Below are 57,671 nucleotides of genomic sequence, written 5' to 3' on the forward strand. Positions count from 1 at the left end.
GGCGGGATGCAGCGACATGACGGTGAATTCGTTGGTGACAGGGTCCGGCTTCCAGACGGCGAGGTCGGTGATCAGCAAGGTCGGACCGGCGGTGTCGATGCCGAGCCGCTTGCGATGGTCGCCACCCTCGCCATGGCCGAAGGAGGTGAAGAAGTCGATCTTTTCGACCATGCCGCGCTTCGACTGCGCCATGGTGATGTAGACCTCTCGCGAGGAGGTGGCGATTTCCGGCGCGCCGCCGCCGCCGGGCAGCCGCGTTTTGGGATGCGCATAGTCGCCGATGACTGTAGTGTTGATGTTGCCGAATTTGTCGAGCTGGGCGGCGCCAAGGAAGCCGATGGTGATGCGGCCGCCTTGCAGCCAGTAGCGGAACATCTCCGGCACCGCGACGGTGGTGACCGCCGTCTCGCACAATTCGCCGTCGCCGATCGACAGCGGCAAAACGTGGGGCGCGGTGCCGATGGTGCCGCTCTCGTAGATCAGTGTGATGTCGGGCGCATGCGTCAGCCGCGCGACATTGCAGGCGGCCGACGGCGCCCCGATGCCGACAAAGCAGACATCGTCGTTCTTCAGCGCACGGCTGGCGGCGATCGTCATCATCTCGCTGGGGGTGAAGCCCAGATCATTCTCGCTCATGCGGCTTTCCTCAGATGCTCGACGCGAGCCGCGAAGTCGTCTGCGCTGCTCTCGATGACGTTCTTCTGCATCCATGCCTGAAAGCGGTCGCGGTCGGCGGCGATCTCGTCCCATTCGAGATAGGCGGAGTTGTCGCGCTCGTAATAGCCATGCGTGTAGGAGGGATGGGAGCCGCCCGGCACGATCGAGATTGCCGCGATCGTCCAATTCGGCAGCACGGTGAGATTGGGATGCAGATCGTCGAAACTGTCGACCACTTCTTCGACCGTCACCACGGCGCGTTTGGCCGCGAGCACGGCCTCCTTCTGGATGCCGATGATGCCCTCGACCAGCACATTGCCTTTGCGGTCGGCCTTCTGCGCGTGGATGAAGGCGACGTCGGGCCGGATCGCCGGAACGGCGGCTAGCACCTCGCCGGTAAACGGGCAGGTTATGGACTTGATGTTTGCATTGATAGCGGCAAGGCCTGCGCCGCGATAGCCGCGGAACACCGCGCAGGGCAGGCCGGCGGCACCCGCCTCATAGGCGTTGGCCATGCCGGCGTGGCTGTGCTCCTCGACCTCGATCGGCCGTGGAAAGCCGTTCTCGATGGCGTCGCGAACGCGCCTGAGCAGGCCGACGCCGGGATTGCCGAGATAGGAGAAGACGATCTTCTTGGCCATGCCCATGCCGATCATCTGATCGTAGATCAGGTCGGGCGTCATGCGGATCAGCGTCAGGTCGCGAAAGCACTGGCGGATTGCCTCATGGGCCGCGGCGGTCGGGATCAAATGGGTGAAGCCCTCGAAGGCGACCGTATCGCCATCGTGCAGAGTCTCCGCAACGGCCTTTTTCAGCGGCAGGAACTTGACCATCGTCCATTGCTCCGGAGATTAGAAGGTTCGTATCGGAGCATATGAGAGCGCCCCTCTCGCGTCACTATGAGGATGCCTGCAGGCAAACGAGGTGCAGCGCAAAACAATCGGGACATGCGGGACTTGGCCGTTGACGCTTTGTCTCACATACGCTAATGAACAGGATTATACAGGTTCATTGAACAGGTATCCATATGGCCCGTCGCGCGACGCAACTCACTCCCGGCACGGGCAAGCCCGAGCAGATCGCGACGGTTCTGGAGCACGAGATCCGCTCAGGCGTGCTCGGCTTTGGCGAACGCCTGCAGAGCGAGAACGAGCTCGTCCAGCGCTTCTCGGTCAGCCGCAACACGGTTCGCAAAGGGCTGGAAGAGCTTTCAAGCCGCGGCCTCATCACCACCAAGGTCGGCATCGGGTCCTTCGTCACTTTCGACGGCATGCCGGTCGATGACGCGATCGGCTGGTCGCGCGCGCTCGCCAATGCGGGCGCCAATGCCGAAACCCGGACGCTTAGGCTCGAGATCATCGAGGATGCCGAGCTCGCGGCAAAGCTCGGTGTCGAGAGCTCGTCTTTCATCGCCGTCGATCGCGTCCGTACCAATGCCGATGACGGCCATGCGATCTCGATCGAACGCAGCCGCCTGCCACTGTCGCCCGAGCTGGAAGACGTGCCGCTGCGCGGGCTTCGCGAAGGCTCGCTGCACCAGACGCTGCGCGGGGCAGGGCTGGTGTCCGACCATGGCGAGGAGTGGGTCGATATCGAGATGCTCAGCGCTGCTGATGCCGCCATCCTCGATTGCGCGCCGGGCACGCCGTTCCTCAGGACGCGGCGGCTGACGCGCGCCGCCGACGGCCGCGCCATCGAATTCGTCACCAGCCTGCTCAACCCGGCGCATTTCGCGCTGCATCTGGAGTTCTGAGCATGGCGGCCGACGCGATCGACCGGGCGATGGGCGCGCTGATCGGCGGCGCGCTTGGCGATGCGCTGGGCATGCCGACACAGCTTCTGTCGCCCGCCCGCATCGCCGAGCTCTATGGCCATGTCGAGGGTTTCGTTGCGCCCGCCGTCGACCATCCGGTGTCGAAGGGGCTGCCGGCAGGTGCCATCACCGACGACACCGAGCAGGCCCTGCTGCTCGGCCGCATCCTGGTCAGCTCCGGGAATCGCTTCGACCATGCGCGATGGGTCAACGCGCTGCTCGACTGGGAGCGCGACGTCAAGGCGCGTGGCAGTTACGACCTGCTTGGACCGTCGACCAAGCGGGCCATCGACGCCATCAATAACGGCGTGCCGGCGGAAGAAGCGGGGCGAACTGGCGACACCAACGGCGCCGCGATGCGGATTGCGCCGGTCGGCATTATGATCCGCCCGGAGCCGCTCGATGCCCTGGTTCTCAAAGTCGCGGAAACCTGCCGGGCTACGCACAATACGTCGATTGCGATTGCCTCCGCAGCCGCAGTTGCTGCCGCGGTCAGTCTCGGTGTTTCGGGCGCCGACTGGCGCGCTGCTTCCGGCCATGCCGTCGCGGCGGCAAAGCTTGGTGCCGCGCTCGGTCACTGGGTTACCGGCGGCGACATCGCCGAACGCATCCTCTGGGCGCAGGAACTTGTGCGCGGGAAGCGCGACAAAGAGGCGATCCGGTTGATCGTTGACCTGATCGGCACGGGGGTCGCCAGCCAGGAGTCGATTCCTGCAGCATTCGCCGTGCTGGAGGTTGCCAACGGGGATGCGTGGCGAGCGGCAGTGATCAGCGCCAATCTCGGCGGCGACACCGACACCATAGGCGCCATCGCCGCGGGCATGGCGGGCGCCTGTTCGGGCCTGTCGGGCCTGCCGCAAGATCAAATCGCGGGACTGAAGGGCATCGATCTCGCGGAGGTCGAGCCGTTGGCCAATGATCTTGTCGCGGCACGCATGCCGAAGGCCCGTGGCGGCAAGGAGGACGCCGCATGAGCGGGCGCCTCGTTCATGTCGGCAGCGCGGTGGTCGACTATGTATATCGCATCGACGCTCTCCCGGCGGCGGGCAGCGAAAAGACCGCGACGAGCTATTCGCGCGTCGCCGGCGGCGGCTTCAACATGATGGTCGCGGCAAGCCGCACCGGCATGAAGGTGGTGTTCGGCGGACAGCTTGGCATCGGGGCAGACGGCGACTTCCTGCGCGCGGCTTTCGCCGCTGAAGGCATCGAGACGCTGACGCCGCCGTCACCCTTGATGGACAGCGGCAATTGCGTCGCCATGATCAGCAGCGATGCGGAACGTACCTTCGTCTCATGGCCGGGCGCGGAGAGCGTGCTGACACCGGACATGATGGTGCCCGTCCAAGTCATTCCGGGCGATTGGGTTTTCACCTCCGGCTATACGTTGAGCTACCCTGGCAGCCGCGAAGCGCTCGCCGCCTGGATCGACGCGCTGCCGGAGGAAGTTCCCGTGGTCTTCGATCCGACGCCTGTGATCGCGGAGATTCCGCGCCCGATCTTGGAAAGGATGCTTGCCCGCACCGCTTGGCTGAGCTGCAACGCCGACGAGGCCGCCGCAATAGCCGGCCGTGGCGACGCGCAGACCGTCGCGATCCGGCTTCTGGCCGAACACTGCCCGAAAGCCGCGGGCGTCGTGATCCGCGCCGGCGCGCATGGCTGCCTTGTGCGGCTGGCAGAAGGCGGCACGCACGCGATCCCCGGCTTCGCGGTCAGCGCCGTCGACACCAATGGTGCCGGCGATACGCATATCGGCGCCTTCGTCAGCGCATTGTCGCGCGGCCTGTCGCCCTGCGAAGCGGCGCGCTACGCGAACGCCGCGGCGGCCGTTTCCGTCACCCGTCATGGCGGCTCGTCCGCGCCGACCGACAGTGAGATCCAGGAATTCCTAAGCCATCACGATCAAGGAACGATAGCGCATGGCCGGGAGGACGCGACTGCAACTTAACAAGCCCATCAACCGGGCCAACAATGAGAGGAAAAAACATGCGCATGCCCAGACTCACCGCTTTTCTGACGGCGACCGCCGTTTTCGTCTCAGCATTCACGTTTGCCGCCCAGGCCGCCGAGGAAGTGCATGTGCTCAACTGGAAGGGCTACGGCGCCGACGAGCCATGGGCGGTCGCCAACTTCGAGAAGGCGACCGGCTACAAGGTCGTCAATGACTTCTTCAACTCCGAACAGGAGATGCTGACCAAGCTGAGGACCAATCCCGGCCTCTACGACGTCGTCATGATCAACGCCGCCTTCAACGACCAGGCGATGGCCGGCAAGCTGATCCAGCCGATCGATACGTCGAAGCTCTCGAACTATGCCGATATCGCCAAGGACAAGGCCGGCTCGCCGATGCTGAACCATGACGGCAAGGTCTATGGCGTGCCGTGGGTGTGGGGCCTGACCGCTCTAGCCATCAACGAGAAGTCGTTCGACAAGCCGCCGACGAGCATCGCCGAGATGTGGGATCCGGCACATAAGGGGCGCGTCATCATCCGCGACGACGCCGTCGAGGCGGTGCAATTCGGCGCCATCGCATCGGGGCAGAACATCAACGACATCAAGGATATGGGCGCGGTCAAGGCGAAGCTCACCTCGCTGATGCCGCAGATCAAGACCTTCTGGAGTTCGGAGAACGACTGGAACCAGATGGTTGCCTCCAACCAGATCGATATCGGCACCTACTGGAGCGGCTCCGCCGACCGCGCCAAGACGCATTTCAAGCTGCCGGTCTCGCTGGTCATCCCGCAGGAAGGGGCCGTCGCCTGGCTGGACGCCTTCTCCATCCCGGCCGGTTCCAAGAATGTCGCCGGCGCCGAGGCCTTCATCAACTACATGATCGACCCGAAATTCTATGTCGAATGGGTCACCAAGGTCGGCGCGCCGGTTTCGGCCAACACCAAGGCGGTCGAGGCGCTGCCCGAGGACGCCTTCAACCGAAAGGTCATGGGCAGCCCAGAGGTCGCCAAACGTATCCAGTTCCAGGCGCCGGTCACGGATGAGCAGCGCGAGAAATACCTGGCACTTTGGCAGGAGCTGAAGGTCAACGTGAAATAGTTGGCGTCTTACGGGGAGGAGAGGCATCATGGCTGAGCAGCTCGCGACCGGTTCGCGCCGCGGACTGCGGCCAGCCCTGCCGCTTCTGCTTCCCGCTTATCTATGGCTGACGGTGGCGATCTTTCTGCCGCTGTCAGCCATGGTGTTCTTCTCCTTCATGACCGACCTGCCAATGGCCGGGAAGGAGTGGTCGTTCACGCTCGGCAACTACGCCGCCTTCTTCTCGCAAAGCCTTTATCTGACGCTTCTTCTGGCCTCGCTGCGGCTCGGGCTCGAGGTCACGCTTTGGTGCGTCGTTATCGGCTATCCGGCGGCTTACGTGCTGGCGAAGGTTCTTAAAGGCCGCAGCCGCGAGGCGATCTTTCTGCTGGTCATCCTGCCTTTCTGGTCGAACGGGCTGGTGCGCATCTTCTCCTGGGCCATGGTGCTGCGTGAGGGCGGCATTCTCGACACCACGCTCAATGCCGTCTTGCCGTTCAAGATCAATATCGATCTCATGTATTCCTACCCGGCGGTCATCATCGGCCTGGTGCACTCCTACGTGCCCTATATGGTGCTCACCTGTTACCTCACGCTGCAGGCGATCGACGACTCGCTGATCGAGGCGGGCCGCTCGCTCGGGGCTTCGCGGCTGCAGGTGCTCAAGCGGGTGATCATCCCGCTGTCGATGCCCGGCCTGATCGCGGGTGCGGCGCTGATCTTCGTGCCGGTCGTGGGTTCTTTCATGGAGCCGCGCATCCTCGGCGGCCGCACCGGCACTTTCTACGGCACCGTCATAGAGGACCAGTTTGTTGCCGTCTTCAACTGGCCGCTGGGCGCGGCGCTCTCCTTCATCCTGCTTGCCGTAGTGCTGGTCATCCTGGCGCTCGCGGCACCGGTCTTGCGGAGGGCCGGCTGATGGCGACGACGCGCATTCTGGAATGGGTCGGGCGCTTTTACATCTTCCTGTTGCTCGGCTTCCTCTATCTGCCGATCATCATCATGGCGCTGATGTCGTTCAACGCCTCGCCTTTTTACCAGCTGCCGTTCGAGTGGACGACGGACTGGTATGCTTCGCTCGCGCAAAACGACCAGCTGATCGCGGCGACCTGGAACAGCATCGAGATCGCGATCATCACGACGATCCTTTCAACGCTGCTTGGTTCGATGGCGTCGCTAGCGCTCTATCGCTACGTATTCCGCGGCAAGAAATTCCTGCAGGCGCTGCTGTTTCCGCCGATCGCCATTCCGTGGCTTATTACCGGCACCGCGATGCTGATCTTCTTCTTCGGCATCGGCATCGGCCGCGGGCTCATCGCGATCCTGCTCGGCCATGTCGCGCTGGCGCTGCCCTACGTCATCGTCGTCGTGTCCGCCCGCCTGCAGACCTTCGCGCCGGAGCTGGAAGAAGCGGCGCGTTCGCTCGGCGCCAATCAGTGGCAGGTTACCGTGCGCGTAACTTTGCCCTGGATCATGCCTGGCGTGATCGCCGGCGGACTGTTCGCATTCGCTGTCTCCTTCGACCAGTTCGTGGTCTCGTATTTCCTGTCGACGCCAGGCCAGACAACACTGCCGGTCGAAATCTACGCCGCGATCCGCAAGGGATTCACGCCCGAGATCAACGCGGTGTCGACCATCATCATCGTGGTGTCGATGGCGCTCATGCTGCTGACGGCGCGCTTCTTCAAATTCGGCGGAGAGAAATAATGGCCGGCGTCCAGGTATCGAACGTCTCCCGCAGTTTCGGCGCGCACAAGGCGCTGGACCATGTCTCGATCGACTTTCCCGACGGTGGCTTCTATGCGCTGCTCGGGCCTTCGGGCAGCGGCAAGACCACGCTGCTCAGGCAGATCGCCGGCTTCGACTTTCCGGATACCGGACGCATCGCCATCGGCGGCGAAAGCGTCGAGCGCGTGCCGGTAGAAAAGCGCCGCATCGGCATGGTGTTCCAGAACTATGCGCTGTTTCCCAATATGAGCGTCGCCGACAATGTCGCTTTCGGCCTTTCGGTGCGCGGCGAGCCGAAGGCGACCATCGCAACGGAAGTGCAGCGGGCGCTGGATCTTGTGCAACTCGGCAAGCTCGGCGGCCGCCGGCCGCACCAGCTCTCGGGCGGCCAGCGGCAGCGTGTGGCGCTGGCGCGCGCCATCGTCACCAAGCCGCGCGTGCTTTTGCTCGACGAGCCGCTCGGCGCGCTTGACAAGGCGCTGCGCGTCGACATGCAGATCGAGCTGAAGCGCATCCAGCGCGAGATCGGCATCACCACCATCTTCGTCACCCACGACCAGGAAGAGGCGCTGACGATGAGCGACCGCATCGGCATATTGCGCGACGGCCGACTGGTGCAGGAGGGGCCGCCCGAGGAGATCTACGACAGGCCGCAAAGCGAGTTCGCCGCGACCTTCCTCGGCGACGCCAACATCTTTCGCGGCGATGCGACCGGCAACGGCATCAGGCTGCCCGACGGTACAGCAATCGCCGCTGCGTCGGGTGCGTCTCTCTCGGCCGGCGCCAAGGCGAGCTGCGCCGTGCGGCCCGAGCGCATCCAGATTTCAACCGGCTCTGCAACGTCCGAGGCGGGATATGCCAACACGGTCAGGGGCCAGGTTTCAAAACGCATCTTCGCCGGCAACAACAGCACCTATTTCGTCGACCGCGATGGACAGACGCTGAAGGTCATTGTCCAGAACACCGGCGCCGAGCGGCTGGCCGAAGGCCAAGAAGTGATGCTCAGCTGGTCGCCGGAGAGCACGGTGCTGATCGCCGCGTAAGCCGGATCCCCGGTCCCTGATGGGAAATGATGGCGCGGCCCTTGGCTGACCGCCTGATCCTGGCGTTAAATCCAGTCCTCGACGGGAGGAATGGATGGCGAGCATGGATTTCGAGCCGGACGTGAAAGTCCGGGTCAAGGAGTACCGGATCGGCTGCATCGGCGCCGGCATGATCATGGCCGAGTGCCATCTCGCCGCCTACGCGCAAGCCGGCTTTCCGGTGGTGGCGATCGCCTCACGAACCAGGACGAATGCCGAAAAGGTCGCCGGCCGCTGGGGCATTCCGACCGTCTGCGATACGCCCGAGCGGCTGATCGAAGACAGCCGCGTCGAGATCGTCGACCTTGCCTTCCCGCCGGACCAGCAGCCCGCGCTGATGCGCCATGCACTGAACCAGCCGCACATCAAGGCGATTCTGGCGCAGAAACCGCTGGCGCTCTCGGTCGAGGAAGCGGTGAAGCTGCGCGACGAGGCGGCGGCCTCCGGCAAGATCCTCTCGGTCAACCAGAACATGCGCTACGACCAGTCGATGCGCGTCTTGAAGCAGATCATCGATAGCGGCGCGCTGGGCGAGATCGTCTTCGCCGAGATCGACATGCATGCCATCCCGCACTGGCAAACCTTCCTCGCCGGATATGACCGGCTGACGCTCGCCAATATGAGTGTGCACCACCTCGACGTGCTGCGCTTCCTGTTCGGCGACCCTGACGAAATCACGACGCTGACGCGCAGGGATCCGCGCACCAAGTTCGAACATTCCGACGGCATCACCGTTTCGACGCTGCGCTTTCCCTCCGGCGTGCTCGCGGTGTCGCTGGAGGACGTCTGGTCCGGCCCGCGTCAGGAAGGCTATTCCGACGACCAGCACATCGACTGGCGCGTCGATGGCACCAAGGGTGTCGCCAAGGGCACGATCGGTTGGCCGAAGGGCGTCGCCTCGACGCTGACCTACGCCTCGACAGAGACGACCGGCGGCAAATGGGTCAGCCCGAGCTGGGAGACGATGTGGTTTCCGCATGCCTTCATCGGCGTCATGGAGCAACTGCAATATGCGCTCAAGACCGGCACGCCGCCGGCGCTTTCCGTTGCCGACAATGTCAACACCATGGCGCTGGTGGAGGCCGGTTACCGGTCGATGGCGGAGGGCCGCACCATCAGGCTGTCCGAAATCCCTGTCGACCAGGCGACTAAGAAACAGGGCAATTGAATCGCTTATCGGGAGGACTTCACCTCATGATGCAGGCAGGTATCTTCACAGGCTATTTTCCGTATGAGCTCGAGGAGGTCGCCAGGCGCATCCGGGCGCTCGATTTCAACACCGTGCAGCTCGACCTGCATTTCAAGGATATCGACCTCTCGGCCGGACAGATCACCAGGGACAAGGCGAGGCGGGTGCGCGATACGTTCCGCGACCACAACCTGCCGGTTTGCTGCGTGTCCGGCTACACGAACATCATCCACCCGGACAGGGCCGAGCGCGAGCGGCGGCTTGCCTACCTGAAGGAGATCATCCGGAACGCGCGCGATTTCGGCTCGCCTTACGTGATCTCGGAAACCGGCACCTACAACACCGAATCCGACTGGGTGCATCATCCGAAGAACAAGACCGAGGAGGGTTTTGAGGAGTGCCGCAAGGTGATCTCGGATCTTGCCCAGACCTCCTACGACCACGGCGCGGTGTTCCTGCTCGAAACCTACGTCAACAACGTTGTCGGCTCGGTCGAGGAGACGGTCAGGATGTTCGCTCAGGTCGATCATCCCGGCCTCGGCCTGTTGATGGACCCGACGAACTATTTCGAGGCGCACAACATCGACCGCATGGATCAAGTGCTGAACCAGGTGTTCGACACGCTGACGGACAAGATCAAAATCGCGCATGCCAAGGACGTGAAGCGTTCGGGCGGCGACAAGACGGAGAAGCATGCCGACATCGGCGACGCGGAGGCGCATGAGGGGCTGACCTTCCGCGGCGTCGGCGAGATCGAACTGCCGGCGCCGGGGCTCGGCGCGCTGAATTACGATCTCTATCTCAAGCGTCTCAGCAAAAAGCACCCGAACATCCCGGTGATCATCGAGCATCTCGACGAGGAGGACGTGCCGCGCGCCAAGAAATTCCTCGACGGGAAATTCCGCGCCAACGGGCTTTAATGACGATGACGACCACCGGTACGAAGCGCGACTACAGCCTTGTCGGCGAGAGCACGCGGCTTGCGATAGAGACCGGACTTGCATCGGCCGAGTGGTACCACACCGACGTGCCGCGCAAGGTGATGAAGGAGCTGATGCAGCGTTGCGACGGGCCGGCGATCCGCGATAGCGTCATCTGGATCTCGGCGATCCTGGGCTCAGCCGCCGGTATTGTCTGGTTCTGGGGCACGTGGTGGGTCGTGCCATTCATGTTCGTCTATGGCGTGCTCTATGGCTCGTCGAGCGACTCGCGCTGGCACGAATGCGGGCACGGCACCGCGTTTCGCACGCGCTGGATGAACGATGTCGTTTATCACATCGCCTCGTTCATGCTGATGCGAAACCCGGTGCAGTGGCGCTGGAGCCATGCCCGTCACCACACCGACACGATCATTGTCGGCCGCGATGCCGAGATCGCCGTTATGCGGCCCCCGGACCTCATCAAGGCTGCGCTCGCCTTCACGGGCATTCTCGACTTCCGCTATTCGCTGCCCACGCTGGTGCGCCAGGCCTTCGGCAAGCTGTCGGACGACGAGAAGAGCTACATTCCGGAGATGGAGCAGCACAAGGCGGTGATCGCGGCGCGCTGGCACATCGCGGTATACGTCGCGACGATCGCTGTCGCGATCGCGTTTGGGTCATGGATACCGCTGGTGCTGATCGGCTTGCCGCGGCTCTACGGCACCTGGCACATGGTAACGACCGGCCTGCTGCAGCATATCGGGCTGGCCGACAACGTCACCGACCATCGGCTCAACACGCGCACGGTCTATATGAACCCGATCAGCCGGTTCATCTACTGGAACATGAACTACCATGTGGAGCATCACATGTTCCCGATGGTGCCCTATCATGCGCTGCCCAAGCTGCATGAGTTGATCAAGCACGATTTGCCGGAGCCGAACCCGTCGATGTTGCATGCCTATCGCGAGGTCTGGCCGGTGCTGCTCAGGCAGCTGAAATACGAGGACTATTACCTCAAGCGCGAATTGCCGCCGACGGCCAAGCCCTATCGCGGCGATTCCACGATCTCGACATAACGGCTGCGGCTGCCGAATAAGGTCGGTGCGCGCGGCAGTTGCGCGAACCCAATCAGGAGAGGACAAGATGCCGGAGTGGGTCGAAGCGTGCGCGGTGGGCGACGTGGACGAGGAGGACGTGATCCGCTTCGACCATGGCGGCCGCACCTTCGCGATCTACCGCTCGCCTGACGACGAGTTCTTCGCCACCGACGGTTTCTGCACGCATGAAAAGGCGCATTTGGCCGACGGGCTGGTGATGGACGACATCATCGAATGCCCGAAGCATAATGGCCGCTTCAACTATAAGACCGGCCAGGCCAAGGGCGCGCCGGTCTGCGTCAACCTCAAAACCTATCCGGTGAAGGTCGAGGCCGGCAAGGTGATGATCGATATCGGCTGAAGGCAAGCGGAGCGCATCGCGGCGTTCTCGGAAAATGTCGGCGACGTCAACAGCGGCGCCTATCCGGAAGACCGGCACATCGTGCATATGGATCCAGACGAGCTCAGGCGTTTCATGAAGAAAGTGGACGCAAGAGCCTGAACGGGCACTGCGATGGGTCTGCCTGGGTTCGCCGCCAAGTGCGGCAGGTATTGGGCCGGCCTCGCGGCCCGAGCCGGTAAGCTTTCGTCGAGAGATCGGCGCCTATTTCCGTAGCTTGACCACGCCCATCAGGACCTCCGGATAGGTTGCGGCCATCATCCCCTGATCGGCCTGCGCGGCAAAAATGGCGGTGCACCGTTCGGCGTTGAATCGGAAACGGCGTCTGTATTTTTCCTTGTTGAGAATGATCCCGGAGAGGCCGTCGAATTTGCGGAGCAATCGCTTGCGCAGACCTCTCGTCCAGAGCGGACGCTTGAACCGATCGAGCCAGGGCGTATCTTTCGCCAGGTTGCGATAGATCGCCATCGCGGCGAGTTCCACTCCTTCAGGGCTTGGCCACCACGGCTTTCCGAAGGTGAAATGACGCGCGAAGGCTCTACTGAAGGGTATCTGGCTGGAATAGTTGGTCTGCAGATTCCAGAGCGGATGCATCGTTTGCCAGCGTCCGGCAAACGCTATGTTGAGCGCTCCCTGATCGAGCTTCGGTACCCGCCGCAGCGCCAGTTCGCGCGCCCGCTCCAAGAGCCCCTCGGCGCGGATCATTGGCATGTTCAGCACCAGTATGCCGGCGTTGAAATGCGATGAGCCGGGCTCCATCTCAAGAGACTCACGGCAGCTCGGATCGAAATAGGTCTGTTCGTCATGGGCCGCCAAGAGTGGGGCATTCAGTTCAACATCGGCCAAGTCGGTGATCGACCGGTTGAAGATAACATCGGTGTCCACATAGACGAGCCTGTCGTAGGGCTCGAATACCGCCAGCTTGTCGGCAAGCAGGCGAATGTAGGTTGCTAAGCTGAGGTGACCGGGATCGAAATCGAATTCCTTCATGAGATCGGACACGTCGACGATCTTGACGGCAGCCCCGAGCAATCGGTCCGCGACCGGCAAATCCTCAGTTCCGGCGCCGATATGAAGGATGAAACCGTCGATAGGCGCAGATACGTCCAGTATGCGCCGCGCGCCCAGAACAGCGTATGGGAAATTTTTTGCGTCTGCCGCCAAGACGAAGCAGGAACGATGCAATTGAGCCACCCCTTATATGCCCTTGGCTCTTCATATCCGAACTCATCGTGCAACCCAAGAGGGTGCCGAGGGCGCCGTCCGGCGGGCCCATAAGCGGCGGAGCCCGGCCATCCGATTCGGGGCGAGCGGCCAGTTGGCCTGAGGGTTGGCTTGGGCGGGTGGTGATCTCGATCGTCCGCAACGATGCGGTACCCTGATCTCGTTTAGTCGAGCAGTATTTGGTGCACCGCAGGGAGCCAATACCCGTCGGCGAGCACCGCATGGAGCGCATCGGCATGGGATCCGAGCGGCCGGTCTTCCTTAAGCGTCGGCACATGGGCGCGGACGGCCGCGTGGATCGCGCTGGTGGCCGGCGCAAGTGTCAGACCTTCGCGAAGATCGACGGCCTGTGCGGCGGCCATAAGCTCCAGGGCGATCAGCCGCCGCCACAGTACGATCATCTCGACGCATTTGGCGACGGCGAGGGGAGTCTGCGTCGCATGATCCTCAACACCTTCGGACACGGGCAGGAAGTCGAGCATCACCGGATTGGCCTTGTGGCGGATGGCGGCCAGGATCGCCGTCACCGTCTTCTGCAGCGGCACGAAGCCGGCGGACGCGCCGCCGATTGGCGACAGATATTTCGGCAAGCCGTGGCGGGTTGAGCCGGTGAGCTGGATGAAGCGCGCGGCCGACGCCGCCGCGCATTGCGCAATCGCCAGACCTAGCGTCTCGAAGGCGAGCGACAGCGAGGCGGTGTGGAAATTGCCGGTCGACAGCACGAGTGAGTCGTTGGCGAGCACCAGCGGGTTGTCGGCGGACGCGTTGAGCTCGATCTCGACCGTGAGCCGGGCATGGTCGATCGCCTGGATGAGCGCGCCGTGGATCGAGGGCATGCAGCGGATCGACAGCGGATCCTGAAGGGTGGTCGGCGCGGGCGTCCCGTCGCGGGTGAGCAGGTCGCGCAACGCCTTTGCCGCTACCTGCTGGCAGGCGGCCGGCCGCGCCAGATGCAGGCGCGGGTCAAGGATGGTGCGGTTGGCCCCGAACGCTTCCATGGTGAGCGCGCCGGCCTGCTCCTGCTGTTCGAGTGCCGACAGCGCGTCGACGAGCGCCAGCGCGCCGGCGCCGGTAGAAACCGCGGAAGCGTTGATCAGCGACAGACCATCCTTCGGTGCCAAGCTGACTGGCGCAAGCCGCGCCATCATCAGCGCCTTTGCCGAAGGCATGCGCCTGCCCTGATAGTCGGCATCGCCTTCGCCGATCAGCGTGTGGGCTATCGCGGTCATCAGCACCAGGTCGCCGGCGCCGATCGAGCCCAGCGACGGCATCACCGGATGGATGCCGGCGTTGAGCAGATCGACAAGCGCGGTGAGGACATGCGGCGACAGGCCGGAGCCGCCGGCGGAAAGCATGGCGATGCGGGCAAACATTGCGGCGCGCACGAGCTGGGCGGGCAATGGGTTTCCCACCGCAGCTCCGCGTCCGTCGAGAAGCTGGCGCTGGAAGGCACCGGCATCGCCTTCGACAGCCGTGCCGAGATTGGCGCCCAGCCCGGTGTTCAGCCCATAGATCTGCTGGCCGCCGGCAGCGGCGTCATCGAGGACCTGGCGGGCCTTGCCGAGTTTCTCGATGACCGCCAGCGTGATCTCGACCTTGCCTGCACTGCGCGCTACGGCGGCCACGTCCTCGATGCTGACGCCGGCGCCGGTGAGAACGAGCGGGGTCATGCGAAACGCAGCCTCTGGCCGATGCCTTGTTCCGCGGCTTTGGCCAGCATCGCCTTGCCGAGCGCGATGTCGGAGAGCGACAGACCCCGATGCCAGAACAGGATCGTCTCGCCGTCGCTTTGCCGGCCCGCTTTGTGCCCGGCAGCGATCTGGCCGAGCTCGGCATGCAGCGTCGCCTCGCTCAGCCGTCCCGTCTCGACATGGGCGCGCAGCGAGCCGAACTTGCCGCCCTTGCACTGACCCCAGTCGTCGACGACGATCTTTTGCATGATGTCGGTAAGCGAAAGCTCCACCGCGCTCATCGTGCCATATGGCACGACCAGCGCGCCGCGCTTGATCCAGGCGGTCTTGAGCAGGGGTTGCGGTTCCGGTAGCCGCGAGGCTTCGACAACGATGTCGGCGCCTTCCACGCAGCTCTTCCAGTCGGCAACGGCGACAACCGGCTTGCCGAGGTCGGCGGCAAGCTTCGCGGCGAAAGCGTCGCGGCTTTCGGGGCGGCGCGAATGGACGCGGATCTCGTCGAAGTCGAACAGGTGATCGAGCAGTCGCACGTTCCAGTAGGCGGTGCCGCGCGCGCCGATGTGACCGAGCACCCTGGATGATTTCTTCGCCAGATGCTTGGCGCCGATGGCGGTGACCGCGCCGGTGCGCATATCGGTGATGACGGTGGCGTCGAGGATGGCGCGTGGCGCGCCGGTGCGCGGGTCGAACAGGTTGAGTATGCCGAATTCGGACGGCAGGGCGTGCAGGTAGTTGTCGACATAATCGCCGACGATCTTGACGCCGGCCGCATCGAGCGGCGCCACATAGCCGCGCAGCACGTTGAAATGACCGCGGAAGGACGGATCCGGCTCAAGATGGACGCGCGGCTCGATCACCGTCTGGCCCTTGCCCTGGGCGACGAGCCCGGCTTCGACGGCGCCGATGATCTCGGCATCGCTCAGGCCAAGGGCTTCAATGTCGAGAGCATTAAGGTAGTCGATATAGATCGGCTTCATGCATTTCCCTCGTCCGGCCCGCGCTCATCCATAACAGGCGGCGGGGCGACACGAAAGTTTGTTGGATAAGCTCTGGACTGGTTCAGCCTTATGCTGTTCAACCGGCGCGTCATGACCAGCATCCCCGACAATGAGGCCGTATCCCAGCTCGTGCCGACGGCGGCGCGCCAGGCGCGGCGCGTCGCGCTGATCGTTGCCGTCGCCTTTTTCATGCAGTTGCTGGATTCGACGATCATCTCGACGTCGCTGCCGCAGATGGGGCAGTCTTTCGGCGTGCCGGCAGTGGCGATGAGCATCGGGATCACCGCTTACATGTTGACCATGGCGGTGTTCGTGCCGTTGTCGGCCTGGCTTGCCGACCGGTTTGGCGCGCGCAACATTTTCCTCGTCGCGATCGGGCTGTTCACGCTGGCGTCGATCGCCTGCGGCTACTCACAGAGCCTGACGCAATTCGTTGCCGCCCGCATCGTTCAGGGCCTCGGCAGCGCCTTGATGACGCCGGTCGGCCGCATCCTGGTGCTGCGCAACGCCGCCAAGTCCGAATTGCTTGCCGCCACGGCGCTGATCACCTGGCCGGCCTTGTTCGCGCCGGTGATCGGGCCGATGCTCGGCGGCTTCATCACCACCTATCTGTCCTGGCACTGGAACTTCTTCATCAACGTTCCGCTCGGCCTCGCCGGGCTGCTGCTTGTCGCGCGCTTCGTTCCGGGCGATCGCGAATCCGAGACCAGGCCGCTCGACTGGCCGGGATTCTTCCTCACCGCGCTCGGCCTCGCCGCGATGCTCTATGGGCTGGAACGGCTTGCGCATCCCGAGGATGGCATGCTGCCGACAGTGGGCCTGGTTGCCGCCGGCGTCGCCGTCGGCTGGTTCGCCGTGCGGCACTTGCGGCGGGTGACGCATCCGCTGCTCGACCTGTCCCCCTTCAAAGTGCCGACCTTCGCCATCTCGACGCTCTCGGCGGGCACGATCTTCCGCGTCGCCATCAACGCCACGCCGTTCCTGCTGCCGCTGCTCTTCCAGGTGGGCTTCGGCATGCGGCCGGTGGACGCCGGCCTGCTGATCCTGGCCTACTTCCTCGGCAACCTCGGGATGAAAGCGGTGACCACGCCGACGCTCAGACTCTTTGGCTTCCGCCAGGTGCTGGTGGTCAACGGGGTGATTGCCTCGCTTGCAATCGCGGCGTGCGGCGTGATTTCGCCGCAGACACCGCTGGCACTTGTCGTGGCGTTGATGCTGGTCGCCGGTCTGACGCGCTCGATGCAGTTCACGGCGCTCAACACGCTTGCCTTCGCGGATATCGGCGCGCCGCAGCGCAGCTCGGCCGCGACTTTGTCCAGCATGCTGCAGCAGGTGGCGATGCTGTTTGGCGTGGCCGTGGCCGCGGCGATCCTCAACCTGTCGCAGATCGTGCGCAGCGGCGCGGCGCCCAACCTAATAGACTTCAGGATCGCCTTTTTCGTGATCGGCCTGATCGGGCTGGTGGCAGCGCTGCGTTTCCTGACCCTGCCGGCCAGTGCGGGTGCAGAGGTCTCAGGCCATACCGGGCGGGACTGAAATGGGCTTGGAAGGCCGGCCTGCGCACGCCCGCGGCGGCACCGAACTTCTACGGCAAACTGTCGGGGCTCGGCACTTTTGTGCATCGCAATGACCCGGAGCTCATCGCCTCTGGCCCCGTCAAGGCGTGGAGGAATGACGGCCGCTCCGCACCGACCAGCTGGGCGGATTTTCAGACTGAGCAGGGGTCTCCCCTTCTCCACAAGAAGGGAGAAGGGAAGGTTTGCTCTCTAATCGCTGCGCCTAAAATTACGGATGCGGTCGAACAGCACCGCCAGGATGATCGCGCCCCCGATGAAAGTGCCTTGCCAAAAGGCGTTGATGCCGAGCAGGCCGAGGCTGTTGCGGATGACCTCGATCAGGGCGGCGCCGACGATGGCGCCGAACGCGGTGCCGACGCCGCCGGCGAGGTCGGCGCCGCCGATGACGGTCGCGGCAATCACCTGTAGTTCCATACCGTTGCCGAGATTGGTGGTGACAGCGCCTAGCCAGCCGGTCTGGATGATGCCGGCCAGACCCGCCGAGAGCGCTGAGATCATATAGACCGCGACCTTGATCTGGCGCACCGGAACACCGGTCAGCGTGGCCGCATGCTCATTGCCGCCGATGGCGAAGATATGCCGGCCAAACTTGGTCCAGCGCAGGATGAAGCCGGTGATCAACGCCAAAAGGATCATGTAAAGCACCGGATTGGCGATACCGAACACCCAGGCGCCGCCGCCCAGCGCCAGGAGCTTGTCGTGGTCCGGCCCGAACTGGAAGACGACGGTGTTGTTGGAGGCGACCATGGCGAGGCTGCGCGCCACCGACAGCATGCCGAGCGTCACCACGAAGGGTGGGAAACCGAGATAGGCGATGAGCACCCCGTTGAAGGCGCCGATGGCTAAAGCGGTGACGATCGAGGCCAGGATGCCGATTTCGATCGAATAACCGGCATGCATGGTGACGGCCAGCACCATCGAGCACAGGCACAGCACCGAGCCGACCGACAGGTCGATGCCGCCGGTGATGATGACGAAGGTCATGCCGAGCGCCACGATGGCGACGAAGGTGATGTTGCGGGTGATGTTGAAGAGGTTCTTCTGCGTGGCGAAAGCGTCGGTCGCGAAGGACAGGAACAGGCAGGCGAGGATAACCGCGATCACCACCCAGAAGGTCTGGTTGGCAAAGAGCCGTGAGAAGAATGTGTGCTGCTTCTGCGCGATCGTCTGGTCAAGGGTGACTGCCATTATCGACCTTTCCTGAGACGTTGGACGCCCGATCCACGCGATTACGCAACCTGTTCGATGGCGCCGGTGATCAGCCCGGTGACTTCTTCCGGCGAGCTCGAGGCGATCTTCTTGTCGGCGACTTTCCTGCCGCGCCGCATGACGATGACGCGGTCGGCGACATCGAAGACGTCGGGCATGCGGTGGCTGATCAGCACGACGGCGATGCCCTGGTCGCGCAAGTGGCGGATCAGGTTCAGTACCTCCGCGACCTGCCTGACCGAGATCGCCGCCGTCGGCTCGTCCATCAGCACGATCTTGGCTTGCGACAGCATGGTGCGGGCGATCGCCACCGCCTGGCGCTGGCCGCCAGACATCTGCTTGACGAGGTCGCGCGGCCGCGTCTCGGATTTCAGTTCGGCAAAGAGCTGGCCGGCGCGCTTGTACATCGCGGCGTAGTCGAGAATGCGGAAGGGGCCGATGCCGCGGCGCAGTTCCCGGCCGAGATAGACATTGGCGGCAGCCGTCAGATTGTTGCAAAGCGCCAGGTCCTGATGGACGATCTCGATGCCGTGCTGGCGGGCCTCGGCCGGCTTGTGCAGGATCAGCTCCTTGCCGTCCATGTGCATCGTGCCGTGACTGGGGCGGAAATTGCCGGCGATCATCTTGACCAGCGTCGACTTGCCGGCGCCGTTGTCGCCCATCAGGCCGACGACCTCGCCGGCCTCGAGCGTGAACGAGACGTCGTTCACCGCCTGGATGGCGCCGAAGTGCTTCGAGATGTTGGCGAGTTCGAGAACCGACACCAGCCTTAAGCCTCCCCGTTTTCGTCCCTCGACTGCCTTGCCATAATTGCCGGCGCCGCAGGGGCCTCGCGCCTCCAACTCCTCCCGAGCAGGTGCGATAGACTCATTTAGGCAAATGCGGCCATGGGCGTCAATCAATTGTCGGGCGATTAATTTCGAGTCCCGTTGAAAAATCGGTTTTGTAGGACAAATAGCAATTGACGTTGGCAGCGAGCCGTTATTAGCTAGCATTGGAGGAAGAATTTTTCCGTCGCGAAATCGCTGCTCGGCGTGACGCGGTGGGCGAGATTCAGGATCCGGCCGGCGCCCATTCGAGCTGGAACGGATCGGCAAATGCTTGTCGGCCCGGCTTGAGATACGAACTTTCGAGCCTATTCCGCGTGTTGCTTGCATCCGGGCCGATCGGTGTGGCGGGCACGTCGTGTCCGTCTGTTTTCAAGGGAGGACTGATATGAGGAAATCACTTTTGCTCGCCGCCGTCGCCGCCATGGCGCTGGGCGCCGGGCCGGCTTTGGCCAAGAAACAGCTCGTCATTGTCGTAAAGGGCCTCGACAACCCTTTCTTCGAAGCCATCCATCAGGGCTGCGAGAAGTGGAACAAGGAGAACGCCAGCTCCGAATATGAATGCTTCTACACCGGCCCGGCATCGACCTCGGACGAGGCCGGCGAAGCCCAGATCGTGCAGGACATGCTGAGCAAGCCGGACACGGCCGCGATGGCGATCTCGCCGTCCAACGCGCCGCTGATCGCGCAGACGATCAAGAGCGCCAATCCGTCGATCCCGATCATGACGGTCGATGCCGATCTTGCCAAGGAAGACGCCGCGCTTCGCAAGACCTATCTCGGCACCGACAACTATCTGATGGGCAAGCGAATCGGCGAATACATCAAGAAGGCCAAGCCGAATGGCGGCACGATCTGCACGATCGAGGGCAATCCGGCCGCCGACAACATCCTGCGCCGCGCGCAGGGCATGCGCGATGCGCTGTCGGGCAAGGAAGGCCTGCCGGCGCTCGCCGGCGAAGGCGGCTGGACGGAAGTGGCGGGTTGCCCGGTGTTCACCAATGACGACGGCGCCAAGGGCGTGCAGGCGATGACCGACATCCTGGCCGCCAATCCGAAGCTCGACGCTTTCGGCATCATGGGCGGCTGGCCGCTGTTCGGCGCTCCGCAGCCCTATCGCGACCTGTTCAAGCCGATGGCCGACAAGATCGCCAAGAACGAGTTCGTCATCGGCGCCGCCGACACGATCGGCGACGAGGTGGCTATCGCCAGGGAGGGCCTTGTGACCGCACTGGTCGGCCAGCGGCCGTTCGAAATGGGCTACAAGGCGCCGTCGGTGATGCTCGACCTCATCCAGGGCAAGAAGGTCGACGATCCGGTCTTCACCGGCCTCGACGAATGCACCAAGGATACGGTCGACACCTGCATCCAGAAGTAGGCTTCGATCCCCGGGGCGCCCTTCGAAGGGCGCCCCTCCACCTTTCGCCAGGACTATGGGCGCGGCCTTGCCGGGGCGGCGGAGCCAAGAGTTTTTGCGCCAGAATTTTCTTATCCGGCAGAGTTTTTGCGGGCGTCTTGGAGCCCGCGACAGGAGGCACCGGAAGGCGGATGCCACGGGAAAAGTCTGGAAAGCGCTTAGCCGAGCCTGCACAGCCGGCCACGATACGACGACCCGAGGCGACGCGGATCGCCGGCCTCAGCGTGCACGCATCGCTCGCCGGCGAGATCGGCCTCAGGATCGTGCGCGGCGACTATCCGCCCGGAACTGTCCTGCCCAACGAAGCCAAATGGTCGGAAACCTTCAATGTCAGCCGCTCGGCGGTGCGCGAGGCCATCAAGATGCTGATGGCCAAGAGCCTGCTCGCGTCCCGCCCCAAGATCGGCAGTTGGGTCGAGCCGAGGGAGCGCTGGAACCTGCTCGACCGCGACGTGCTCGCCTGGTACGCGACCTCGCCTGACCGCGAGGTGTTTCTCAGAACGGTGCAGGAGTTCCGCCATATCATCGAGCCTGAGGCGGCCGCCTTCGCGGCGCTGCGGCGCTCCGACGAGCAGATGGTCGAAATCAGCCAAGCGTGCCGCGAAATGGGGGAGGCGGCGCATATCCAGGAGCGCACGCGCGCCGATACGCGGTTCCATCTCGCCATCCTGCGCGCCTCGGGCAATGAGCTGCTGGTGCCGCTAGGCGTACTGATCGAATCGGCGCTCGATCATCTCTTCATCTTCGTCACGCGCGAGCACAGCGACCAGCGGCGGGCCCAGTCCCTGCACGAGGCGATCGAGCGAAACATCCGCCTGCAGCGCCCGGCCGCGGCGAGAAGCGCGGTGCACAGGCTTCTCGCCAATACCGACGAGGTGATCGAGCTCTCGAGACGCTGACAGGCTTGGCCGCGGCTTTCAGATCGTCTGCTTTTTGCCGTCCTTCGACGGCATCAGGTCGACGCCGTTGAGCTTGCCGATATGGGTGGCCAGCATCGGCACATACTGCTCGGCCGGCCCCGCCGCGAAGGCGGTCGCGAACGAATTCTTGGTGGCGTTGCCAAGCGGATTGGCGATGCCGGCAGCGCCGGCCATCGATTCCAGATAGGTCAAATCCTTGAAGGCATTGGCGATGGAGAATTTGTGGGCGTCGCGGGCGCCTTCCAGCGTCCAGCGCATGAAGGTCTGGTAGAAGCCGCAATCCATGCGGCCGTTGCGGATCACGCTGTCGAAGCGGGGCGGCGAGATGCCGACCTTCTGCGCCAGCGCCAAGGCTTCCGAATAGATCGCCGCGTAGCCGAGCGAGATGAAGTTGTTGAGCAGCTTCATGCGGTGGCCGTCGCCGGTGTCACCGATATGGACGATGCGGCCGGCCCAGGTTTCGATCACCGGCTTCAACCGTGCGAACACCGCGTCGGGCGCGCCGACCATGGCGTCGAGCGTGCCTTCCCAGGCCTCCTTCGGCGTGCGACTGAGCGGCGCGTCGACATAGTCGACGCCGAGCGCCCTGAGTTCGGCTGCCAGCGCGACGGTGGAGACGGGATCGGATGTCGAGCAATCCACGACCACGCAGCCTTGCTTCAGACCATCCTTCAGCCCGCCGGGGCCGCGGATGATCGCCTCGACCTCACGCGAGCCGGTGACGCAGATGAAGACGATGTCGGAGGCCGCTGCCACTTCTTTGGACGTGGCCACTTCCTTTGCGCCGCGGCCGAGCAGGTCATCCGCCGGCTTGCGGTTCTTGCGGCCGAGGAAGGTGAGCGGATAGCCCTTGTCGACGATGTTCTTGGCGATGCCATGCCCCATCAGGCCGAGGCCGATGAAACCGATGTTTTCGCGGGCAGCGGTGGTGGTCATGTCGTTTCGTCCCTGTCTTTCCTGATGGTCGGCGCCGGCGCGACCGGCCGGCGAGCTTTGCTGGAGAAGGTTTTCGCGGATCGCGGTTGGCAGGCCGTTGCTGAATGCCATATTGTCTGACAATACACACAATCCTTGAGAAATGTGGAGAGCAAAATGACGAAGCGGATCATGTTCACCGGCGGCAGCGGCAAGGCCGGCCGCCATGTCGTGCAGTATCTGGTCGAGCATGGCTGCCAGGTGCTCAACATCGACACCAAGCCGCTCGACAACCCGAAGGTGCGCACGCTGATCACCGACATTACCGACAGCGGCCAGGTGTTCAACGCGCTGTCGAGCTATGCCGGGCTGCATGAATTCGATCCATCGCTGCGCGCACAGCCGGTCGACGCCGTGGTGCATTTTGCCGCCATCCCGCGGATCATGATCACCCCGGACAACGAGGTGTTCCGCATCAACGCGATGGGCACCTACAACGTCATCGAAGCGGCGGTGAAACTCGGCATCCGCAAGGTGATCATCGCCTCCAGCGAGACGACCTACGGCCTGGTCTTCGCCAACGAGCCGCGCAACCCGACGCATTTCCCGCTCGACGAGGACTATGACGTCGATCCGATGGACAGCTACGCCCTGTCCAAGATCGTCAACGAAAAGACAGCGCGCGCCTTCGCGCTGCGCAGCGGTTTCGACATCTATGCGCTGCGCATCGGCAACGTCATCGAGCCGCATGAATATGCGCTGTTCCCCAAATGGTTTGCCGATCCCGGTTTCCGCAAGCGCATTGCCTGGAGCTATATCGACGCCCGCGATCTCGGCCAGATCGCCTTGCGCGCCATCGAGAAGGATGGGCTGGGCTACCAGGTGTTCAACGCCGCCAATGACGAGACCTCGTCCGATCTGCCGACGGCCGAGCTCCTGAAGCGTTTCTATCCAGGCGTGCCGGTGAAAGCCGAGCTCGGTGAATTCGAGACGCTGCTGTCCAACCGCAAGGCGCGGGACGTGCTCGGCTTCCGCCCCGAACACAGCTGGCGCAAATACGTCAAAACAGCGTGAGGGCCGACAAACATAGGTTGAGCTGTGCACAGCGCGGCGTCTGGCGGCAAAGCCGGCCTTGCCGCGCTTGACAGCTTCTGAAAACCGGACTTTCTGGGCATATGCGGGACGCAAAGCCGAACAACGAAAAAAGGCCGACGAAAGCGGCATCCGCCGAGCGTATGGCTGGCGTTCGCCGGCCGGACGCGCCGCGCATCCCTGGCGCCAGCGTGCATACCTCGCTGGCCAGCGAAATCGGCCTTCGGATCGTGCGCGGCGACTATCCCCCGGGCACCATCCTGCCCAACGAAGCCAAATGGTCGGAGACTTTCGACGTCAGCCGCTCGGCGGTGCGCGAGGCGATCAAGATGCTGATGGCCAAGAGCCTTCTGGCATCACGTCCGAAGATCGGCAGCTGGGTTGAGCCGAAGGAGCGCTGGAATCTGCTCGACCGCGACGTGCTTTCCTGGTACGCGACGTCGCCGGATCGCGAGGTGTTCCTGAAGACGGTGCAGGAATTCCGCCACATCATCGAGCCCGAGGCGACGGCTTTTGCCGCAATGCGGCGCACCGATGAGCAAATGGCCGAGATCAGCCAGGCCTGCCGCGAGATGGGCGAGGCGACCAATTTGCAGGAGCGGACGCGCGCCGACACCCGCTTCCACCTGGCCATTCTCCGGGCCTCCGGCAACGATCTCCTAGTGCCCCTGGGCGTCCTGATCGAATCCGCCTTCAATCATCTCTTCGCCTATACGACACGCGAGCTGGACGATCTGCAGCACGCCCAGAAACTGCACGAAGCGATCGAGAGGAACATCCGGCTGCAGCGGCCGGATGCGGCGCGCAACGCCGTGCGCAAGCTGCTCGCGAATACCGACGACGTCATCCGCTCGCGCTAAGGCCTACCGATACCCGGGTGAGGCCCGGTCCGACCTCGACAAGTCCTTAGTCTTCCTTCTCGCGCCCGAAAGCGACGCGCAACTCGTCCTTGGCCTTTTCCAGAACTCGCTTGCGCTTCTCCGGCAGGTTCCTGCCGGCGCGGTTGATGTAGAAATTCAGCATCGACATCGCCGACCGGAACGGCTCCGCCTTGCGGCGATGGCTGTGCTCAGCCGAGCGCTTCAGCGAGATGGCGATCCTCTTGGCATCGTCGGATTCGAAAATGTGCTCCTCGAGATCCAGCGCATCGCTGTGCGCGGTCACTTCGGCCGACCATTTTTTCCTGGCGGTCATGGCGAACCTCCTTCCTGGGGCACAACTCCCCTTGGGCACAACGCTCTCCTGGGGCAAAAACTCTGGGCGGCATGGCCGGTTCCCGATTTCTGGAGCCACGGATTTGTCCCTTGTGGCGCTGCTCGGCACGGGGAATGCGCCGATACTTGGGGTGAAAACCGCCGGATCACCAACAAGCGCGGACAGGAAAGGTGTGACGACAACCGTCTCCAGCCGGGCAGATGGCCCCAGCATCGACAGCGCCTATGCATGGATACGGCTCGGCGTCTCGATGCTTTTGTCGACGATCGGCGGCGCCGGCATGTGGGCGGTGGTCGTCGTTCTGCCCCGCCGTGCAGGCCGAATTCGGCGTCGACAGGGCCGCGGCTTCGATGCCTTATACCGCGACCATGGTCGGCTTCGCCGCCGGCAATATGCTGGTCGGACGCGCCATCGACCGCATGGGTTACTGGATCCCGGCGCTCGTCTCTGCGATTGCGCTCGGCGCGGGCTTCCTGCTCGCCTCGCTGACCAGCTCGATCCTTGCGTTCACCCTTGTCCAGGGGCTTCTGATCGGACTCGGCACATCGGCGATCTTCGGCCCGTTGATCGCCGACATCTCGCACTGGTTCAACCGGCGCCGTGGCGTCGCGGTGACCGCGGCCGCATCCGGCAGCTATCTTGCCGGAGCAGTCTGGCCGACGGTGATGCCCTATGTCATGCAAGGCGAAGGCTGGCGGTTCACCTATGCCGCGATCGGCATCTTCTGCCTCGCTACCATGGTGCCGCTGGTGCTGATGCTGCGCCGCGGCGCGCCGCTCGAAGCCACCCATGGCTCGCCGGGAAGCCGGCCGACGCAGCCAATCTCGCTGTCGCCGGCGGCGTTGCAGATGTTGCTGGTGATTGCTGGCTTCGGCTGCTGCATGGCGATGTCGATGCCGCAAGTGCATATCGTCGCCTATTGCATGGATCTCGGCTACGGCGTCGCGCGCGGCGCCGACATGTTGTCGATCATGCTGGCGGCGGGCGTTGTCAGCCGCATTGGCTCAGGTTTCCTCGCCGATCGCATCGGCGCGGTGAAAACTTTGATCATCGGTTCGGCGCTGCAATGCCTGTCACTGCTGTTCTATATTCCCTTCGACGGGCTGGCTTCGCTCTATGTGGTGTCGCTGGTGTTCGGCCTCTCCCAAGGCGGCATCGTTCCCTGCTATGCGATCATCGTGCGCGACTACATGCCGGCCAAGGAAGCCGGCCAGCGCGTCGGCATCGTCCTGATGGCGACGATCTTCGGCATGGCCGTCGGCGGCTGGATGTCGGGCTGGATCTACGATCTAACCGGCTCCTATGCCGCCGCCTTCCTCAACGGCATCGCCTGGAACCTGGTCAATCTCGCGGCGATTTTGCTGCTTATGTGGAAGGCGAGGCGAGGCGCGGAAGCGCCAGCCTGATTTCCGCCGGCAACCCTGGCCATTGCAAGCTTGTCTACCGGCGCAAAGGGAGGGGTCAGGTGGATAGTCGTCTGTGCTCTTTCGCATGACGTCGCGTCCGAATACTGGGTGCAGCAGGCTATTTACTTGGAAAGGCTTTCGGCGGAATATCGCGAAAGTGGGAGGAAGCACTCGGAAAATCTCCTGAATAAATGCGCTCGAACGGCTTCCGCCCGTTGAATGCAAGGGAGGATAATCATGAGACGTACTTTCCCGCTCGCGGCATCCGCCGCGGCGTTGTTGCTCGGCGTGCCCTCCGCCTTCGCGCAGTCCGGCGGCGTCGAGAAAGCAGTCGGCGGCTACAGCTTCGAGGAAGCCGCAAAGGAAGCCCCCACCACCAAGGATTTCCATTCGGCCGATGGCCATCTCACCTTCGCCATCGTCACACATACGGCCGGCAACGGCTTCTTCGATCCAGTCTATGTCGGCGCAACCGCCGCCGGCAATCTGATCGGCGCCAAGATACTGCTGCTCGGCTCGGAATCTCCGACCGACGACCCGGCCCGCGAGATCGAAATCCTGAATCAGATCGTGCAGGATCCGACGATCGACGGGCTGATCATGACAACGCCCCAGGTCGGCGCCTATAATGACATCGTCAAGGCTGCCGCGGCCAAGGGCATACCGGTAGCAACGACCAATTCCTTCGACGGCACGATCCTCGACCGCAGCGGCATCAGCCACACCGGTCAGGACGCCTCCGCCGCGGCGATCGCCGGCGAGGCACTCGTCAAGTGCCTGGCGGACAAGGGTATCGAGAAGGGTTCGATCGTTCTGCCGTCATCGACCGCGATGGGCAACATCGAGGTGAACAATCGCGTCACCTCGGCCTTCAACGCGATCGTCAAAGGCCTGAGGGACGCCGGCAAGCTCGAGGCCTTCAAGGTCGACGCAGGTCCCGAGAACACCGGCATCGACACCAATCCGAACGATCCGGTGAACGGCATCGTGACGCTGTTCGAGTCGCGAGGTGACGTTGTCGGCGCCTTCGCCGGCAACAACGTGTTCACGCCTGCGCTGGCCAAGGCCGTCGCCCAAACCGGAAAGACCGGCAAGATCTGCGCCTATGGGTTCGACCTCGGTCCGGCGCAGCAGGATGCGTTGAAGAGCGGCGACCTGACCGGCGCGCTCGGGCAGCAGCCCTTCCTGCAGGGCTTCTATCCGGTCATGCAACTCTATCTGCAGATCGATCGCGGCATCGCGGCCGCCAATCTCGACACGCGCGCCCAACTCGTGACGCAAGAGACCGTTGGAAAGGTCGGCAAGCGTTTCGAGAACTGAATGTCAAAGCGACACTGAACCCGGCGCGGGAGGGCTGGTATCTTCCCGCGCATTTTGGCCTTCGGAACCCTTTATCAAAGAATGCCCGCTGAAGCTCTCGTTCGTCGCCTTCCACCCCAGCTCGTCGGCGGCTGGGAAATGGGATTGCTTGCCCTGCTGGCGCTGATCTATCTCGGCGGCGCTGCCGTCAATCCGACGTTTTTCGGCTCGCCGGAGGCGTTCCATGCACTGCTTCGCGATACCTCGCGGGTCGCCATCATCGCCGTCGGAATGACCTTCGTCATCATCAACAAGGACCTCGACCTTTCGGTCGGTTCCATCTACGGCCTGGTGGCCGTCGTTTTTGCGAGGCTGTTCGCGCCAAGCTTCGCCGATCTCGGCATCGTCATGTCGGTGACCGTCTGCGTCCTTCTTGGGATGTTGATCGGCCTCGTCAATGGCGTGCTCGTTACCATCCTAAAAGTGCCGGCGTTCATCGCCACCTTGACCACGCTTCTGATCGGCCGCGGCTTCGTCCTCGCCTTGACGCACGGTCAGGCGATCTACTATCCAGGAAAAGCGAAGGAGGCCCCGCTCTTCTTCCATCTCGGCGAGACGAACGTCTTCGGCTTCAACAACCAGATCGCAATCTTCGCGGTCGTTGCCGTGATCGGCGCCTACGTGCTCGCCAACACTCGCTGGGGCTACGAAACCTTTGCGACGGGCGGCAACGAGCAGGCAGCAGTCTATGCTGGCATACCGACGAACTGGGTGCGCATCCGTGCCTATCTGCTCTCGTCGCTCTGCGCCGCCGTTGCCGGCCTGCTGTCGGCCGCTCAGGACAAGGGCGTGACCCCGCTTTACGGCGTCAGCGGCGAACTGACCGTCATCGCCGCGGTGATCATCGGCGGCGCTTCCATTCTCGGCGGTCGCGGCCGCGTCGCCGGGTCTTGCCTCGGCGCCACGCTGGTCGTTCTGCTCGACAAAGTGCTGCGCGAGGGTTTGCCGATCACACGCACCATCAAGATCGGCGAGGAGGAGGTGACGGTCAACGCCGTCTACTCCCTGCCAGTAGGCGCGGTGCCGGTCTTCCTCGGGCTGCTGCTTGTCATCGCCGTGCTGATCGAACCCTATCTCATCCGCCGGCAGGTCGCGGCGCGCCTCTGGGCATGGCTGCGCGGCAGGCCGCCGCCCCCGGCCTTCGAGATCGGTGGCGTCGCGCTCGAGGGCGTGGTGACCAAGGGCGCGATGGCGACCGACATCGCACTGTCGGCAACGGGGTTCGGCAAGTTCCTCGCCCGGCGCGATGCCCTCGCCGTCATCCTGACGGTGGTGCTGTGGCTCACGGGCCTTTTCCTCAGGCCGGATTACTGGTGGAACCTGTCCAACACTTTCGCGATCCTGCTCAACTATACGGAACTGGCGCTGATCACGGTCGGGCTTACCTACGTCATCGCGGCCGGCGATATCGACCTCTCCGTCGGAGCCGTCCTGGCGCTCGCCGGCAGCGCGGCGGCCTATTTCCTGAAGGTCCTGGGCGCCGACCCCGTCACCGCTGTCGCGATGGGCCTCCTTGCGGGAATGCTTGCCGGCCTCGTCAACGCTGTCGTCGCCGTTGGCTTGAAACTGCCGGCCTTCATCGCAACGCTTGGCATGTTCTACATCGCCCGCGGCCTCGCGGCCTGGTTCGTCGCCGGGCAGCAGCTTACCGGCTGGCCGGAGGGCTACAATTTGCTCGGCCGCAAGGTGAATGACATCCTCCTTTACTTCAGCATCGTGCTTCCGGATGGCATCCTCAGAACACTGGCCGAGGTGGTCAGCGTGCAGACGGTCTGGATGATCTTCGTCGCCGGGATTGCCGGCGTCGTGCTCGCCTACACGCCGTTCGGGCAAAAGGTCTATGCAACCGGCGGCAACATCCGCGCCGCCGCCTATGCCGGCATCAACACCAACCGGGCGCGCTTCATCTCGCTCATGCTGGCGGCGTTCTGCGCGACGATGGCCGGGATCATCAACGTCGCCTATTTCCGAAGCTTCAACCCCGTTGCAGGCCAGTTCCGCGAACTCGACGCCATCGCGTCGGTGATAATCGGCGGCGGGTCGATCTTCGGCGGCTACGGCACCATGCTGGGTTCTCTGGCCGGTGCAGCCGTGATCACACTCGTTAGGGCCCTCCTGCAGCTCAATGTCCAGGGCTTCAGCATGCCGCAGCATTGGATCAATGTCTTCATCGGCGTCATCCTCATTGTCGCGGTGCTGATCGACATCTGGGTGCGCCAGGCCAATATCTTCGGTCGCCTGCGAGCCCGCCTCGCGCGAGGCGCACGAACCCGGGAAACCATTCATGCCTGATGCTGCGTTGCCTCAACCGATCGTGGAAATGCGAAGCATCGAAAAAGCCTTCGGTGCCGTTCAGGCGCTTCGGAAAGTCGATCTGGTGCTCTATCCCGGAGAGATCCTTGGACTGGTCGGCGACAACTCAGCCGGCAAGTCGACGCTCATGAAGATCCTGACCGGCGCCTATCAGCGCGACGCCGGCGAAATCCTCGTCGCCGGTCAACCGGTGCACTTCAAGAGTCCGCATGAGAGCCGCGATGCGGGTATCGAGATGATCTACCAGGATTTCGCTCTTTGCGGAAACATGGATGTCGGCCAGAACATCTTTCTCGGCCGCTGGCCGCGCAAAGGCCCTTTTGTCAATCGCCGCAAGATGTACGCGGAAGCCGATAGCGTGCTGAAGCGGCTCAAGGTGGACGTGAACTCCGTTTTCCAGAAGGTCGAGAGCCTATCGGGCGGTCGCCAGCAATCCGTGGCGATCGCCCGCGCGATTTCGTTCGAGCCACGCGTCGTGATCCTCGACGAACCGACCGCCAATCTCTCGGTGATGGCGACCGCGCGGCTCCTCGAGACCATGCTGGAACTGAAAAGACAGGGTGTTGCCCAGATCATCATCTCGCATCGGCTGGTCGACATTTTCGCCGTAGGCGACCGTGTCATGGTACTCAAGCGCGGCGAGAATGTCGGCGACCGTCATGTCAGGAACACCGACGAGCACGAGGTCCTTGAGATCATCGTCTCCGGCACGCGGGAGCAGGCGCTTACGGCCGATCAGGCGAGGGCGGTCTGACGACCGAGGCATTGACCTGGGGGTTTATCGCCTCTGCCGGGGGTGGGCTGAACCAATATTCGTCGGCTTGACAACGGCCATGGCCTGCGCGACCCAACCGGAATGGGACGGGCTGCGAAACATGGTTGCTGTGGCTAAACTGTTGATCGTCAACTCGCCGCTGCGCTCCTTTCGTGCAAAAAGGACAAGGCGGTGACAAGGCCGCGCTCGCGGCGTGGCGGCGGCCGCCCGACCATCGCCGACGTGGCGCGCAAGGCGGGCGTCGGCGCCATCACCGTGTCGCGCGCGCTGCGCGAGCCTGGGCGGGTTTCGGAAGATCTGCGCCGGCAGATACAGGTCGCCGTCGACGAGCTCGGCTACATCCCGGACCCCAATGCGCGCGCATTGGCTTCGGCGCGCGCGGAGGTCTTCGGCGTGCTGGTGCCGTCGCTCACCAATAATGTCTTTGCCGAAGTGGTGCGCGGCATCTATGACAGTCTTTCGGACAGCCCTTTCCGCATCCAGATGGGCAATACCCACTATTCGGGTCTGGAAGAGGAGCGGCTGCTGCAGCTGTTCGCCTCGCAGCGCCCGGCGGCGCTTATCGTCGCCGGCATCGACCAGACGCCGCAGTCGCGAAAGCTGCTGGAGACGGCCGGCTGCCCGGTGGTGCAAGTGATGGAAACCGGACACGATCCGGTCGATATGCTGGTCGGCTTCTCGCATTTCGACGGTGGCCGCGCTGCCACCGAGCACCTGATCGAGGCAGGTTATCGGCGCATCGGTTTCATCGGCGCGCGCATGGACCCGCGCTCGCAGCGGCGCCTTGCCGGCTATCGCGCGGCCATGGAGTCGGCCGGCCTGTTCGATCCCCGCCTGGTCACCACCACGCCGCTACTGTCCAGCGTGACGCTCGGCCGCGAGCTTTTGCGCGATGCTCTGGCCAAGATGCCGTCGCTCGACGGCGTCTTCTGCAACAATGACGATATCGCGCTGGGGGTCTTGTTCGAATGTCGCCGCGCCGCGATCGCGGTGCCGAAGGCCATCGGCATCGTCGGCTTCAACGACCTCGACATGATGCAGGCGGCCTTCCCGTCGGTCACCAGCGTTCGCACGCATCGTTATGAAATCGGACGGCAGGCAGTGGCGATGGCGCTGGCGGCGATTGCGGGCCGGAGGCCCCAGCAGAGGGTTGTCGATCTCGGTTTCGAGCTCATTCGCCGCGAGAGCACCGCACGTTGAAACACGCAAAGACGACTGTGCAAATGCCGGTTTACTACCTTGCATGGTAGCGCTACCATCTTCCGCATCGAGTAGTACGGTGGGTGGGGGAAGGCGCTGTTTATTATACATAAGAAAACAGTCCTTACTTGTTTATTATGTATAATATGATAGTTTGCTGAATTGCCCGCAGGCGAGGCAAGAGGAGGCAGCGGGCAGCAAAGGCCGGCCGGCAGGCGATTGGATGCGGTAGGAGGTGCCGGCCAAGACGCCAGGACTTAATCAACAAGCAGAACTGCAAATGGGAGGAATACTGATGATCAAGTCACTTGTTGGCGGTGTGGTTGCCGCCACTGCATTTGTCATGCTGAGCTCGTCGGCGATCGCCGATCCGGAAATCGTCAAAGGGCCGTCGGCCGAGCCCGACTGCTTCGCGCCCTGGGCGGCCGACACACAATTCTTCAAATATCCGAAGAAGGAAGGGCCCTATCGTATCGCGCTCGCGAACGGCTACATCGCCAATACCTGGCGCATCCAGATGATCCAGACGGCCAAAGCCTATGCCGCGCAGCCGGACGTCGCCAAGAAGCTGAAGGAATTCAAGGTGGTATCGACCGGCGAGGATGTGCCGGCGCAGATCTCGGCGATCAATAACTTCATCGATTCCGGCTTCGACGCGATCGTCGTCAACGCCCAGAACCCGACCGCGTTCGGGCCTGTGATCAAGCGCGCCAAGGAAGCCGGTGTCATCCTGGTTGCCTTCGACAACATCCTCGACACCAAGGACGCCATCAACGTCAATGTCGACCAGAAGGGGCTCGGCGAATTGTGGGGCAAATGGCTGGTCTCGCACGTTCCGAACGGCGGCAAAGTGCTTGAGGTTCGCGGCGTCGCGGGTACCTCCGTCGATACCGACCGGCACAATGGCATTCACGAGGTTCTCAACGCGTCGGGCAAGAAATGGGACGTCACCGAGGTCGTCGGCAAGTGGGACGACGGCGTGGCGCAGAAAGCCACGGCCGACGCGATCGCCACCAGCGGACCGTTCGACGGCATCACAGGGCAAGGCGGCGATACCGGCATCGTGCAGGCGATGATCGACGCCAAGCATCCGTTCGTGCCGTTCGGCGGCGAGACGGAAAACGGCTTCCGCAAATTCTGCGCGGCGCATGCGGCGGACGGGCTGAAATGTTCGTCGGCCGGTACCGGCCCGGCGCAGGTTGCCGTTGCCATCAAGACGGCGATTGCCGCGCTCGAAGGCAATGTCGTGCCGCAGTCGGTCAAGCTGCCTTTGGCCATCGTCGAGGATCCGAACTTCAAGGCAGGGCAGGACTACTTCCCCGATCAGTCCGACAATTTCTTCGTCGGCAATTCCTTCCCGACCTGCGGCATCAATTTCACCGCGCAGGAAATCATGGGCCAGACCAAGGAAAACAAATAGTCTGACGGACCGGCGTCGCGGAAGCCGCGACGCCGGCCGCTTGATGCCAATCACGAACTGGCCTGGGGAGGGCTGATGAACGGCGCGGCTCCGCTCTTCCGCATGGAAGGCATATCCAAGCGCTATGGCGGCGTGCGCGCCCTGGAAAAGGCCGATCTCACCGTCACGGCCGGCAGTATCCACGCCATTCTCGGTGAGAACGGCGCCGGCAAATCGACTTTGATCAAGGTCATGGCCGGTGTCGTTGCGCCGGATGAAGGTACCATGACCCTGGACGGCCGCGAGGTGACATTTGCTTCGCCCGCCGCGGCAAACCAGGCCGGCATCGTCTGCATCTTTCAGGAGCTGTCGCTCATTCCGGAGCTGAGCGTCGCCGACAACATCGTCATATCCGATCCGCCGAAACGCTTCGGCATGATCGACCGCAAGGCGCAACGGCGCCTCGCGGAACAGGCGCTTGCCCGCGCGGGTGCCGCCGATATTCACCCCCTGGCGCTGATCAAAGACCTGCCGCTCTCGCGACGACAGATGGTCGAGATCGCCAAGGCGTTGGCCAGGAAGCCGCGCATCCTGATCCTCGACGAAGCGACGTCGGCGCTGACCGCCGCCGATGTCGCGAAGGTCTTCGAGGTGCTGAAGCGGTTGCGCCAGGAAGGGCTGGCGCTGCTCTATATCTCCCACCGAATGAACGAGATCTCCGAGCTTGCCGACCAGTGCACGGTGTTTCGCAACGGCCGCAATGTTGCCAGCTATCGGGCTGGATCGAAGAGCGACAACGAAGTCGTCGAGCTGATGATCGGCCGGGAATACAGCCACATCTTTCCGCCGAAGCCGACCAGGCCCCAGACGGTTGCGGCTCCTGTGCTGGAGGCGCGCAACCTGTCCTGGAGCGATAGGCTGGACAATATCTCGCTCTCGGTTGCGGCCGGCGAGGTCGTAGGATTGGGCGGGCTCGACGGGCAGGGTCAGCGTGAGCTGCTGCTGGCGTTCTTCGGCGTTCTGCGAGGTCTTTCCGGGCAGATCCTGGTCGACGGCAAGAAGGTTTCGATTGCCAGCCCGGCAGCCGCCAGCGATGACCGTATCGGCATGGCGCTGATCCCGGAAGACCGCAAGACGGAAGGGCTGATGCTGCCGATGACGGTGCGCGAGAACCTTTCCTTCGCAGCACTAGACAGGCTGTCCAAGGCCAGCGTCATCGACCGTGCCGCCGAGCAGCGGCTGATCGATGACATGGTTGAATTACTGGCCATCAAGACGGCGGGGCTCGATATCCCTGTCGGGGCGCTGTCCGGCGGCAACCAGCAGAAGGTGGTGATCGCCAAATGGCTGATGCGGCAGCCGCGCATCATTCTGCTCAACGATCCGACGCGCGGCATCGATGTCGGCACCAAGCAGGAGCTCTATCAGCTGATGCGTAAGCTCGCCGACGCCGGCGCCGCGATATTGTTTTATTCGACCGACTATGACGAGCTGATCGGCTGCTGCGACCGCGTGCTCGTGCTTTATGACGGCGCCATCAAGCGCGAGCTGGTTGGCGCCGATATCACCGAGCACGCGCTGATCGCCAGCGCGCTGAATATCCACGGCGGCAGCGGGCGGGCAGAACAAGGAGAGGGCGCGTGAAGGATTGGCGCTATTGGCTGGCCGAACAGCGCGGAACGCTGCTGGCGTTCGCCATCTTCATCGTCATGTTCGCGATCTACAGCGGCAATCATCCAGCCGGCTTCACGGCCAATGTCGTGCAGACGGCGGCGAACAAGGGCGTTCTGCTTGCCTTCGTGGCGATGGCGCAAACGCTGGTTGTGATCACCGCCGGCATCGATCTCTCGGTCGGCATGATCTTCACGCTGACCAATTGCATGGCTTCCTGGCTCGTCATCGGCACGGGTCTCGAGACGGCGTTCGGATTGGTGGCTGTGCTTGGCACCGGGCTCGTCTGCGGGGCAATCAACGGCGCCATCGTGATCTACGGGCGCCTGCAGCCGATCGTCGCTACGATAGCCACGGGCGCCGTCTATTTCGGTCTCGCGCTGCTTTTGCGACCGGTTCCCGGCGGATCGGTCAACGAGGACGTCGCCGATTTCCTGACAGGGCGCTTCTTCGGCGTCGTGCCGGCAAGCCTGATGGCGCTGTTCGTCGTCGTGCTTGTCGTGTGGGTGCCGTTCCGCCGCTCCGAGCTCGGCCGCGCCGCTTACGCTGCGGGCTCGTCCGAAACGGCAGCCTATATGTCGGGTGTGCCGATCCGCAGGGGCAAGTTCCTTGCCTATACGCTGGCCGGACTGCTTGCCGCGATTGGCGGCCTGTTCCTCACCTTCTTTACCTATACGGGCGAGGCTGCCTATGCGAGCGGCAATGCCTACACGTTGTTCTCGATCGCGGCAGTTGTGCTCGGCGGCGTCTCGCTGTTCGGGGGCAAAGGCAGCGCTATTGGCGCGATCTTCGGAGCGCTCGCCTTCCGCACCATCGGCGACCTGCTGTTCGTCTTCGATTTCGACCCGCTCTGGCAGCCGCTGTTCCAGGGCATCATCCTGTTGATCGCGGTCAGCCTCGGCGCCTTCGCGCTGTTTCGGGTGCGCAACCGGCTGGAGTGGTTCCTGTGAGCGAAACGACGCTTGGCGGCATCGCCAGCCGCATGCCGAAATTCATCCGCCGCGCCGATCCGGCGGTGGCGACCGCCTTTGCCTGCATCGTTATCCTGCTTCTGCTAGGTAGCCTCTATTCGCGCAGTTTTCTCTCGCCGGAATATCTCCTGCAGCAGCTGAAGGTCGCGTCATTCCTCGGCGTGATCGCCACCGGCATGATGCTGGTAATCCTGCTCGGCCAGATCGACCTTTCCGTGCCGTGGTCGGTGGCGACCGGCGCGATGATGGCCTGTGCCGCTGCAGCCTACGGTCCGGTCGGCGTCGCGCTCGCCATCCCGTTCGGCGTCCTGTGCGGGGTCGCGATCGGCATCGTCAACGGCGCCGGCGTGGCTTATTTGCGCATTCCCTCGATGATCATCACTCTAGCCACCAACGCCGTCGCGCAAGGGCTGATGGTGGTCTATACGGGCGGGTTCTCGCCGCAGGATTCGGCGACAGCGGCGATGCGCTACCTTGCGACCGGCTTCACCATTCCGGGGGTGCCGAACGCGGTGATCATCTGGGCGCTGATAGGGGCGGCAATGGTTTTCGTGCTGACCCGCACCTCCTTCGGCCGCGTCGTTTACGGCATCGGTAACCGTGAGCGCGCCGCCTATCTTTCCGGAATCGACACGCGCCGCGTGGTGCTGATTGCCTTTGCCGTCTCCGGCGGGCTCTCGGCCTTCGGGGGCGTCCTGCTCGCGGGCTACGCATCGAAGGCGGCGCAGTCGATGGGCGACGCCTATCTGTTGCCGTCGATCGCCGCCGTGGTGCTGGGCGGCACTTCGATCCTCGGCGGCCGCGGCTCATATCTTGGCACCGTCGCCGGCGTGATCCTGATCACGCTGCTGCAATCGATCCTGTCGGTCATGCAGATGCCGGAGGCGGGGCGGCAGATCATTTACGGCGTCGTGATCGTGGCCATGCTTTTGCTCTATGGCCGTGCGCCGGCAAGCCGCTGACTGTGGATGAAGGATCGTAAGGTCACAGCCGTCGGAGGTTTCCATTGAACGACATCCGGTCAGCGCCGGCCATAGTCGTGATGGGGGTCGCCGGCTGCGGCAAGACGGTGATGGGCGAAGCGCTGGCCGAGGCGCTGGGCGCGGTCTTCATCGAGGGCGACCGGTTGCATCCGCCGAAAAACGTGGCGCGCATGGCGCGCGGCGAGCCGCTGACGGATGCGTTGCGCGAGGGTTGGCTCGATGCCATCGGCGAGCGCATCGCAGCCTCGGTCGGCGAGGGACACAAGCCGGTGGCGGCCTGTTCGGCGCTGAAGCGCAGCTACCGGAACCGGCTGCTCAGCTTTTGCCCGGGCATCGTCTTCCTCTATCTGAAGATCGATCGCGAGACTGCCCGGCGACGGGTGTCGGGGCGCAAAGGCCATTTCATGCCGGCGAGTCTGGTCGACAGCCAGTTCGCGACCCTGGAAGAACCGGAGCCGGACGAACCGGCGGTGACGGCGGATGGCGCGCGGAGCGTCGCCGCCATCCTTAAGCAAGCACTGAGCTCAAGCCCCTCGAGCTGAACAGGTTCAGGCGACGCACTTTTCAGTCTTCGTTCTGATGCATGTCGTTGACCCAAAACCGCTGCGCGTCTGGGGGAAATGCATTATGCGGCGTCGGCGCCGATCGCGGCTTGATCCTGCTGTCCGGTGAGCCGGTTGGCGCTGGACCAGGCCATCATCTGCTCGGGATGCAGTTTGACCGCTTCCAGCAGCCGGTCGCGCTTGAGCAGGATATAGGCCGCTTGCAGAACGAGGTTCTTTGCCGCCACGTCCTTTGCCGGCCGGGATGCAGGCTGGACAGCGTTGGGCTTCAGTTCGGGACTGACGATCGCCCGGTATTCGCGAAAGGGCACTGTCTCCAGGGTCGACATGCCAAACAGCGCAGCGCCGGCGCGCGCCGCAAAATTCGCCGGCGCCGAGGCGAGGTGGGTCCAGCCACGCTCGCCCATGGCGCTCTCGGTGAAGGTAGATCCCGCGTGGATGGTGTTGGTCATCAGCACGACTCCGTTCTCCTTCAGCGCCTTCTGGATGCGCGCCGTAACCTGGTAGGCTTCGGCGCGCTCAAAGACGATGCGGCTCTTCAGAAACCGGTTTTCGACCTCGACCAGCGGCTTGTTGATCACATGCAGGCCGAATTTGCTTTCCGAAAAGCCGTGGAAGTTGACGCTCACCTGGTGCGCTTCGATGCCGGCTTCGAAGAGGGCGCGCTTGCCCATGATGGTCTGGGCGACGAACTGATCGCACCAGACGATGGCGCCGCGGCCGCGCTGCAAGGCCTCGCGCAAGCCGTCGATGCCTTCCAGCCGGATCGCCGGCGACCAGCGCCTGCCAGGCGCCAGATGAGCGGCAAGCATCAGACGGCGGCGATGCGCGGCGGCGAGATGTCCCTGAAAAGGCTTCGCGTGTCGGCATCATCGCCAAGCACCGCTTTGATCGCCACGTCATACCGCGCGAAATCCTTGCGAAAATGACGCTTGCGTCGAAGCGTCGAAACCCAATCGCAGATCGGCGCCCACCAGGCCACCGGCAGCACCGCCGCCACCCCGAGATAGAACATGGATAGCAGGCTTTCGCGCAGATCCTTGTTGGAGACGCTGCGCAACTTGCCGGGGCGGAGGAGCTTGCGGCTGAAGAAGCGGACGGTCTCGCCGCGCTCCGGCACTGCAACGTCGGCGATGATCTCGGTATGATAGATGCTGGCGGATGACGGTTGCCGGTTGGCCCTGCGGGACTTGCCAAGCCGAGGCAGCCTCATGCGTTAGATACCCCCAAACCTTGATCCATCCGTCAGACGATTTACAGCGTCTGTCGCGGACAGACAACCAACGGCGAGACGGCGCGGCTGAGCGGTCAGATCTGCGACGTGAGTTCGACCGGGAAATCGTCGTTGTCGGCGTCGCGCATGGCGGCGAGGCTGCGGTTGTCGAGCACCTCGGCGATCGCCTGGCGCACTTCCAGCATCATGTGGCGGACCTGGCACGTCGGCTCGTCGCAGTCCTCGCAGCGCTGATATTGCGTGCGGCTGGCGCAAGGGATCGGCGCCAGCGGCCCGTCGAGCACGCGCACGACATGGCCGATCTTGATCTCGGAAGCGGGCCTGGCGAGGCGATAGCCGCCTTCCTTGCCCTTGCGGCTCTGGACGAAGCCGGCATTGCGCAATTCGCCCAGAATGGCGTCCAGGAACTTCTTCGGGATGTTGTTTGCGACCGCTATGTCGTTGACGAATGCAAGCTGGCCAGCCGGCAGGCCGGAAAGATGCACGAGGGCCTTGAGGCCGTATTTGCCTTTTTTGGTCAGCATGCCCGATTCAGTTTATCAAACCCCAATCGCCTGCATCTGGCGGTTGTTTGTGTGCAAATCATGACAGTTTGGCCGCGCTACGCGGCTTGGCACAACAATTCGTCGACACAGGTTAGGCACAAACGCGTTGATTCTTCGTAATGTTTTTCACATTGGCCGCGTTGATTTCGCCGGCAAAGTGATGCCGGCTCCAGATTGAAAAAAGCCGGCGATGCCGACGGCGATGACGGCTTTCCACTTCTTTTGATTGTAAGCGCTACCGGCTGCCATAGGCCTGATCGAGCAAGCCGCCTGCCGCGAAATGCTCTTTCTGCACCCTATCCCAGCCGCCGAAGATCTCGTCTACCGTCAACAGGCGCACGTCGGGAAACTCGGCTTTGTATTTGGCGGCCACTGCTGCGTCGCGGGCCCGCAGGCCGTTGCGGGCGGCAATGTCCTGGCCCTCGGGCGAATAGAGGAATTCGAGATAGGTCTTGGCGAGATCGCGGCTACCGTGCTCGTCGGCGATCTTATCGACGATCGCCACCGGGAATTCGGCCAGCAGGCTGACTGAAGGCGTGACCTGCTCGAACTTGTCGTCGCCATATTCCCTGCGGATGCCGCGCGTTTCGGATTCGAAGGTGATCAGCACGTCGCCGATCTCGCGCTGCACGAAGGTGGTGGTGGCGGCGCGGCCGCCGGTGTCGAAGATCGGCACGTTGGCAAACAGCTTGGCGATGAACTCCTTCACCTTGGCGTCGTCGCCCTTGAAGGCTTCCTTCGCGTAAGCGGTGGCAGCGAGATAGGTATAGCGGGCATTGCCTGATGTCTTCGGGTTGGGGAAGATCACCTGCACGTCGTCACGCACCAGATCGTTCCAGTCCTTGATGTGCTTGGGATTGCCGGCACGAACAAGGAAGGACGGCAGCGAATAGAAAGGCGATGCGTTGTCTGGGAAATCCTTCTGCCAGTCCGCGGAGATCAGACCCCTCTTGACCAGGAAATCGACGTCGGTGACCTGGTTGAAGGTGACGACGTCGGCTGCCAAACCTTCCGCGATGGCACGAGCCTGCGCCGAGGTTCCGGCGTGGGACTGATCGACGGTCACGCCGGGATGCTCAGCGATGAAAGCCTTGTTGATGTCGGCAAACAATTCGCGGCCGACGTCGTAGGAGGCATTGAGCAGCTTGTCGGCCGACCAGGCTTGGGAGGACGCGAGGACGACGAAGCCGGCAAGCGTGGCAATACCCAGCAATAAGCGCTTCATGAAAACGGTCCTCCTCCAGACAATCAGAACTATGGTGTGACCATAAAAAGGAAAGCCTGGCTGCGCGAGGCACGCGGTCCGGGGGACGCACGAGCAGCGGGAAAATCTCCCGCCCGAACAGCCGCTTGGTAGGATTTTCTTCCAACCTGATTCATCGCGGCTCCTCTACCGGGCGCCTGGACGTGGCAGGCGGCAAATAGGTCAGGAGGCCGGGAAAAGCTTCCAGCGCCTCGGCCTGAAAGCCACCCGGCTCTTCTGTGCCGCCGGATGGTCGACCGGCAGCTCGATCTCGACGCGCTGACGCTCGCCGCCGATCTCGAGCTCGACCCGCCTTGTGCCGGCGACGCGGCGGCTGGCGGCGACCGTCCCGGCAATGCAGCCGCTGCAGCCGTCGAGCAGCTCGACATCGTGCGGACGAAAGTAGAGCAGGGCCTCTCCCGACTGCGCATGCGGCGCCTGCAGACCGACCGGCCGGTCGGCCAGCCAGATCTCGCCATTGTCAACCTTGACCGGCAGCGAGCTCGATTCGCCGATGAAGCTGTAGACGAAAGGCGAGTTCGGCGTGTCGTAGATCTCGTCGGCCGAGCCGACCTGCTCGATGCGACCTTGGCTCATGACGACAACGCGGTCGGCGAGTTCGAGCGCCTCCTCCTGGTCGTGGGTAACGAAGACCGTGGTGTGGCCGGTGGCGTCGTGGATTTCGCGCAGCCAGCGGCGCAACTCGCGGCGCACCTGCGCGTCAAGGGCGCCGAATGGCTCGTCGAGCAAAAGCACCTTGGGCTCGATGGCCATGGCGCGGGCGAGCGCGACGCGCTGGCGCTGGCCGCCGGAAAGCTGCGCCGGATAGCGCTTTTCCAGCCCCGACAGCTGGACGAGGTCGAGGAGTTCCGAAGCGCGGCGGCGGATCTCCTGCGCCGAGGGACGCGCGGCGCCGTGCCGGACCTTGAGGCCGAAGCCGATATTGTCGGCAACCGTCATGTGTCGGAACAGAGCGTAATGCTGGAACACGAAGCCGACATTGCGCTCCTGGATCGACTTCTGCGAAGCATCCTCTTCGCCGAAGAAGATGGCGCCCTTGGTGGGCCGCTCCAGGCCGGCGATCAGGCGGAGCAGCGTCGTCTTGCCGGAACCGGATGGCCCGAGCAGCGCGATAAGCTCGCCCGACCTGATGTCGAGCGAAACGTCGTGGAGCGCCGGAAACCGCTCGAACTCCTTGCGCACGTTGACAACGCGAACTTCCATACAGATCCCTCAATCAGTTGATGCATGCTACGCGGTTTCGGGCGGCATGCATCTAATGTCCGCGTGTCGCGGCAATCTCGGCGCCGTAGCGCATCTCCAGAAGTGTTTTCAAGACCAGCGTCACCAAAGCCAGGCCGGCAAGCAGCGAGGCGACCGCGAAGGCCCCGACGGCGTTATACTCATTGTAGAGAATTTCCACATGCAGCGGCATGGTGTTGGTGAGGCCGCGAATGTGACCTGAGACCACCGACACGGCGCCGAACTCGCCCATGGCGCGCGCGTTGCAGAGTAGCACGCCGTAGAGCAGGCCCCATTTGACGTTGGGCAGCGTCACATACCAGAAGGCCTGCCAGCCATTGGCGCCGAGTGACAGGGCCGCCTCCTCGTCGCCATTGCCCTGTTCCTGCATCAGCGGGATCAGCTCGCGGGCGACAAAGGGGAAAGTGACGAAGATGGTTGCGAGCACAATGCCCGGCACGGCGAACAGGATGACGATGCCATGCGCCTTCAGCCACGCGCCGAGCAGGCCTTGCGCCCCGAAGAGGAGCACATAAACCAGGCCGGAAATGACGGGCGACACCGAGAACGGCAGGTCGATGAGGGTGGTCAGAAAGGCCTTGCCCTTGAACTCGAACTTGGCGATCGCCCAGGCAGCCGAGATGCCGAAAATGAGGTTGAGCGGCACCGAGATCGCCGCCACCAGCAGCGTCAGGCGGATCGCCGAGCGCGTGTCGGGGCTGGCAAGCGCCTCCGTGTAGGCGCCGATGCCTTTGCTAAGCGCCTCGTGGAAGACAACGATCAGCGGCAGAAGCAGGAAGACGGCGAGGAAGGCGAAGGCTATTCCCATCGCCACCCAGCGCACCGGCCTGCTTTCGGTCACCGCGGCCGACTGGCTTTCGTGATGCGGTTCGTAGGATTTGATCTCGGGATCAGCCATAGCGCTTGCGGCTCCATGTCTGGACGAGGTTGACGACCAAAAGCATCACGAAGGACAGCGCCAGCATGATCGCGGCGATCGCGGTCGCCGCCTCGTAATTGTATTCCTCGAGCCGGATGACGATGAGGAGCGGCGCGATCTCCGACTTGAAGGGCAGGTTGCCGGCGATGAAGATGACCGAGCCGTATTCGCCGACACCGCGCGCGAAGGCGAGCGAGAAGCCGGTGACGATGGCCGGCGCCAGTCCCGGGAAGAGCACACGAGTGATGGTCTGGAAGCGGTTGGCGCCAAGCGTGGCGGCAGCTTCCTCGACCTCCCTGTCGAGCTCCTCCATGATTGGCTGGACGGTGCGCACCACGAAGGGTAGGCCGATGAACACCAAGGCGATGACGATGCCGAGCGGGGTGTAGGCGACCTTTATGCCGAGCGGCATCAGAAGCTGGCCGATCCAGCCATTCGGCGCATAGAGTGTGGTGAGCGCGATACCGGCGACTGCGGTGGGCAAGGCGAAGGGCAGGTCGACCATCGCATCGGCGATGCGTCGGCCGGGGAAGCGGTAGCGGACCAGCACCCAGGCGACGATGGTGCCGAAGACGACGTTGACCGCGGCGGCCAGGAAGGCGGTGCCGAAGCTGATCTTCAGCGCATTGAGAGTGCGCCGGTCGACGGCGATCGCCCAGAAGTCGGTCCAGCCGAGCGCGGCCGAACGCCAGACCAGCCCCGAAAGCGGAATGAGGATGATGAGCGTGAGGTAGGCAAGCGAGAAGCCGAGCGTCAATCCGAAGCCCGGAATGACACTCGGCTGTCTGAACCGCCACCCCGCCTTGGCGGGTGCTGTGTTCATGCTGTTCTGGATCGTCCCTTCTTACTCAGACCAGAGTGCCCTTCGCCTCGGCTCGGGCACTCGTACAATAGACCCAATCAGGTTTCATCCGGCCTATGGCCGCCATGCTTCATTGGGCGGGCTTGTAAATCTGGTCGAATATACCACCGTCGCCGAAATGATAAGGCTGCGCCTTCTTCCAACCGCCGAATTGCGGATCGTCGATGGTGACGAGCTTGATTGCCGGTAGCTTGGCGAGATCCTCGGCAGGCACCAGGTCGGGCTTGGCCGGACGATAGTGGTTCTTGGCGATGATGGTCTGGGCTTCCTTCGAATAGAGCCAGCTCAGATAAGCCTCGGCGACCTTGCGGGTGCCCTTGGCGTCGACATTGCCGTCGACGACGGCGACCGGCGGCTCGGCCAGGATCGAGGTCGGCGGGTAGACGATGTCGAAATTGTCGGCGCCGAATTCATCGAGCGCGAGATAGGCTTCGTTCTCCCAGGCGATCAGCACGTCGCCCAGCCCCTTCTGCGCAAAGGTCACCGTCGAGCCGCGGGCACCGGTATCGAGGACGGGGACATTCGCATAGAGCTTGCCGACGAACTCCTTGGTCTTGGCTTCGTCATTGCCGTCATTGGCATTGGCATAAGCCCAGGCGGCGAGGTAGTTCCAGCGCGCGCCGCCCGAGGTCTTGGGGTTCGGCGTGATTACCTGGACGCCGTCCTTCACCAGATCGCTCCAGTCATGGATGCCCTTGGGATTGCCCTTGCGCACCAGGAAGATGATGGTCGAGGTGTAGGGAGCCGAGTTGTTCTCGAACTTCGTGCGCCAGTCCGGATTGATCTTTTTCGTCTTCGCGGCAATGGCGTTGATGTCGCCCTCGAGCGCGAGCGTCACGACATCGGCGTCGAGACCGTCGATGACGGCTCGCGCTTGGGCGCCGGATCCGCCATGCGACTGTTGGATGGTAACGGTTTCTCCGGTCTCCGCCTTCCAGTGCGCGGTGAAGGCCTCGTCATAGGCTTTGTAGAGCTCACGTGTCGGGTCGTAGGACACATTCAGAATGGTCGTATCGGCAAATGCGAAACCGAGCGAGCCGAACTGAACAGATGTGGCGACCAGCGCGCCGAGCAGTTTCCCGAAATGAGGGTTGGTCATTTCCGCCTCCGTTGAACGGCCCGAACTCTAGCGAATTTATAGAAATTAGATGCACTCAATGTTGCCTTTTTCATCTCCTTGCAGCAATTTTTCGCCGAGGGGCGGCCAGTCGAGGAAATATCTTCCTCACTTGCCAGCAGCGTGGTTCCTCGTCAGCGGGCCTAATTAGAACCGGCCGCGATCCGGGCAAGTCCTGTGCCTAGTCGGCGGTCACCGGAAAATCGAAGCGCTGCTTTGGGAACGGCTCGTCGGCGAGGGTGAAATGCCACCATTCGCGCGCATAGTTGCGGAAGCCGGCGGCGCGCATGGCCGAAAGCAGCATCGTGCGGTTTGCCGTCGCTTGGAGGGGCAGCGGGCGGTGGGCCGTCTCGCTCGCCGAATCGAAACAGTCGAATCCGGTGCCGAAGTCGAGCGTGCGGGCGTCAGTCGCGCCGCAAGCGGAATGAGCCGGGCTTGTCTTGTCAAGCTCAGCGACGGCGAGGTCAACGGTCGAGCCCCGCGAGTGGCTGGACAGTTCGCCGACATAGCCCTCGGCGATGAGGTCGCCGTGCTCGACCGTCGGATACCATTGCGGATCGGGCGGGCCGCCTTGCCTTGTCCATCTGACCATGTCGGCGACGGCGCGTGCCGGGCGGTAACAGTCGAAGACGATCAGCGTGAGGCCCTCGGCCGTCATTGCTTTCTGGACGCCGGACAGCGCCTTCGCCGCCGGCGCGGTCAGGATGCAGACCGGCGCTTCGTAGCCGTCGACCTCGCGCTGCAGGAAGTTTCCCAGCCCGGCATAGCGGATGTCCTGGCGAATGGTCGGATCGACATCGGCGAGCCGGACGAATCCGGCGGGCAGGGGGTCGGCGTGGGCGGAGAAGGCAGCCAGGAGAGCCAGTGCCGGGAGGATTATAGCTGCTCCCGCTGAAGGACGGGTGTGCTTCGCAATAAGCCTCGAGAGAAGTGCCTTTCGATCCTTGAAAGGCGCAACGCGCCGAATCGCTTGCCCGCTTCTATTCAACGAAAACCTTCACGCTGGCCGCGCGCCCGGCGGCGTCGATAACGGTGAGCGTCGAATAGCCGGTGCCGTCGGGCTGCCAGGTCGCGGTGCGGCGGCGGTCGATGCCGGCGAGCGGCTTGCCGTTGGCAAGCCAGCGGAAGGGCGCGCGGCCGCCCTGCAGCTTCAGCACAAGCGGCGAAGCGTCCGCCGAATTGGTGCCGAGGTCGACGCGAGCCCCGTCCGGCGGGAAGACGATGGTGGGCGCCGGTTCAGTCGGCGTTGCCTGCACCAGCCCGTCGGAGCCGGCGCCGAAGCGGGCGAGCGTCACCGGCAATTCTTCGCGTTTGGGATTGAAGAGACCCGGCGGCCGGCCGGGCAGCGGCACGCTGGCCAAACCCGAGCGGACAAAGCCTTCGAAGAGAATGGGCGCGGCCGAAACATAGCCGGAGAGGCCAGGTACCGGGCCGGCGTCGGCACGGCCGACCCAGACGCCAAGCACATAGCGGCCGTCGAAGCCAACCGACCAGGCATCGCGATAGCCGTAAGATGTGCCGGTCTTGTAGGCGATGCCGCGCTGGGCCGCACCTTCGGGCGGCTTCACGCCGGACAGGATGTCGTCGATCTGCCAGGCGGCCTGGTCGTCGAGGATAGTGGCGGTGATGCGCTCGGCATCGGCGGGCTCGGTGCCGTCATGCAGCGCGTGCATCTTGCCGCCATTGGCGAGGCCGGTATACAGCTGCACCAGGTCGCGCAAAGTCACCCCGGCGCCGCCGAGGCCGATCGCCAGCCCGGGCGCCTCGTTGAGCGGCAGGACCAGGTTGACGCCGGCCTGGCGGAAGCGCGCCGTGAGCCGCGCGGGACCAACTGCGTCCAGCACCCGGATCGCCGGCACGTTGAGCGACAGCTGCAGCGCCTGCCTGATGCTGACGTCGCCCTGGTAGCCCATGTCGAAATTCTTCGGCCGGTAGCCGCCAAAGTCGGCGGGGCTGTCCTCGATGATCGTCTCCTGCGCCACTAGGCCTTGCTCGAAGGCAAGCCCATAGATGAACGGCTTCAGCGTCGAGCCGGGCGAGCGCACTACTTTGGTCATGTCGATCCAGCCGGAGCGGCTGGCGTCGAAGAAATCGGCCGAGCCGACTTCGCCAAGAATGTCGCCGGTGCGCGCATCGGCCAGCACCATGGCGACGGAAAGCTTTGGGCCGAGCTTCCTGGCGGCCTCTTTCGCCACCTGCTCCAGCCCTTGCTGAACACTGCGGCGGATGGTGAGTTGCAGCGGCTTGCCGGGTTGAGCCTTGGGCAGCATGGCGTAGGACGCATGCGCGGCCAATGCCGGCAGCTTGCGGCGCAGGCCGGAGACGTCGTCGAGCGCGGCGCGCGCTGCCTCTCGTTCGTTGAGCAGACCGGCCGAGACCATGCGGGTGAGCACGCGGTCGCGCGCGGCATGCGCGATGTAGAGATTGCGGTCTGGCCGGCGCTTTTCCGGCAACTGCGGCAGCGCGACCAAAAGTGCTGCTTCCGATACGGTCAGCCGCTTCGGTTCCTTGCCGAAATAGGCGAGCGAGGCTGCGCGCACGCCTTCTAGGTTGCCGCCATAGGGCGCCAGCGTCAGGTAGCGCTCGAGGATTTCGCGCTTGGACAAACGCCGCTCGATCTGGATGGCGCGCAGGATTTGCCTGGCCTTGGAGGCGAGGCTGCGGCTGTCGCGCGGCTCGATCAGGCGGGCAAGCTGCATCGAGAGCGTCGAGCCGCCGGAAACGATGTGGCCGCTGGTGGCGAACTGCCCGGCGGCGCGACAAAGCGCCAGCATGTCGACGCCGCGGTGGTCCCAGAAGCGCTTGTCTTCATAGGCGACCAGCATGTCGACGAACTGCTTGTCGACCTGGTCGAGCCGAGTTTCCAGCCGCCAATAACCGTCCGGTGTGGCGAAGGCCCGCAGCAGCTGGCCGTCGCGGTCCTGCACTTCGGTGGAGACCGTCAGCGCCGCCGGGAGTGGCGGCGGGAAGGCGCGGTCGAGCTGCCAGAGAGCGGCGACGGAAAGGGCAAGACAGGCGGCGGAGGAAGCTGCCGTTATGGCAGCGCGCCGCAAGAATTTTTTGGAGAGCATGGTGCTGCCCCTCACCCTGACCCTCTTCCCGTGAAAGACGGGGAGAGGGGGGCGTCAGCGCTGGAGCTTGTCCCTTCTCCCCGTCTTTCACGGGAAGAAGGTGCCGGAAGGCGGATGAGGGGCAGCGCTATCGCCATGTTTGTGATCGCCAGCGTCGGAATACTTACTCCGCCTTGACCTCCACCATGCCGGAGGCGGTGCGGGCCGAATATTGCGGCCGGTACATGTCCTCCACCGTCGCCGCCGGATGGGCATAGGTGCCGGGCCTCACGGCGCGCACGACATAGGCCAGCGTGATGTTGCGGTCGCCGTCGCCTTCGTTGGGATTGAAGGCGGCGACGAAGCGGTCGTCGCGGAACTCCAGATGCGCGGCGTCGGTCTGCGCCAGCCAGGAGAAGTTCGACAACTGAGCGCTGGACACCAGGCTCGGATTGTCTATCTCGAAGCCGGCCGGCAACAGATCGGTGATCAGCAGGCGCGAGGGCCATTTGTTCTGCTCATAGACCTTGAGCACGACCACATAGCGTTCGTTCTGCCTGGCCTCGGTGATGTTGGCCTCGGTGCCGTCGAGCCTGTAGTAGGTACGATCGATGGTGAAGCCGTCGCCGCCGGCCGGCAGCGGCTCGACGGGTGCGGCCACCGCGGTGACCACCGCCTGCAGCGCCGTCGTGCCGGTGTTGGCGATGGCGAGCGGGCTGTCGACAAGGTCGTTGCCGGCAACCCGATCGGAATAGCCGCCGGTATGCGGCGCGCCGTTGACGGAAAGCGTGATCGAATTGTTGCCTTCCTTCAGCGCCCTTGCCGCAAGGAGCATCCAGGATTCGTCCTGCGTGCTCGTCCAGCGGGCGTCGGCGCGTTCACGCGCCACCAGCCTGATCAGCTGCGGCACGATGCTCGGCACCGGCTTCGATTCCGCGGCCAGCGCAAGCATCGCCGCGCCGTCACGCAGGGGCGAGCCATAATCGGAGCGATAATAGTCGTATTCGGTGCTTGCCTGCGCCAGCCGCAAGGCCGTCTGGAAAGTCGCCTCCGAACGCTGGGTGTCGCCATAGAGCGCCAGGCTCGCGGCCAGTTGGGCGACAGCCATCGGGCTGGAGAAGGACTCGAGCTGCGTGTCCGAATAGTAGCGCAGATCGCCGATCGAGGCCTTCTTGTTGCGGGCGAGCACATAGAGCGCGTAGGCGATCTCGCTGCCGCGATCCTGGACGTCTTGGTCATAACCAAGCGAGTTCTGCAGGTTGTTCAGCGCCTGGTTCATCGCCTGAGCCGGCACGTCGTATTTCTGCTCGCGTGCCCGGGTCAGGAACTCCGTGACATAAGCATCGAGCCAGAGATCGCCGGACCCCGGGCCCCAGAGGCCGAAGCTGCCGCTTGATGCCTGGTAGCTCAGCACCTTGTAGACGGCATCTTGGATGCGCCCATGCAGGTCCGGATCGCTCTCCATGCCGATGCTTTTGGCCATGTCGTTGACATAGAGCAGCGGCAAGGCGCGGCTGGTTGTCTGTTCGGCGCAGCCATAGGGGTAGCGATCGAGCGTCATCAAAAGCGAAGGGACGTCGAAGGCGGCTGCCTGCGAGACGCCGATGCTGACCGAAGCACCGTCGAGCACGCTTGCGGCGAGCAGCTCCTTGTCGACGCGCAAGGCTCCGCCATTGGGCTTCAGGTCGACCACCATGCGGTTGGTGACCGGGAGCTGCGCCGGGCGCACCGGCAGGTAGAGCGTCTGCTCGACCTCCGTTCCGCCGTTATGCGCGAGCTTGACGGTGATCGAAGCGTCGCCCGCCGTCTGCGCGATCAGCGGAAATGAGAGCGCTTGCCGCTTGCCCTGGCTAAGCGTCAGCTTCTCGGGCAGGGGCTTGTCGCCGGTCGAGAGATCGCCGGTCGTGGTGACCGACAGCTTGTAGTCGCCGGCAGGGCCGTCGGTGTCGGCGATATCGAGACGCATGGTCGCGGCATCGCCAGGCGCCAGGAAGCGCGGCAGGCCGGCGGTGATCACCACCGGATCGCGCACGATGACGTCGGTTTGAGCATGGCCGACGGCCTCTTTGGTCCAGGCGACGGCCATGACGCGCGCGGTGCCGTTGAACTGCGGGATGTCGAAATCGATCCGCGCCTTGCCGTTGGCATCGAGCTCGACCGGGCCGGAGAAGAAGGCGACCAGCTTCTCGGTCGGCGGGCTGCCCTGCGACCGCATGTTGGCGCCGTCGCCGCCGGTCCGCAATTTGCCGGTGGTGCCGAGCGAACCGTCGATCAGGCGGCCATAAAGGTCGCGGATTTCCAGACCCAGCATGCGCTGGCCGAAGAACCAGTCCTCCGGATCGGGCGCCTTGTAGTTGGTGAGATTGAGGATGCCGACATCGACGGCGGCGACCATCACATAGGCCTTGCTGCCGGCTTGCGCGCCGCTGACGGCGACCGGGATCGACAGCTGCTGGCGCGGGGCCGTCTTTCCAGGCGGCGTAAGCGCAACAGTGAGCTTTTTCGAACCCGGATCGACGGTCAGCCATTTGACGCCGATTGCGCGGGCCGGCATGCGCGATTCCTGCGCATCGCCGGGCCGGAACAAAGTCGCCGTGACATAGGCGCCGGCTCCCCAGTCGTTGCCGACCGGGATGTCGACGGTGCTGCCGCCGGTCGGCACCGAAGCGGTGACGGTCTTCAACAGCTTCTCGGCGCCGATGGTGACCAGGAGTTCGCCGGCAAAATGCGGCGACACCTTGAGCTTGGCCACCTCGCCAGCGGCGTAAGTGTCCTTGTCGAGAGCGATCTCCAGGCCGTCCGGTGTTTCGGTGGTGGTCGAGGCGACGTACCAGCCGGCGTCGAACTCATAGCTGGTCGCCGGGCCATCGGGGTCGGCCGTCTCGACCTCGAGCCGGTAGCGGCCCCAGTCGACAGGAAGCGACACGGTCGCCTCGCCGTCGGCTTTCAGGTCGATCTGGCCGTTGGCGACGGCCTTGGTGAGGTTCACCGCTTCATAGTTCCAGGAATTGTTCGAACGGTACCACTGGTAATTGCGCTCGACCTTGACCAGCGACCACTGCGCGCCCTTCAGCTCCTCGCGTTTGCCGTTCGGATCGACGGCGATGATGCTGAATTTCGCCGTTCCGCCTTGCGGCACCTCGCCGCCTTCGAAATCCGGGCGGATGCCGATCATCTCCTTTTCCGGATGGACGGCGATGTCGAGCGAGCGCTCGACGGCACGGCCGCCGGCTTCGCGCATGCGGACTGTGACCTTGGCGTTGATCAGCTTGGTCGTGGAGGGCAGTTGGTCGATCGAGACCGGGAAGGTCGCCTTGCCGTCGTCGCCGACGAGGGGAAGGTTGGCCAAAGGCGTCACCGAAGGTTCGGCCGACTGCTCGTCGGCGAGACCGAAGGTGAAGTCCTTGAACCGATCCCAGCTGTCCGTGGTCGACAGCGTCATCTCGCCTTCAAGCGCGAGGCCGGCGGCCGGCGTGCCATAGAGGAAGCGGCCGTCGACGCTGACATTGGCTGTCTCGCCCTGCGCGATTTCCTTCTTGTCGGCCGTCAAGTCGAACTCGATGCGATCCGGCACGAAGTCTTCGACCAGGAACATATGGCTGGCGACCGGTGCCTGCTTGGGATCGGTGTAGATCGACACCGACCAGGTGCCGCGCATGGCGTTAGGCTCGAGCGACAGATCGACGGCATGGGCGCCGGCGGAAGCGCCGTCGCTGACGATACGGCGGTTCTCGACGCCATCGGGTCGGGTGAAGATGAAGGTCAGCGGCAGGTTCTCGACCGCCTTGGCGGCGCCGTCGCGCGCAAGGGCGGCGACATGGACGTCTTCGCCGGCGCGGTAGATGCCGCGCTCGGTCCAGGCATAGACGTCGAGCGCGCCGGGCGCGGCACGCCCGGCAACGCCGCGGTCCGACAGATCGAAACCGGCGCGGCCCATGTCGAGGAAGACGAAGTCGTTGTCGCCCTGCTTGGCCATCAGCACCGCCGGCACCATGCCGCCTTCGCCGCGCGTCAGGCCCGGGTTGAAAACGGCATGGCCCTCGGCGTCGGACGTCGCCGTGCCGAGGATTTCATTGTTCTTGGCAAGCAGCGTCAGTTCGGCGCCGGCAATCGGCTTGGCAGAGCCCAGCGAGCGGGCAAAGACGTTGAGACCGTCCTGGCCGGTATAAGTGGACAGACCGATGTCGGAAACGACGAACCACTGGGTGGCGCGCGAACCATAATCGTCGCTCTTGTCGTCGACCGGCTGGGCGGTCAGCACATAGACGCCGGGCTTGCGCTGCGGGATCGCTTCGTCGACCGGGAAGGAGGTGGTGACCTCCTTGTTGAGGTCGTTGGCGATGTCGAGCGTGCCTTCCCAGACCGGCTCGCCCATCTGGTCGGAAATGGTGGAAATGTCGTAGCCGTCGAGCTGATGCAGGAACTGGTAGCCGGACAGAAGCTGCGCCAGCGATCGGTCGCCGATGCGGTAGAGCTTCATCTTGGCGGCGCTCATGTTGACGGTGACGACCGGAATGCCGCGGCGGGCGCCGGCCGGCAGCACGAAGCTGTCGCCGGTGAAGCGGGCGGACGGGGCGCGGTCCTGGACATAGATCGACAGCACGACCGGAGCGGCAATCGTCTCGCCGATCGCGGCCGGCAGACCGGCGCGGAAGGTCACGTCATAGTGCTGGCCATGTTCAAGCCCTTCGACGCAGATCTGCTTGTCCTTGGCTTCGACAGCCTTGGGAGCGGCATTGTCGACGGTGACGAACTGCGAATAGTCGACGCCGGTCTTCACCAAGTCCTCGGAGAACTGGGCGCAGATGCGCGGCGAAGAGGAATCGGCATCGACGGAATGGTCGATGACGCGGAAACCCTTGCGTGCCTTGAGGTCGGCGTAGTCGGCCTGCACGGCTGGCGAGTTCACCAGCGCAAGGCTCGCCTCATAGGCCTGAATGGCCGGCCGGAAAAGGTCGCGCTTGTCGAGGCCGGCGGCAAGCAGCGCCAGCGCCTCGGCGCGGGTCTTTGCCGTGCGCACCAGCTTATAGGCGTTGAAGGCCGCCGAGGTGACGTTTGCCGGCAGGGTAGAGGGTTCGGAGGTGTTGGAAGCCGGCTGCACGCCGAGCGTCTCGCGCGCCAGCGCCAGCCAGAGCGCGCCGTCGTCGGGCAGGACAGACAGCGCCGCCTGGTATTTCTGCATGGCCAGGCGATGGTCGCCGGTCAGCGCTGCCTGCTCGGCCGCGGCTTGAAGTGCGGCCAGCCCTTCGGTCGGCTTGTCATAGGCCGGATCGGTCAGCTTGTTGCGGAACTGCTGGGCCTGATCGGCCATCCAGTTGGGGAAGAAGGCAAGTGGAGGCGGCGCGCCGATATCGGGGTCGCCATCGACGTTTGCGACTTTGCCGGCGACGGCGCCGCTGAAGGGTTTCAGCTGATTGTAGTCGGATTTGAGAAAGCACCATTTGGCCTTGGTGTTGTAGGTGAAGGCGCGGCAGGCGGGATCGCCGAGGCATGTGGTCTTGCATTGGTCGAGGCTGACATTCTGGTCGGACCTGAGGTCGAAACCGAAATAGTCGGAATTGTCAGTCGTCACGATTCGCCGGGCTTCGGCCGCTTGCGCGGCCCCGCTCAAGGCAAAGAACAGAAGAATGAGGAACGAGAAACCACGAGCCGCGCGCATTGCCATATCACCCTCCCGACATTGCAGCGTCCGGGCATGATCAAGCATCAAACAGGCTTGTCAACGCCGAACGCGGCAGGTTTTCAACCCGCCAACGGTTTCCATGCCGGCCACAGGCCGGTATTTCGACAGAACCTCCATGGGACAAGGGTTCACGCTTTCTTGCGAAGGCGCAAAAGGTGTGAATTCCAAGCCCGGTCTATTTCAGACAATTGGATTGTGGCCCCTTTACGAGCGTTTCAGAACTTCATTCCAATTTTAGTTTTGTCGTCTAGGTTAGCGTAATGCCGGCGTATGAAACGCAGATGTCAGGAGGGATCGCGCCAGGGCGCGGGCTTCCGCGCGCCCTGCTTTTGGCGCTCGTCTGCGCGGCCATGCTCGCCGGCGAAGCGCGGCCGGCGGCTGCTTTCGAGATTTTCGGCATCAAGCTTTGGGGCTCGTCCAAGGACGAGGATGCCGACATCGTCGATCCGCTGCGCTATTCGGTGACCATGGACGCTCCCGATGCCGACAAGGATCTGGTCAAGAAACTGAAAGATGCCTCGGCGCTCAAAAACGACGAGGAGCATCCGGTATCAGGGTCGCTCGGCTTGATGGCCAAGGCGCGCAGCGACCGCGAGCAACTGGTTGCCGCCCTTTATGCCGACGCCCGCTACGAGGGCGTGGTCACCATCACCATAGAGGGCAAGTCCATCGACGAACTGCCGCCGGACGCCGAATTCAAGGGGCCGCAGCCCATTCCGGTGGTCGTCAGCATCGCCGCCGGGCCGAAATTCACCCTCGGCGACATCAGACTGAAAGGCGACGCGGCCGGCCTGGCGAGCGCCGATTTCGGCCTGATCGCGGGCGGCGACGCCAGTTCGGGTGCCGTGCTCAAGGCCGAAGCGGCGATCGTGCGAGCGCTCAAGGAAGAGGGCAGACCGCTAGCCCAGGTGACGGATCGCGAGATCGTCGCAGACCATGACACCTCAACGCTCGACGTGACACTGACGGTCGCGGCCGGCCCGGTCGCCGGCTATGGCGACACCACCGTCGAGGGTACCGAAAAGGTCGATCGCGACTTCACCGAATACATGACCGACCTAAAGCGGGGCCAGCAATATTCGCCGCAAGAAATTGACGATGCCCGCGATCGGCTGCTCGGGCTCGAAGTCTTCAACAGCGTGACCATCAAGGAGGGCGAGAGCCTCGACGCTCAAGGCAACATTCCGATCGACGTCCAGGTGAGCGAGCGCAAGCCGCGCTTTTTCGGCGTCGGCGGCACGTTTTCGAACACGGAAGGACTGGGGCTCGAAGGCTATTGGGGCCACCGCAACCTGTTCGGCCAGGCGGAGAAGCTGCGCATCGACGGCTCCATCAGCGGCATCGGCAGCAACAGCATTTCCGCGCTCAACTACAATGCCGGCATCATGTTCGAGAAGCCGGGGGTGCTCGGGCCGACATCGAAGTTCTTCACCGGCGTCAAGACCGTGTTGGAGCACCCCGACGCCTATGACCATTTCTCGGTCAAGGGCGACGTTGGAGTCTCCTACGACCTCGACAAGAGGCAGCGGGTCTCGGCCGAATTCGACCTCGACTACTCGAGGATCACCGACGCCTTCGGCAAGCACACCTATCTGATCGCCAGCATTCCGCTGCAATATGTCTATGACAGCCGCGACAACAAGCTCAACCCGACCAGGGGTTTCCGGGCGCTCGCCTATGCCGAGCCGAGCTACGACATTCTGAACGGCGCGACCTTCCTCAAGTTGAAGGGCGAAGGCTCGGCTTACCAGTCGCTCGATACGGCGAGCAGATTCGTCCTCGCCGAACGCGCCATGCTCGGCTCGATCGTTGGCACCGGGCTGCAGAATGTTCCGGCCGACAGGCGCTTCTATTCCGGCGGCGGCGGCTCGGTGCGCGGCTATGCCTATCAAGGTATCGGCCCGAAGGACATCGACGGCCAGCCGATCGGCGGCCTGTCCCTGTTCGAGACCTCGGTCGAGATGCGCATGGCCGTCACCGACACGATCGGCATCGTTCCGTTCGTCGATGCCGGCACGGTCTCGACCAAATCCTTCCCCGATTTCTCCGACGTCAAGGTCGGCGCCGGCGTCGGTCTGCGCTATCTTACGCCATTCGGGCCGCTGCGCATCGACGCCGCCGTGCCGCTCAACCGCGATCCGGGCGATCCGCATTTCGGCCTCTATGCCGGCATCGGTCAGGCGTTCTGATGATGAGGATATTCTGGCGCATCCTTCGTATCTGCCTCTACACGCTGCTCCTGTTGCTGGTGGTGGCGATCGGCGCGCTCGCCGTGCTGACCGGCACCGAAGGCGGCCGTCAGAATCTCGCCGGTCTGATCTCGAAGCTGGCCTCGACCGAGGACCGCAAGATCACCGTCAGCGGTATCGAAGGCATCTGGTCCGGTCAGCTCAGGCTCGATCATGTCGTGCTGGAGGATCGCACGGGGCCCTGGCTGGTGGCGCGCAAGGTGGCGCTCGACTGGTCGCCGACGGCGCTTTTGTCGCGCAACTTCAGCGCCGATCGCATCGAAGCCGAGCGCATCGAGTTGGCGCGGCTGCCACGAGCCGGCCAACAGCCGTCGCAAGGCGCATCGAACAGTCTGCCGGTCTCGATCGACGTCAAAGAGATCGAGCTGCCGGAGATCGCGCTCGGGCAAGAGCTCGCCGGCAGCGGGATTGCCGAACTTGCCGCCAAGGGTTCGCTCAAGGCCGATCCATCGCCGCTGGCGATCGACACGGTGCTCAAAGTCGCCCGCCGCGACGGCAAGCAGGGCAATGTCGACGCCAAGGTCCGTTTCGCGCCGGCCGACAACAAGCTCGACCTCGATCTCAAGGCGTCGGAGCCGGCCGGCGGCATCATCGCCAATTTGCTCAAGCTCCCCGATGCGCCCCCCGTTGATATCGTCGTCTCCGGCACGGGGCCGCTCGCCAATTGGAACGGCATCGGCACGTTCGTTGTCGATCGTCAGATCGTCGCCCAGCTCACCGGCCGCCATCAGTTGAGCGACAAGGGCCACTATATCGAGGCCAAAGGCGACGGCGAATTCGAGCGCTTCCTGCCGGAGAAGTTCAAGTCGCTGTTTGCCGGCAAAACGAATTTCGACGTGGCCGGGACGGCGACCACGACAGGCGGGATCGATATCGAGCGCGCAATTGTAGAGAGCGGCGCCGTGCACGGAACGGCCACCGGCAATGTCGACCCGAAGGGCGCCAGCGATCTTGCCGTCGAGCTCTCAGCCAAAGACAAGCCCGTCACCATCGACGTCGGCACCAGCGCGGTGCCGATCCTGGTCGCGGTCGAGAAGGCGACCGCACGCGCCTTTGGCGACGGCAAGGCGCCGATAGTCGACATCGGCACCTCGTTGGCCTCGATCGCCGTCGGCGGCACGCAGCTCAACAATGTGACGGGACAGGTCCATTCCGACGGCTTCGACGTCGCGACCCGCACCGGGCCGGTCAATGTCAAGCTCGCGGCCGCCGGCCTGAAGACCGACGTGGCGACCCTGGCGCCGCTGGTGACGGGCAAGCTAGCCGCTGATCTCGCCGGTTCGATCAGCCGCGACACCGTCACCGTCGACCAGGGCACGTTGCGCAGCGATGCGCTCAATGCAGCGCTGACCGCCGGCGTCTCGCTCGCCGACCTGTCGATGACGCTGAAGATGAACGCCGACGCCGTATCGAAGGCGCTGCCGCCGCAGATCAGCTCGCTGCTTGGCGAACGGGTGAAATTCTCGGCTACCGCGACCCGCGATCCGGAAGGCGCTTTCGCGGCCAACGAGCTGGAACTCACCTCCGGCTCGCTCAGCGCCAGCGGCACCGCCAGCGCGCAAGGCTCGGATATCAAGGCAAACGTCAAGGGAACGCTGGGCGATGTATCGGCGCTGTCGTCGCTGGCGGGCACGCCGCTTGCCGGCGGGGTCAATTTCGCGCTGACCGCCAGCGGTCCGCGCTGGGCGCCGGATTTCTCGGTGTCGGCCGACAGCGCCAGCCTGACGGCGGCCGGCCGCACGGTGAAGGACATCAAGCTCTCGGCGAAGGGCAAAGCCGACATCGCCAACCCCTCGGCCGATATCTCGCTGACGGGCAGCGTCGAGGAACAGCCGCTCGACATCGAGGCGTCGTTGGTGACCGCC

The 57,671-nt window shown here is 63.8% G+C and carries 46 protein-coding genes and 4 pseudogenes (2 of these 50 cut by a window edge); 30 read left to right on the forward strand and 20 right to left on the reverse strand.

The window, feature by feature from the left end:
* On the reverse strand, positions 1–636 hold the 5' portion of the coding sequence (locus EJ078_RS24985) for a CoA-transferase subunit beta (protein ID WP_127216184.1). Its footprint begins 165 nt before the window's first position; 636 of the gene's 801 nt are visible here — the first part of the coding sequence; the start codon lies at positions 634–636; its stop codon lies off the left edge, out of view.
* A complete protein-coding gene (locus tag EJ078_RS24990; protein ID WP_127216185.1) occupies positions 633–1,490 on the reverse strand; it encodes a CoA transferase subunit A in 858 nt (285 codons plus the stop codon). The genes EJ078_RS24985 and EJ078_RS24990 overlap by 4 nt, the downstream gene beginning before the upstream one ends.
* A 194-nt stretch (positions 1,491–1,684) precedes the next feature.
* Here EJ078_RS24990 and EJ078_RS24995 point away from each other — a divergent pair, with 194 nt between their 5' ends.
* The 12 genes and pseudogenes from EJ078_RS24995 to EJ078_RS30890 form a co-directional block, all read left to right on the forward strand.
* Entirely contained in the window at positions 1,685–2,410 is a 726-nt protein-coding gene (locus EJ078_RS24995) for a GntR family transcriptional regulator (RefSeq protein WP_127216186.1), read from the forward strand.
* Between the two features lie 2 nt (positions 2,411–2,412).
* Positions 2,413–3,444 carry an ADP-ribosylglycohydrolase family protein gene (locus EJ078_RS25000; RefSeq protein WP_127216187.1) on the forward strand — a complete coding sequence of 344 codons (1,032 nt, stop codon included), beginning with the start codon at positions 2,413–2,415 and terminating at the stop codon, positions 3,442–3,444.
* Positions 3,441–4,415 carry a PfkB family carbohydrate kinase gene (locus EJ078_RS25005; RefSeq protein WP_127403203.1) on the forward strand — a complete coding sequence of 325 codons (975 nt, stop codon included), beginning with the start codon at positions 3,441–3,443 and terminating at the stop codon, positions 4,413–4,415. The genes EJ078_RS25000 and EJ078_RS25005 overlap by 4 nt, the downstream gene beginning before the upstream one ends.
* 38 nt (positions 4,416–4,453) lie before the next feature.
* Positions 4,454–5,518: an ABC transporter substrate-binding protein gene (locus EJ078_RS25010; protein WP_066992230.1), complete on the forward strand. Its 1,065-nt coding sequence runs from the start codon at positions 4,454–4,456 to the stop codon at positions 5,516–5,518.
* A 28-nt stretch (positions 5,519–5,546) separates the two neighbouring features.
* Positions 5,547–6,416 (forward strand): ABC transporter permease, encoded by an 870-nt coding sequence (locus EJ078_RS25015; protein ID WP_127217374.1) that lies wholly within the window; start codon positions 5,547–5,549, stop codon positions 6,414–6,416.
* Entirely contained in the window at positions 6,416–7,204 is a 789-nt protein-coding gene (locus EJ078_RS25020) for an ABC transporter permease (RefSeq protein WP_127217373.1), read from the forward strand. Before EJ078_RS25015 ends, EJ078_RS25020 begins: the two co-directional genes overlap by 1 nt.
* The gene (locus EJ078_RS25025; RefSeq protein WP_095829436.1) at positions 7,204–8,268 is read left to right on the forward strand and encodes an ABC transporter ATP-binding protein; all 1,065 of its coding nucleotides are present in this window, start codon (positions 7,204–7,206) and stop codon (positions 8,266–8,268) included. The genes EJ078_RS25020 and EJ078_RS25025 overlap by 1 nt, the downstream gene beginning before the upstream one ends.
* 94 nt (positions 8,269–8,362) lie before the next feature.
* Positions 8,363–9,475, forward strand: coding sequence for a Gfo/Idh/MocA family oxidoreductase (locus EJ078_RS25030; RefSeq protein ID WP_127216178.1), 1,113 nt, complete (start codon positions 8,363–8,365; stop codon positions 9,473–9,475).
* A gap of 26 nt (positions 9,476–9,501) precedes the next feature.
* A complete protein-coding gene (locus EJ078_RS25035; protein ID WP_095824970.1) occupies positions 9,502–10,416 on the forward strand; it encodes a sugar phosphate isomerase/epimerase in 915 nt (304 codons plus the stop codon).
* Between the two features lie 5 nt (positions 10,417–10,421).
* A pseudogene (locus EJ078_RS25040) lies at positions 10,422–11,515 on the forward strand (fatty acid desaturase family protein).
* A 47-nt stretch (positions 11,516–11,562) separates the two neighbouring features.
* Positions 11,563–11,877, forward strand: a complete 315-nt coding sequence (locus tag EJ078_RS25045; protein WP_067328880.1) for a MocE family 2Fe-2S type ferredoxin — start codon at positions 11,563–11,565, stop codon at positions 11,875–11,877.
* A gap of 3 nt (positions 11,878–11,880) precedes the next feature.
* Positions 11,881–12,018 (forward strand): annotated as a pseudogene (locus EJ078_RS30890) (3-methyl-2-oxobutanoate hydroxymethyltransferase); the annotation flags it as partial.
* Between the two features lie 102 nt (positions 12,019–12,120).
* Here the strand turns inward: EJ078_RS30890 and EJ078_RS25050 are convergent.
* The 3 genes from EJ078_RS25050 to EJ078_RS25060 all read right to left on the reverse strand — a co-directional run bounded on the left by EJ078_RS25050 (position 12,121) and on the right by EJ078_RS25060 (position 15,808).
* Positions 12,121–13,101 (reverse strand): glycosyltransferase, encoded by a 981-nt coding sequence (locus EJ078_RS25050; RefSeq protein ID WP_208720906.1) that lies wholly within the window; start codon positions 13,099–13,101, stop codon positions 12,121–12,123.
* Between the two features lie 203 nt (positions 13,102–13,304).
* On the reverse strand, positions 13,305–14,810 hold the full coding sequence (gene hutH, locus EJ078_RS25055) for a histidine ammonia-lyase (RefSeq protein WP_127216176.1): 1,506 nt from the start codon (positions 14,808–14,810) through the stop codon (positions 13,305–13,307).
* Complete coding sequence (locus EJ078_RS25060; RefSeq protein WP_127216175.1) at positions 14,807–15,808, reverse strand: ornithine cyclodeaminase family protein; 1,002 nt, start codon at positions 15,806–15,808, stop codon at positions 14,807–14,809. The genes hutH and EJ078_RS25060 overlap by 4 nt, the downstream gene beginning before the upstream one ends.
* Before the next feature lie 111 nt (positions 15,809–15,919).
* Here EJ078_RS25060 and EJ078_RS25065 point away from each other — a divergent pair, with 111 nt between their 5' ends.
* Together EJ078_RS25065 and EJ078_RS30555 are read left to right on the forward strand one after the other, a co-directional pair.
* Entirely contained in the window at positions 15,920–17,365 is a 1,446-nt protein-coding gene (locus tag EJ078_RS25065; RefSeq protein ID WP_127403204.1) for an MFS transporter, read from the forward strand.
* A 5-nt stretch (positions 17,366–17,370) separates the two neighbouring features.
* Positions 17,371–17,469 (forward strand): annotated as a pseudogene (locus EJ078_RS30555) (amidohydrolase); the annotation flags it as partial.
* Positions 17,470–17,595: 126 nt separating this feature from the next.
* On the opposite strand, the gene EJ078_RS25070 reads toward EJ078_RS30555, so the two are convergent.
* Together EJ078_RS25070 and EJ078_RS25075 are read right to left on the reverse strand one after the other, a co-directional pair.
* Positions 17,596–18,594, reverse strand: coding sequence for an ABC transporter permease (locus EJ078_RS25070; RefSeq protein WP_066992267.1), 999 nt, complete (start codon positions 18,592–18,594; stop codon positions 17,596–17,598).
* 41 nt (positions 18,595–18,635) lie between these two features.
* Positions 18,636–19,379: an ATP-binding cassette domain-containing protein gene (locus EJ078_RS25075; protein WP_066992363.1), complete on the reverse strand. Its 744-nt coding sequence runs from the start codon at positions 19,377–19,379 to the stop codon at positions 18,636–18,638.
* 451 nt (positions 19,380–19,830) lie between these two features.
* Between EJ078_RS25075 and EJ078_RS25080 the strand changes: the two genes are divergently transcribed.
* Entirely contained in the window at positions 19,831–20,820 is a 990-nt protein-coding gene (locus tag EJ078_RS25080; RefSeq protein WP_066992270.1) for a sugar-binding protein, read from the forward strand.
* 170 nt (positions 20,821–20,990) lie between these two features.
* A complete protein-coding gene (locus EJ078_RS25085; RefSeq protein ID WP_067328889.1) occupies positions 20,991–21,758 on the forward strand; it encodes a FadR/GntR family transcriptional regulator in 768 nt (255 codons plus the stop codon).
* An 18-nt stretch (positions 21,759–21,776) separates the two neighbouring features.
* Here EJ078_RS25085 and EJ078_RS25090 read toward each other — a convergent pair whose 3' ends face one another.
* A complete protein-coding gene (locus tag EJ078_RS25090) occupies positions 21,777–22,715 on the reverse strand; it encodes an NAD(P)-dependent oxidoreductase (protein ID WP_127403201.1) in 939 nt (312 codons plus the stop codon).
* 156 nt (positions 22,716–22,871) lie between these two features.
* Here EJ078_RS25090 and EJ078_RS25095 point away from each other — a divergent pair, with 156 nt between their 5' ends.
* Positions 22,872–23,768, forward strand: coding sequence for an NAD(P)-dependent oxidoreductase (locus tag EJ078_RS25095; protein WP_095783976.1), 897 nt, complete (start codon positions 22,872–22,874; stop codon positions 23,766–23,768).
* 101 nt (positions 23,769–23,869) lie between these two features.
* The gene (locus tag EJ078_RS25100; RefSeq protein ID WP_095779401.1) at positions 23,870–24,646 is read left to right on the forward strand and encodes a FadR/GntR family transcriptional regulator; all 777 of its coding nucleotides are present in this window, start codon (positions 23,870–23,872) and stop codon (positions 24,644–24,646) included.
* A 46-nt stretch (positions 24,647–24,692) separates the two neighbouring features.
* On the opposite strand, the gene EJ078_RS25105 is transcribed toward EJ078_RS25100, so the two are convergent.
* A complete protein-coding gene (locus EJ078_RS25105) occupies positions 24,693–24,980 on the reverse strand; it encodes a DUF3175 domain-containing protein (protein WP_067328896.1) in 288 nt (95 codons plus the stop codon).
* A 271-nt stretch (positions 24,981–25,251) separates the two neighbouring features.
* On the opposite strand from EJ078_RS25105, the pseudogene EJ078_RS25110 reads away from it, so the two are divergent.
* The 10 genes and pseudogenes from EJ078_RS25110 to EJ078_RS25155 all read left to right on the forward strand — a co-directional run bounded on the left by EJ078_RS25110 (position 25,252) and on the right by EJ078_RS25155 (position 37,620).
* Positions 25,252–26,407 (forward strand): annotated as a pseudogene (locus EJ078_RS25110) (MFS transporter).
* A 237-nt stretch (positions 26,408–26,644) separates the two neighbouring features.
* Positions 26,645–27,727, forward strand: a complete 1,083-nt coding sequence (locus EJ078_RS25115) for a substrate-binding domain-containing protein (protein WP_095829447.1) — start codon at positions 26,645–26,647, stop codon at positions 27,725–27,727.
* Between the two features lie 81 nt (positions 27,728–27,808).
* The gene (locus EJ078_RS25120; RefSeq protein WP_127403200.1) at positions 27,809–30,058 is read left to right on the forward strand and encodes an ABC transporter permease; all 2,250 of its coding nucleotides are present in this window, start codon (positions 27,809–27,811) and stop codon (positions 30,056–30,058) included.
* Positions 30,051–30,833, forward strand: a complete 783-nt coding sequence (locus EJ078_RS25125) for an ATP-binding cassette domain-containing protein (RefSeq protein WP_066990523.1) — start codon at positions 30,051–30,053, stop codon at positions 30,831–30,833. The genes EJ078_RS25120 and EJ078_RS25125 overlap by 8 nt, the downstream gene beginning before the upstream one ends.
* 192 nt (positions 30,834–31,025) lie before the next feature.
* The gene (locus EJ078_RS25130; protein WP_067328901.1) at positions 31,026–32,054 is read left to right on the forward strand and encodes a LacI family DNA-binding transcriptional regulator; all 1,029 of its coding nucleotides are present in this window, start codon (positions 31,026–31,028) and stop codon (positions 32,052–32,054) included.
* Between the two features lie 295 nt (positions 32,055–32,349).
* Positions 32,350–33,474 (forward strand): sugar ABC transporter substrate-binding protein, encoded by a 1,125-nt coding sequence (locus EJ078_RS25135; protein ID WP_066990529.1) that lies wholly within the window; start codon positions 32,350–32,352, stop codon positions 33,472–33,474.
* Positions 33,475–33,549: 75 nt separating this feature from the next.
* Entirely contained in the window at positions 33,550–35,097 is a 1,548-nt protein-coding gene (locus EJ078_RS25140; RefSeq protein ID WP_095802328.1) for a sugar ABC transporter ATP-binding protein, read from the forward strand.
* Complete coding sequence (locus EJ078_RS25145; RefSeq protein ID WP_066990536.1) at positions 35,094–36,074, forward strand: ABC transporter permease; 981 nt, start codon at positions 35,094–35,096, stop codon at positions 36,072–36,074. The genes EJ078_RS25140 and EJ078_RS25145 overlap by 4 nt, the downstream gene beginning before the upstream one ends.
* A complete protein-coding gene (locus EJ078_RS25150; protein WP_067328909.1) occupies positions 36,071–37,057 on the forward strand; it encodes an ABC transporter permease in 987 nt (328 codons plus the stop codon). Before EJ078_RS25145 ends, EJ078_RS25150 begins: the two co-directional genes overlap by 4 nt.
* 80 nt (positions 37,058–37,137) lie before the next feature.
* Complete coding sequence (locus EJ078_RS25155; protein ID WP_082954084.1) at positions 37,138–37,620, forward strand: gluconokinase; 483 nt, start codon at positions 37,138–37,140, stop codon at positions 37,618–37,620.
* Positions 37,621–37,703: 83 nt separating this feature from the next.
* On the opposite strand, the gene EJ078_RS25160 is transcribed toward EJ078_RS25155, so the two are convergent.
* The 11 genes from EJ078_RS25160 to EJ078_RS25205 all read right to left on the reverse strand — a co-directional run bounded on the left by EJ078_RS25160 (position 37,704) and on the right by EJ078_RS25205 (position 53,539).
* Positions 37,704–38,453: a hypothetical protein gene (locus EJ078_RS25160; protein WP_245458946.1), complete on the reverse strand. Its 750-nt coding sequence runs from the start codon at positions 38,451–38,453 to the stop codon at positions 37,704–37,706.
* A complete protein-coding gene (locus tag EJ078_RS30560; RefSeq protein WP_245458949.1) occupies positions 38,453–38,854 on the reverse strand; it encodes a hypothetical protein in 402 nt (133 codons plus the stop codon). Before EJ078_RS30560 ends, EJ078_RS25160 begins: the two co-directional genes overlap by 1 nt.
* 95 nt (positions 38,855–38,949) lie before the next feature.
* Positions 38,950–39,399: an Rrf2 family transcriptional regulator gene (locus tag EJ078_RS25165; protein ID WP_127214002.1), complete on the reverse strand. Its 450-nt coding sequence runs from the start codon at positions 39,397–39,399 to the stop codon at positions 38,950–38,952.
* Between the two features lie 256 nt (positions 39,400–39,655).
* Positions 39,656–40,645, reverse strand: coding sequence for a sulfate ABC transporter substrate-binding protein (locus EJ078_RS25170; protein ID WP_095824962.1), 990 nt, complete (start codon positions 40,643–40,645; stop codon positions 39,656–39,658).
* Positions 40,646–40,846: 201 nt separating this feature from the next.
* On the reverse strand, positions 40,847–41,887 hold the full coding sequence (locus EJ078_RS25175) for a sulfate/molybdate ABC transporter ATP-binding protein (protein WP_095831663.1): 1,041 nt from the start codon (positions 41,885–41,887) through the stop codon (positions 40,847–40,849).
* Positions 41,888–41,939: 52 nt separating this feature from the next.
* Positions 41,940–42,824: a sulfate ABC transporter permease subunit CysW gene (gene cysW, locus EJ078_RS25180; RefSeq protein ID WP_067328919.1), complete on the reverse strand. Its 885-nt coding sequence runs from the start codon at positions 42,822–42,824 to the stop codon at positions 41,940–41,942.
* Positions 42,817–43,668, reverse strand: coding sequence for a sulfate ABC transporter permease subunit CysT (gene cysT, locus EJ078_RS25185; protein WP_066990552.1), 852 nt, complete (start codon positions 43,666–43,668; stop codon positions 42,817–42,819). Before cysT ends, cysW begins: the two co-directional genes overlap by 8 nt.
* A 109-nt stretch (positions 43,669–43,777) precedes the next feature.
* Positions 43,778–44,806 (reverse strand): sulfate ABC transporter substrate-binding protein, encoded by a 1,029-nt coding sequence (locus EJ078_RS25190; RefSeq protein WP_127214004.1) that lies wholly within the window; start codon positions 44,804–44,806, stop codon positions 43,778–43,780.
* Between the two features lie 199 nt (positions 44,807–45,005).
* Entirely contained in the window at positions 45,006–45,704 is a 699-nt protein-coding gene (locus EJ078_RS25195; protein ID WP_127214016.1) for a M15 family metallopeptidase, read from the reverse strand.
* A gap of 100 nt (positions 45,705–45,804) precedes the next feature.
* Entirely contained in the window at positions 45,805–47,895 is a 2,091-nt protein-coding gene (gene pbpC / locus EJ078_RS25200) for a penicillin-binding protein 1C (protein WP_127403198.1), read from the reverse strand.
* A gap of 163 nt (positions 47,896–48,058) precedes the next feature.
* Positions 48,059–53,539: an alpha-2-macroglobulin family protein gene (locus EJ078_RS25205; protein WP_127403197.1), complete on the reverse strand. Its 5,481-nt coding sequence runs from the start codon at positions 53,537–53,539 to the stop codon at positions 48,059–48,061.
* Between the two features lie 278 nt (positions 53,540–53,817).
* On the opposite strand from EJ078_RS25205, the gene EJ078_RS25210 reads away from it, so the two are divergent.
* Positions 53,818–55,746 (forward strand): autotransporter assembly complex family protein, encoded by a 1,929-nt coding sequence (locus tag EJ078_RS25210; RefSeq protein ID WP_127403196.1) that lies wholly within the window; start codon positions 53,818–53,820, stop codon positions 55,744–55,746.
* On the forward strand, positions 55,746–57,671 hold the start of the coding sequence (locus tag EJ078_RS25215) for a translocation/assembly module TamB domain-containing protein (RefSeq protein ID WP_208720912.1). Its footprint extends 5,997 nt past the window's final position; the window shows 1,926 of its 7,923 coding nt (coding positions 1–1,926); it begins with the start codon at positions 55,746–55,748; its stop codon lies off the right edge, out of view. Before EJ078_RS25210 ends, EJ078_RS25215 begins: the two co-directional genes overlap by 1 nt.

The organism is Mesorhizobium sp. M1A.F.Ca.IN.022.06.1.1, from assembly GCF_003952605.1.
Lineage (GTDB): Bacteria > Pseudomonadota > Alphaproteobacteria > Rhizobiales > Rhizobiaceae > Mesorhizobium.

What these genes read in the sequence shown, in the direction of transcription:
- EJ078_RS24990 (WP_127216185.1), bottom strand. Translation starts at nt 1,490, where the DNA reads ATGGTCAAGTTCCTGCCGCTGAAAAAGGCCGTTGCGGAGACTCTGCAC.
- EJ078_RS24995 (WP_127216186.1), top strand. Translation starts at nt 1,685, where the DNA reads ATGGCCCGTCGCGCGACGCAACTCACTCCCGGCACGGGCAAGCCCGAG.
- EJ078_RS25000 (WP_127216187.1), top strand. Translation starts at nt 2,413, where the DNA reads ATGGCGGCCGACGCGATCGACCGGGCGATGGGCGCGCTGATCGGCGGC.
- EJ078_RS25005 (WP_127403203.1), top strand. Translation starts at nt 3,441, where the DNA reads ATGAGCGGGCGCCTCGTTCATGTCGGCAGCGCGGTGGTCGACTATGTA.
- EJ078_RS25010 (WP_066992230.1), top strand. Translation starts at nt 4,454, where the DNA reads ATGCGCATGCCCAGACTCACCGCTTTTCTGACGGCGACCGCCGTTTTC.
- EJ078_RS25015 (WP_127217374.1), top strand. Translation starts at nt 5,547, where the DNA reads ATGGCTGAGCAGCTCGCGACCGGTTCGCGCCGCGGACTGCGGCCAGCC.
- EJ078_RS25020 (WP_127217373.1), top strand. Translation starts at nt 6,416, where the DNA reads ATGGCGACGACGCGCATTCTGGAATGGGTCGGGCGCTTTTACATCTTC.
- EJ078_RS25025 (WP_095829436.1), top strand. Translation starts at nt 7,204, where the DNA reads ATGGCCGGCGTCCAGGTATCGAACGTCTCCCGCAGTTTCGGCGCGCAC.
- EJ078_RS25030 (WP_127216178.1), top strand. Translation starts at nt 8,363, where the DNA reads ATGGCGAGCATGGATTTCGAGCCGGACGTGAAAGTCCGGGTCAAGGAG.
- EJ078_RS25035 (WP_095824970.1), top strand. Translation starts at nt 9,502, where the DNA reads ATGATGCAGGCAGGTATCTTCACAGGCTATTTTCCGTATGAGCTCGAG.
- EJ078_RS25045 (WP_067328880.1), top strand. Translation starts at nt 11,563, where the DNA reads ATGCCGGAGTGGGTCGAAGCGTGCGCGGTGGGCGACGTGGACGAGGAG.
- hutH (WP_127216176.1), bottom strand. Translation starts at nt 14,810, where the DNA reads ATGACCCCGCTCGTTCTCACCGGCGCCGGCGTCAGCATCGAGGACGTG.
- EJ078_RS25060 (WP_127216175.1), bottom strand. Translation starts at nt 15,808, where the DNA reads ATGAAGCCGATCTATATCGACTACCTTAATGCTCTCGACATTGAAGCC.
- EJ078_RS25065 (WP_127403204.1), top strand. Translation starts at nt 15,920, where the DNA reads ATGACCAGCATCCCCGACAATGAGGCCGTATCCCAGCTCGTGCCGACG.
- EJ078_RS25070 (WP_066992267.1), bottom strand. Translation starts at nt 18,594, where the DNA reads ATGGCAGTCACCCTTGACCAGACGATCGCGCAGAAGCAGCACACATTC.
- EJ078_RS25080 (WP_066992270.1), top strand. Translation starts at nt 19,831, where the DNA reads ATGAGGAAATCACTTTTGCTCGCCGCCGTCGCCGCCATGGCGCTGGGC.
- EJ078_RS25085 (WP_067328889.1), top strand. Translation starts at nt 20,991, where the DNA reads ATGCCACGGGAAAAGTCTGGAAAGCGCTTAGCCGAGCCTGCACAGCCG.
- EJ078_RS25090 (WP_127403201.1), bottom strand. Translation starts at nt 22,715, where the DNA reads ATGACCACCACCGCTGCCCGCGAAAACATCGGTTTCATCGGCCTCGGC.
- EJ078_RS25095 (WP_095783976.1), top strand. Translation starts at nt 22,872, where the DNA reads ATGACGAAGCGGATCATGTTCACCGGCGGCAGCGGCAAGGCCGGCCGC.
- EJ078_RS25100 (WP_095779401.1), top strand. Translation starts at nt 23,870, where the DNA reads ATGCGGGACGCAAAGCCGAACAACGAAAAAAGGCCGACGAAAGCGGCA.
- EJ078_RS25105 (WP_067328896.1), bottom strand. Translation starts at nt 24,980, where the DNA reads ATGACCGCCAGGAAAAAATGGTCGGCCGAAGTGACCGCGCACAGCGAT.
- EJ078_RS25115 (WP_095829447.1), top strand. Translation starts at nt 26,645, where the DNA reads ATGAGACGTACTTTCCCGCTCGCGGCATCCGCCGCGGCGTTGTTGCTC.
- EJ078_RS25120 (WP_127403200.1), top strand. Translation starts at nt 27,809, where the DNA reads ATGCCCGCTGAAGCTCTCGTTCGTCGCCTTCCACCCCAGCTCGTCGGC.
- EJ078_RS25125 (WP_066990523.1), top strand. Translation starts at nt 30,051, where the DNA reads ATGCCTGATGCTGCGTTGCCTCAACCGATCGTGGAAATGCGAAGCATC.
- EJ078_RS25135 (WP_066990529.1), top strand. Translation starts at nt 32,350, where the DNA reads ATGATCAAGTCACTTGTTGGCGGTGTGGTTGCCGCCACTGCATTTGTC.
- EJ078_RS25140 (WP_095802328.1), top strand. Translation starts at nt 33,550, where the DNA reads ATGAACGGCGCGGCTCCGCTCTTCCGCATGGAAGGCATATCCAAGCGC.
- EJ078_RS25155 (WP_082954084.1), top strand. Translation starts at nt 37,138, where the DNA reads ATGGGGGTCGCCGGCTGCGGCAAGACGGTGATGGGCGAAGCGCTGGCC.
- EJ078_RS25160 (WP_245458946.1), bottom strand. Translation starts at nt 38,453, where the DNA reads ATGCTTGCCGCTCATCTGGCGCCTGGCAGGCGCTGGTCGCCGGCGATC.
- EJ078_RS30560 (WP_245458949.1), bottom strand. Translation starts at nt 38,854, where the DNA reads ATGAGGCTGCCTCGGCTTGGCAAGTCCCGCAGGGCCAACCGGCAACCG.
- EJ078_RS25165 (WP_127214002.1), bottom strand. Translation starts at nt 39,399, where the DNA reads ATGCTGACCAAAAAAGGCAAATACGGCCTCAAGGCCCTCGTGCATCTT.
- EJ078_RS25170 (WP_095824962.1), bottom strand. Translation starts at nt 40,645, where the DNA reads ATGAAGCGCTTATTGCTGGGTATTGCCACGCTTGCCGGCTTCGTCGTC.
- EJ078_RS25175 (WP_095831663.1), bottom strand. Translation starts at nt 41,887, where the DNA reads ATGGAAGTTCGCGTTGTCAACGTGCGCAAGGAGTTCGAGCGGTTTCCG.
- cysW (WP_067328919.1), bottom strand. Translation starts at nt 42,824, where the DNA reads ATGGCTGATCCCGAGATCAAATCCTACGAACCGCATCACGAAAGCCAG.
- cysT (WP_066990552.1), bottom strand. Translation starts at nt 43,668, where the DNA reads ATGAACACAGCACCCGCCAAGGCGGGGTGGCGGTTCAGACAGCCGAGT.
- EJ078_RS25190 (WP_127214004.1), bottom strand. Translation starts at nt 44,806, where the DNA reads ATGACCAACCCTCATTTCGGGAAACTGCTCGGCGCGCTGGTCGCCACA.
- pbpC (WP_127403198.1), bottom strand. Translation starts at nt 47,895, where the DNA reads ATGCTCTCCAAAAAATTCTTGCGGCGCGCTGCCATAACGGCAGCTTCC.
- EJ078_RS25205 (WP_127403197.1), bottom strand. Translation starts at nt 53,539, where the DNA reads ATGGCAATGCGCGCGGCTCGTGGTTTCTCGTTCCTCATTCTTCTGTTC.
- EJ078_RS25210 (WP_127403196.1), top strand. Translation starts at nt 53,818, where the DNA reads ATGCCGGCGTATGAAACGCAGATGTCAGGAGGGATCGCGCCAGGGCGC.